Source organism: Clostridium sp. BJN0001 (assembly GCF_022869825.1).
Lineage (GTDB): Bacteria > Bacillota > Clostridia > Clostridiales > Clostridiaceae > Clostridium.
Map to the genome: position 1 here is coordinate 1743517 of NZ_CP094971.1, position 57671 is coordinate 1801187.

Here is a 57671-nt window from a genome sequence, read left to right on the forward strand (position 1 = left end):
TGATTAATTCTTCATCAAGTCCTGCCATCAAATATCCATTTTTTTTCTTTCCATTTTCAATTTCTGATAAAAATTCATCATAATTAATCACTAATTAAAATCCTCTTTTCTGCCTAAAAAATTCTGCCGCCTATCACAATAAGTTTTCTATTTTTCTTAAAATCTATTATATCATAATATGTTGTTTTCTCATCTAAATCTTCCAATTTTAAAAGATATCTTTTTATCTTAGTATCCAAAATATAATTTTTCCCACATTTCTCTAAAGTTAATAATTCACCTGCTTTTACTTTATACGCTTCCCTTATTATATTATCAGAAAGAATAATTTTAGAAATATCTTTTAAGTTTGCATTTCTTTTTTGAGAAATTAAAACTCTTTCAAATTTATATGATATACTTACTATCCCTTTATCATGATACTCTATTACAAAAAAAGGTTTATATAACGATACTACTAAAAAACCTGAATATATTAAAGGCAGATATACAAATTTTTTATATCCTTTCTTTATTAAATATAAAGAAAAACAATATGTAATGTAAAGTGTTGCAAGATTCTGATTGCCATAAATATATGGCAATGAAAAATAAGACACCTTATCTAAAAAATAATCATATATATTAATACAGTGTATAATAAGATACGAAATATAATCAAAAGCATATGGTACAAATATAAAAAATGTTAAAATATTTCCTATAATAAGTATAATATTTATAAAAGGGACAAATATTAAATTCCCTATTAAAAAATTTATAGAAATATTATTAAAAACAATAAATACATATGGTATGACAAAAGCTTGTGCTGACAACGATATACAAATAATTTGACAAAGCTTTTTAGGCAATTTATATAAAAAAATATTCAATTTCTTATTAAATAAAATAATACCTGCTGTAGCTAAAAATGAAAGATGAAACGAAATTTCTGATGCAGATGCTGGATTAATAATAAGTATTATAATTCCAGCAAAAGAAAGCGATGACATGGAATTATTATTCCTTTTTAATATTCCTGAAAAAAATATCGATAAGAGCATTATAAACGATCTTATTGAAGATACACTACATCCTGTAAACATAACATATATAAATGTAATTATAATTGACACTCTAGAAGATAACATCATTTTAAAAATTTCAAATATAAACGCAACATGAAGTCCTGAAACACTTATTGTATGAATTATTCCAAATGACTTTAACTCTTCTTTATCCTGCACATCAAGTTCACTTGAATATCCATATGAAATTGATGCTATTAGTGACGCTTTTCTCTTTCCAATATTTTCTTTAAGTTTTTTATAAACTTTATATTTTATTTTTTGAAGATTAGTATAAAAATCATCTCTATCTTCTTTCATACTAAAAGGAGTGATTTTACCACATATCCCATTTGAAATATCATTTTCTTTGTAAACTTTACCTATAACAGAATACTTTTTTCCTTCATATAAATCATCAACTTTTGAATCTAAAACATACTTCTTACCATCACAAGTACAAACATTTTTTCCATATTTAACAGATTTAATCCTTATATGTGAATTTATATATGAAGGAACTCTATAATACATAGCTGTCTCAAAATAGCCTACTAAGAAGACTAAAATGATAATAATAAAAAACTTATATTCAACTTTTATAAAAATAAATATAAAAAAAAGTCCTGCACTTATTAATGCAAGACTTCTATCATCTAATATCAAACTATAAAATATACAGCCCGATAAAAGCGAAATAAAAAGATATATAATAGGATTATAGTATCTATCCTTATTAGACTTAATAAATAACAAAAATCTCACCTCATTAAGAGTTTTGCCACTTTTTAATTAATATTTCAAAAATAAGTAAAATAAATATAAATCCACATGCCTGACTTATTGCAAAAGTAGACACCATAATAGAATTAAAGTATAAATATATAAAGCAAAATAATCCTATACACACAAGTTCAATCAAAATTACTGATATTTCTTTAGAAAATTTTCCAAATTCATAAAAGCTATTAAATAAAATAAACATAAAAATTCCTAGTGATAAAATAATAGAAGAAATTAAAACCGACTCTCCACTTTCAGTTTTAGAGCATATAGTTAAAATTCCAGAAGAATATATCACTGATCGTATAACCATTTCTGTAAACGAAATTTCCTTTCCTTTATGTTCTATCATAATAATTGATATAGGAATAAGGAATAAAATATTTAAGAAAATTATATTTATAAAATTAAATATATCTTGTTTTCCAATAAAAAAGCCTATAAATAAAGTCAATAACTCTGAAGCAATCATCGTAGCAGATATCATAAATGCTCTTTCAATATTTGATAAAAGAGCCATAGAAAAATTCCTAACTTTAAAAAATGCTGATAAATAGTTATGTCCTTTAATAAAAAAGTCTGAAAATTTTCTAACAGCTTCAGATGAATCTGCTCTTGAAATACCAACAGTAGAAATATTAAGAGATGGTATATCCCCTAGTGTGTCTCCTGTACTTGCTACTTTATACCCATCTTTTATAAATAATGATATTATCTTTGCTTTAACATCAGGTGTAACTTTACAAAATATTCTTACTTTAGATAAAACATCTGTAAGTTCCTTTTTATTCAACGAATCTAATTCTATTCCAGAAATAACCTGAAGAGGATTTTTTATAATATTAGCTCTTTTTCCATTAGTAATAGCACTTAATTTATTCTCCTCTGTAAATAAAATAGGTATTATACCCTTATTTTTAATTGATTCTACTGAATCTTCAAGCGTATCTATAAGTGGATTCTCAAGTGCCATTATTCCAACAAAGACCATATTACTTTCAATATTTTCTGATCTTGAAGGCTTATATTTAAAATTTCTATATGCTATTCCTTGAGTAATAAGACCATCTAAAGAAAATTTCATATCAATATCTTTTATTTTTTTAATTCTTTCATCAGTAAGCTCTCTTTCTACGCCATCTATCATTACATGAGTACATATACTTAAAAGAGAATCGAGATTTCCTCTCGAATTTGCTCTATATCCTTTTCTATTATTTGTAAGCACAGTATAAAATCTTTTGTCCGTATCAATCGGTATCTCAAAAATTCTTGAATTTGAATTGTCTACTGCCGATTTATAAACTTTTTTCATTGCAGCAAATTTTAAATATGCTATTTCAGTTATATTCCCCTTTCCTCCATCATGTTGCTCATCATATGAAGCATTATTACATATAAGAGATATTTCAAGCATTCTATTAAAATTAGTATCACGTACATATGCTGATTTACCATCAAAAACAATCTTATCATTAGTATAAATCTGCTTTACTTCCATTTCGTTTTTACTTACAGAACCTATCTTATCAAGAAACATAATATCAAGATCTTTTACAAAGTCAAAAACAGAAAAATTATTAATTATTATATTATCTTTTTTAAATTTTCTAATTATCATATAATAATTGAGTGCAGAAAATGCTACGATTGGAAAACATCCTATTATAAATAATGAAAATGCTATTATATCAATTGGAATTGATGACCATATTAATAATAATGCAATACACATTACTATTAAAGTAAACATTCCTATGTATTTAAACCATATATTTGATATTTTATTAGCAAAAATATGTTTCTTTTCGTTTGCATATGTAATCATAGTTATTATTTTTCCAAGTTGAGTAAAATTTCCTGTAGAAATAACTATGCCTGTCCCAGTTCCTTGCTTTACTACTGTACCTTTAAATAATATATTTTTCATCTCTTTTATAGAATTAATATATCCAGATACCTTACCTTCAAACTTTTCTTTAAGAAAATGTTCTCCAGTAATACTTCGTTCATCTACTTTTAAATTACTAGCTTTAATTATTCTTATATCAGCAGGAATTAAAGTTCCCTGCTGAAATTTTACTATATCTCCTACAACTAGTTCCTCACTCTTTATAATCTTTACGACTCCATCTCTAAGTACAATTGCTTTTGTAGAATTTATTTTTTTAAGTCCAGATAATTTCATCTGTCTTAAAATATTATGCAGCATCTGTGCAATAATATTTATTACAAATATAACTCCTAAAATTTCTGCATAAAAATAGAATCTGTAAAATAATAAAAATCCAATAATAAGTGCATATACATAATTAAGTTTCTGTTTGAAAATTAATATTATATAGAAAAGTACATTATTTTTGTTAATGATATCAACTTTATTTGATCCATACTTTTCTCTTAAATTATTGCAATCTATTTCATTTAAGCCTTTAGAAGCATCACTTTTTAATATGCTTACTATATCAGGCCAAGAAACAGTACTATATTTTTCCAAGATAACCCCACCATCCAATTTATTATTTTCTATATAATATCATTGTATATTATATTTAACAATTAATAAACAATTTATCACAGCTTTTTGCTAATTTTTAGTTTTAGGATTAAATATTAAAGACATAATATATCCAAAAAATATTGCAGCCGTTATTCCAGCCGCACCTCCTTTTATTCCTCCTGTAAATACTCCTATAAATCCTTCTTTGTCTACTTCTTCAATTACAGCTTTTGCAAGACCATTTCCAAAGCTTGGAAGAGGGACTGTAGCTCCCGCACCTCCAATTTCAATTAATTTATCATATAATCCAAATGAACCAAGAATTGCTCCAAGTACAACAAAACTTACTAATATTCTTCCAGGAGTAAGTTTTGTATAATCAATCAAAAGTTGACCTATTACACAAATAAGACCTCCTACAATAAATGCACTTACATAGCTCATAAACAACCATCCTTTCAAAATCTTTATTAATCATCCATTTCAACAGCAACAGCATGCGCTATTCCTGGAATAGTTTCTCCCTGAAGTGATGAAGTCGTGCTCATAAGAGCTCCTGTTGATACAAGAAGAACTTTTTTTATTTCTTTTCTTAAAAGTCTTTTATATATATATCCAGAAAAAACTACCGCAGAACATCCACATCCGCTTCCTCCTGAATTTGTATTCTGACTTTTACTATCAAAGATTATTTCACCGCAATCTACATGCTCTTTACTTATATCATAACCATATTCTAGCATTAGCTTATCTGCAAGCTTTTTACCAACACTACCTAAATCACCTGTTGCTATTAAATCATAATCTTCAGGTTTTCTTCCTGTATCGTTAAAATGAGCTGCTATTGTTGCAACTGCAGCAGGAGCCATTGCTGCTCCCATATTATTTGCATCTTTTTGTCCAAAATCTTCAACTTTTCCTGTTGTTACATACGTTACCTTAGGGAAATTTCCTGTATGTGCTAAAATCATTGCACCAGAACCTGTTACTGTCCATTGAGCTGTCTGAGCCCTCTGAGTACCATAATCAAGTGGAAATCTAAATTGCCTTTCAGCAGCACTAAAATGAGATGATGTTGCTGCAACTACATAATTTGCAAATCCTCCATCCATAATTATAGAACCTAGAGATAGTGATTCTGCCATTGTAGAGCATGCACCGTAAAGTCCAAAAAATGGTATACTAAATTCTCTTGCTGCAAAACTTGAAGAAATTATCTGATTTAATAAATCCCCAGCGAAAAGATAATCTATATCATTTTCAGTTAATGAAGCTTTTTTCATTGCTTCACTTATTGCTGTAAACATCATATTACTCTCAGCTTTTTCATAACTATCTTTTCCACATGTATCATCGTTTAAAATTTTATCAAAATATGATTTTAAAGGTCCATTACCTTCCTTTGGACCTACAACTGAATATGTAGATATTATTTTAGGTGGATCTTTTAATTTTACAGTCTGTCTACCAATTTTTTTAGAAATATTACTCAAAATACTAGCCTCCTATACTTAAATTAAAAAATCTTAATAAAGTAATGTATTATTCCTATTATTACAGATGTTCCTATTCCATAAACAAGAACAGGTCCTGCTATTGTAAACATCTTTGCAGCTACTCCAAAAATGAATCCTTCCTTTTTAAATTCTATAGCAGGTGAAACAACTGCATTTGAAAATCCTGTAATTGGGACTACAGTACCTGCTCCTCCAAATTCAGCTATCTTACTATATACTCCAAGACCAGTTAAAAAAGCTCCAATAAAAATCATAACAATTGGGACAAAATTTTTTACATGTTCACTATCCATTCCAAAATATAGGGACATATTATTTATAAACTGACCTATACTGCAAATAACTCCTCCAACTAAAAATGCATTTATACAATCCTTTAAAACTTTTGACTTTGGATTTATTTCCTGAGTCATCTTTTGATATTTCGTTTTTACTTCTAATTTATTAATTTTCTTGTCCATATAATCACTCCTGTTTTATTTCAAAAGTCAAATCATCTTTTTTAGTATCTTCATAAAGATTCATTTTTATACAAAATAAAAGAGCTTCCGCTTTTAACAAGAAACTCTTTTATACTTAATTCCAAATTCTATTTCAATAAAATATTTCATATAATATATGTTTTATCATTTAATTCTGATATTAACTCATCCTTTCCCTTATCATTGAAATTACTTTTTTTTCAATTCTTGAAACTTGAACCTGACTTATCCCAAGCATTTTTGCTACTTCAATCTGAGTTTTGTCTCTAAAATACCTAAGTATTATTATTTGTCTAGATTTTGCATCAAGACTCATAATTGCTTCTTTAAGCTCTATTTTTTCAATAAAATTATCATCTATTCCCATATTATTATGAGTAAGTTTATCAATAAGAAGAACTGGCGCCCCATCTTCTTTATGAATAGTTTCATAAATCGAATGGAGAGTGCTCGATGATTCTATTGCAAATATAATTTCTTCTTTATCGACTCCTGAATACTCAGATAATTCCTCAATAGTTGGTGCTCTATTTAATTTTTTTGCAAGTTCTTCTTTAAAAAAATGAATTTTATTTGAAAGGCTTTTTACATTTCTACTTACCTTTATCATACCATCATCTCGAAGAAATCTTTTTATTTCACCAATTATCATAGGAACTGCATATGTTGAAAACTTAACATTGAAATCATTATTAAAATTCTTTATAGCCTTTACAAGTCCAACTGAACCTATCTGATAAATATCATCATATTCGTATCCTCTATTCAAAAATTTTTTAGTAATTGCTGAGACAAGTGGAAGATTAATCTTTATCAATTTATCCATAGCTTCCAAGTCTCCACTTTTAGCTCTAGATAAAAGTTCTATATTCTCATTATAATCATATGTGTTATTTTTAAAATTCTCGCTGCCCACTCAAATCACCTAATTTATAGAAGTAAATTTTTTCTTTATTATAACTTTAGTAAAATTCCCCTCTTCACTTTCAACTTTAACATCATCCATAAATGACTGCATTACAGTAAAACCCATTCCTGATCTTTCAAGATCCGGTCTTGATGTATATAAAGGCTGCATAGCTTTTTTTATGTCCTTTATTCCTTTCCCCTTGTCCAAAACAGAAATCGTTACTATATTATTATATAATTCCGCATCAATTCGTATAATCCCATCTTCTTTTCCTTCATATCCATGAATTATTGAATTGGTTACTGCTTCTGAAACGGCTGTTTTGACATCAGTTATCTCATCAACAAGTGGATCTATCTGGGCTATAAAAGCAGATATTGCAACTCTTGCAAAAGCCTCATTTTCAGATTTGCTAATAAACTCAATGCTTATTTTATTGTCAAACATTAAAACCCCTCCATCTAAATGCTTTTTAGTGCTTCCTCCATAGTATCATATTTTGTCAAAATGTTATATAATCCTCCTACCTTAAACATTTTATCAATGCTACTGTTCATACCCGCTATAACAATATTGCCCTCTCTGCTTTTTATTTTCTTATATCTTCCCATAATAACTCCTATTCCCGAACTATCCATAAAGGACACATTGTTAAAATTTAGGATAACTTTTTTTATCTCATCCCTATCAATTCTGTCATCTATTTTACTTCTGACATCTTCAGCACTATGATGATCAAGTTCGCCAATAAGAGAAATAATAAGTACATCTTTTTTTCTAGTAAAACTTATATCCATATTTCTGTTCTAATAAAATAGAACATTCACCTCCTTGTACTTTATTTACATATATTAACATAATATGTAGCAATAGTCAAATCGTAAACTATATATAATGTAAAAACCAGAACGATACTCGTTTGTATCATTCTGGTTTTAATTTCTATTCTATATTATATTAAAAATTATTCATTCATAAGAGCTTCTCTGTCTTTTGCACCTGTTCTTATCTTTAAAACATGATTTACATCATATACGAATATTTTTCCATCCCCAATTTCTCCAGTTTTTAATACTTTCTGTGCTGTTTCAATTACTTTTTCGACTGGAACTTCGCATACAACAATCTCTACTTTTATCTTAGATAAGAGTTTCATTTCCATTGGGACTCCTCTATAATACTGAATGTCTCCTTTTTGTGTACCACATCCTAAAACTTGAGTTACTGTTATTCCTGTTACTCCTATTTCATTTAAAGCATTTAAAAGTTCCTCAAATTTTGACCTTCTAGTTATTATATCTATCTTACTTATTTTATCAGCCATAAAAAAACCTCCTATTACTTACTTTACTTATTACTTATGCAATTATTAAATATTTATATTTACGCTCTGGAAATCTGCATAGCTGCTTTCAAGTCCATGTTCTTCTAAATCAAGGCCTCTTATTTCTTCTTCTCTTGAAACTCTTAATCCAATTGTTGATTTAATTAATTTGAAAATGCATATAGCTGTAATTACTCCCCATGCACCAACTGCTGCTACACCTACAAGTTGAATTAAGAAGAAATTAATTCCTCCGCCGTAAAATAAACCTTTCATAGGACCATAATATGCAAATAATCCTGTCATAAGTGTTCCCATTACACCGCAAAGTAAATGAACTCCACATGCTCCAACTGGATCGTCTATTTTAAATACTTTATCAATAATTTCAATTCCATAAGTCATACAAACTCCAGCGATTATTCCAATAAATACAGATCCAACTGGAGTAACAACATCGCATCCTGCTGTTATTGCTACAAGTCCTGCAAGTACTGCATTAAGTGTTAAACTTACATCTGGCTTTCCATATTTAAGCCATGTAAAAATCATTACTGTTGTTGCTGCTGCCGCTGCTGCAAGATTAGTTGTTATAAATACTCTTGAAGATAATTCAAGCATACCTTCACCAGTTACGCTTAAACTAGATGCAGGATTGAATCCAAACCATCCCATCCATAAAATAAATACTCCAAGTGCTCCTAATGTTAAACTGTGTCCTAAAATAGGATTAGATTTACCGTCTTTAGTATACTTTCCAATTCTAGGTCCTAATATAATAGCTCCAACTAATGCATACCAACCACCTATTGAGTGAACTGCAGTAGATCCTGCAAAATCATGAAATCCCATTTGTGAAAGCCAACCGCCACCCCATATCCAGTGACCTGCTATTGGATAAATAATTCCACTTATTACTACACTATATATACAATATGAAATAAATTTAGTTCTCTCTGCCATAGCTCCTGATACTATAGTAGCTGCTGTTGCACAGAATACTGTTTGAAAAAATAAAAATACATATTTATCAATTCCATCTGGATATGCAAGCGAAGATCCTTGTGCAAATAATCCTGGAATTCCAATAAATCCAGAAACATCTGTTCCAAACATAATTCCAAATCCAATCACCCAGAAAATTAAAGAACCAAGTGCGAAATCCATTAAATTTTTCATTATTATATTACCTGCATTTTTAGACCTCGTAAAACCAGTCTCAACCATTGCAAAACCAGCCTGCATCCAAAAAACTAAAATTGATCCTACAAGTACCCATACACTATCAATAGCAATATTAATATCCATAATAAATCCCCCTTCGTATTATGCTATTTTGCTAGTTAAATAAAATAAATATTAACTTTACTTTCTTAAATTAATAGTTTCTGCAGAATATTATTTGAAAATAAAAATGGAGTCATGAAAAAAGTATTTCATGACTCCGTTGTCTTCATATTTAATTTATGGCTTTATTATATATATGATTTCAAAAAATGTCAATAGTTTTAGTGAATCTTTTAATAAATTAAATTTTCCTACTTAAATAATATATTATTTAAGTCACTCTTGAATATTTTCTCATAACTTGATACAATTATAAAGATTTATAATATATAATGGGGGCTAAATAATGAATACTATAATCACAAAATTTGGCGGCAGTTCTTTAGCTGATGCTAATCAATTTAAAAAAGTTAAAAATATAATAACTTCAGACAAAAGAAGAAAGTATGTAGTTCCATCAGCTCCAGGCAAAAGGAGCTCTAAAGATTCAAAAATTACTGACCTTTTATATCTTTGTCAAGCACATGTTGATACAGGAATATCTTTTGATGATGTTTTTGATCATATAAAAGAAAGATACATAAACATCGTAAAAGATTTAAATCTTGATTTTAATATAGAAAAACATCTATATAAAGTAAAAAAAGATCTAGAAAATGGTGCTTCAAAAGATTACGCAGCAAGCAGAGGTGAATATTTAAACGGACTTGTGCTTGCAAACTACTTAGGATTTGACTTTGTAGATGCAAAAGATGTGATAATATTTGAAACTGATGGATGTTTAAATAGAGAAAAGACACATATTGCATTAAAAGAGAAATTAAAAGATCATCCTTATGCTGTAATCCCAGGATTCTACGGTGCAGATGAAAATGAAAACATAGTAACATTTTCAAGAGGTGGTTCAGATGTAACTGGTGCACTAGTTGCAGCTGCTGTAAAGGCAGATCTTTATGAAAACTGGACAGATGTATCAGGCTTTTTAATGGCTGATCCAAGAATCGTAGATAATCCAAAGCCAATAGACAGCATTACATATTCAGAACTTAGAGAATTATCATATATGGGAGCGTCTGTTCTTCACGAAGATGCAATTTTTCCTGTAAGAGAAATAGGAATTCCAATTAACATAAAAAATACAAATAAACCAGAAGATAAAGGAACTCTTATAATAAGCGATTCCGAGCTTTGTGAAAAACATGAAACAATAACAGGAATAGCTGGTAAAAAAGACTTTACAGTTATCTCAATTGAAAAAGCAATGATGAATTCAGAGCTTGGATTTTGTAGAAAACTTCTTTCAGTTCTTGAACAGAATAATATTTCATTCGAGAATATGCCATCTGGAATAGATACAGTATGTCTTGTTATTTCAGATTCACAGCTTAAACATAAAGCAGAAGCTGTAATTGATGAAATAAAAAAAGTATGCTCTCCAGATTCAATTCAGGTACATCCTAGTATGGCTATGATAGCAACAGTAGGTAATGGAATGGCTTCTCAAAGAGGTGTTGCAGCAAAGATATTTAAAGCGCTTTCAGAAGCAGATATTAATATAAGAATGATTGATCAAGGTTCAAGTGAAATGAATATCTTAGTTGGTGTTGAAAATGATAAATTTGAAACTGCAATATCAGCAATATATAAAGCCTTTAACTAAAATAAAATTTTAAAATTAAAGTATATAAATGGGATGTAGACATTTTTAAATAAAAATGCCTGCATCCCAAAATTTTACTCATCTTTTAAAAAATCTTTTTTATTTTCCACTATATAAATAAATTCATATATGAATCAAAAAGTGTTTTCCCACAAAAAATAGTTAGAATAGTTCCTGCTGCAATAGATGGTCCAAAAGCAATTCTATACTTTAAATCTTTATGTTTAAAAAATGTTACCATAATTCCTTCAAAAGATCCAATTAAGACTGCTAAAAATAGTGTTAACATAAGACCTCTTATTCCAAGAAAAAGTCCACATATTGATGCGACCTCAATATCGCCCTCACCCATTCCATGAGTAACAATTACTATACTTCCAATTATTAAAAATCCAGCAACTGCTCCTAAAAACAATTCCAAACACTGATCTTTATTTTGAAAGAAAGAAATAGCTAAAAATATGCTTCCAATTGCAAGTGCTAAATAAAAAGTGGAATCATATATATACTTAGTTTTTAAATCTATCATGGCAATAACTATAAGTATAGATACCAAAAACATATACTTAATTGAAATTATGTTAATTCCAAACATATAATAAATCAATACATAAAAAATAGTATTTAATATTTCAATAATAGGATACTCAATTGATATCCTATCTTTACAATATCTACATTTGCCTTTAAGAACGATATAGCTCAAAACAGGTATAACGTCTAAAATTTTAAGTTTGTGGCCACATAATACACAATGTGACTTAGAAAATAAATTAGGCTTCTCTTTTGGTATTCTAAAAATACAAATATTCAAAAAGCTTCCTACAACTAAACCAATTAATACTATTAAAAAACAATTCAAATTTGTCATCACCTTCTAAAATAAAGTTTATCTTAATATAATTTATTGATCTAATTATAAGTGTACTCTTTTCTTTTACCATAATCAATATTAATTTACAATATTTTCTTATTTATTCATTATATTTTTGAATTTCTCTTTAATTTCTGTAAAATTTTGTATCAATGGCATTATCATTCCAGATTTATACATCTTATCATATTCATCTTCTGTAACAAATTTAGCATTCACAACTTCATTTTCTTGAAGAACAATATCATTAATTGAAATATTTTTTAAAAATATCCACGTGTCAACAAATGTATCTTTACATTTATATCTATTTATAAGATATCCATTATCGTTAGATAAATCTATTCCTATTTCTTCTCTAGTTTCCCTAAAAGCACCTTCTAAGCTATCTTCTCCATGCATAACAGCTCCACCTGTACACTCCCAATAGTTTCCCCATGATTTTTTAGGATGTCTTTGAGTTAATAGTATCTTATTTTCAAAATTTATAATCCATATATTAACTACTATATGATACTCACCCTTTTTTAAAGGTATACCCCTCTTTTTAATTCTACCCGTCTTATGCCGATTACTATCATATATATCCCATATTTCTCCCATAAAAATCCTTCCTTCGAAAATTTAAAATGCTTCTTGAATAACTTTTGCAATACCTTCATTTTCATTTGAAAGTGTTATAAAATCAGCATTCTTTTTGACTATATCTTCTGCATTTTCCATTGCTACTCCAAGTCCCGCAAATTTAATCATAGATAGATCATTTTCTGCATCACCACATGCAACAACATTTTTTCTATCAACATTTAAATATTCAGATAAGAATTTAAGTCCGAGACCTTTATTTACGTTTTTGTTTATAAATTCATAGAAAAATGGTGTACTCTTAAATACACTATAATCTTTCTTAAGATCTTCAGGAATTTTTTCAATTGCAGCATCTAGAGTTTCAGGTTCATCTATCATCATAACTTTTATAATATCTTCATCATCATCTATTTCATTAAAATCTACTACATTAATTTTAAGTCCATTTAAATTAGCCTCATGCTCAGTATATTTACTATTTTTAGGAGTAATTAATCCTTGTTTAACTGAGAATGCATGAATATTAACATTGAGCTTTTTACTTACTTCATATATTCTTTTCAAATCAGAACCTTTTAATACTATCTTAGAAAGTATTTCATGTGTCTTTGCATTCTGAACAAGGGCTCCATTATAGCTTAAAACATAATCATCATCTTTTATAAGATTAAGTTCTTCTAAATATTTTCTTAAACCTTCAACTGGTCTTCCAGATGCAAGTACAATTTTTACTCCCTTTTTTTCTAAATTTTTAAGTGCTTTTTTTGTATTTTCTGTAATTATCTTCTTTCCTGTAAGAAGAGTTCCATCCATATCTAATGCTAGTATTTTATACATATAATTCCATCCTCCGTAAATATTAAACTTTCAATTAATTATACATATTTTATATTATGTTATCAACAGTTACATACGAAGTCACTCATTGAAGTATTTTGTCATATTATAATATAAATATAATAGGGGGGCGGGTATATATTATGCTTGAATCCATTTTGCTTGTTCTATCAATTTCAATTGATTCATTTGTTGCAAGCATAGCATATGGAACATCTAAAATAAAAATTCCTGTGCTTTCTGCATTTATTATAAGTATAGTTTCAACAATAACACTTAGCATTTCAATATTTTTAGGTGCCGCCGTAAAAGATTTTATTCCTATATCATATTCACAAATTTTAGGATCTACACTTTTAATTTCACTTGGTATATATAGAATTTTTGAATTTATTTTTAAATCATATATTTCAAAAAAACAAAAAAGTAAAAAGCCGCTAGAATTTAAATTATTTGATTTTAACTTTGTTCTTCAAATTTATGCAGATGAAACGAAGGCAGATTTTGATAAATCTTTTTATTTAAGTCCTAAAGAAGCTTTTTATCTTGCTTTTGCAATGTCACTTGATAGTTTATCTGTTGGCTTTAGTTCAAGTCTTTGCAGTATAAATTATTTTGATGTAATAACATTATCATTGATATTTTGTTTTCTTCTAATCATTGTGGGTTTTAACTTAGGTCTTGCATTTTCAAAAAAAATTCACCTTGAATTGTCATGGCTCTCAGGTATTCTTCTGATAATTCTTGCCCTTATAAGACTATTTTAAGTTTTGAAATATCTTTCACTTATAGTAATATTCTGTTAATATATAATTATAATATTACTATAATTTAGGGGGAGATAATTTTGAGAAAAAAGACAATATTTATAATAGATAATAACAAAGCAAGTATTGAATCAGCTGAGAAAATACTAAAACCCTACTATAATGTATCATCTGTAGATTCTGCTGACAAAGGTATTGCTGCAGTTTCATCTCTCATGCCTGATTTAATTCTTCTTAATATCAGCATGCCAGATAAAGATGGTTTTAAAACATTTAAAATAATAAAATCTAATACAGAATTTAAAAATGTTCCAATAATATTTATTTGTGATAATTGTGATATTAAAAATGAATTATCTGCATTAAATCTTGGAGGAGCAGACATACTTTATAAACCATTTATAGCAGATATCATGCTTATAAGAATAAAAAATCAAATTGAACTTGCCGATCTTAGAAAGAATTTAGAGAAAAAAGTTTCAGAAAAAGCTTCTGAAATAGAAAAATTAAATGATACTTTAATTTTAGGTTTTGCAGAACTTGTAGAATGCAGAGACGGAGAAACTGGAGGACATATTTTAAGAACTGCTAGATATTTAGAATTCTTTGCCAAAGAAATCTACAGAAGAAATCTTTATCCAAATATTTTCACTAAAAAATATTTAAAAGATATGATTCGTTCTGCTCCTATACATGATATAGGAAAAATAGGAATATCAGATAAAGTTCTTCTTAAAACCGGATCTTTTGATGATAGTGAAAGAGAATATATGAAACATCATACAATACTTGGAGGAAATGCACTTTCTAAAATAATTGATAAATCTACCAAAAAAAGCTTTTTATATGTAGCACGTGACATGGCACTATATCATCATGAAAAATGGGATGGGACAGGCTATCCTGATGGTCTAAAAGAAAAAAACATTCCATTATGTGCAAGAATAATGGCTATTTGTGATGTCTATGATGCACTTACTTCTCAAAGGAAATATAAAAAAGCTTTTTCTCATGAGAAAGCATGTGATATTATAATATCAGGTAAAAATACACAATTTGATCCTGAACTTATCGATATATTTTCTTTAGTCAAAGATAATTTTTTTGATATTAAAGAAAGCTTTATATCGTCTACAGTTGATTAATAATTATAAGATATATAAACCTGTCTTTAAAAAGTTTACATTATCACGTTCAAACTATATAATATATATAGACTTTTTTAAGGAGGTATTATCTTATGCATAATAAGTTAACTGAAGAAAATATAAAAAAATTAAGAGAAGAACTAGAATATAGAATGACAGTAAAAAGAGCTGAAATTGCAAAAGAAAAATTAGTAGCAGCAGCTCATGGAGACAGATCAGAGAATGCTGAATATAAAGAAGCTTGCGCAAATTACAGACATAACGATAATAGAATTCAGTATATAATGTCAATGCTATCTACTTCTGAAGTCATAGAAAGTGAAAATGATAAATCTACACTTAGCGTAAATAGCAAAGCTGTAATTAAATTTATCGAAGATGATGAAGATAATGAAATTACACTTGTAACTACAATGGATCTTGATCCAGATAATTTTGATGATATGAAAATTAGTATAGAATCTGATCTTGGTAAAGCACTTATTGGTAAAAAAGTAAATGATGTTGTTGAAGTAAATGCTCCAGGTTCAAAATATACAGTAAAAGTTCTTGAAATACTATAAGAAATGAGAATTATGTAACAAACTTTTATTCTAAAGTTTACTACATAATTCTCATTTTTTATTATATAATCATTATATTATATAAATAGGAGATAAAAACATGATTACAAAAGTACCATATTATTATAAAGATTTTAAATGTATAGCATCAGAATGTACTGACACATGTTGTGCAGGCTGGGAAATAGTCATAGATAGCGATACATATAAAAAATATAAAAACGTAACTTCAGATTTTAAAAAAACATTAGATGAAAATATTACAAAATATGAAGATGGTGAAAAAGGATTTAAATTAATAAATGAGCGCTGTGCCTTTTTAAATGATGATAACTTATGTGAGATTTATAAAAATCTAGGTAAAGACAGCCTCTGCTATACATGTAGAATGTATCCAAGGTTTACAGAAGAATATGGAAACAGACGTGAAATTGGGCTTTCTCTTTCATGTATGGAAGCTGCAAGGCTTATACTAAAAGATGAAAATAAAGTTACATTTGAATCAAATGAAGATGACGAAATGGTAACTGCATATAATGACATCCAATTTGAAGAATATATAGAACTTATGCCATCAAGAAAAGTTGCAATTAAAATTGCTCAAGATCGCAGTTTAAGTATTGATGATAGAATTTTTATACTTTTAAATTTTGCATCACTTATTCAAGAAAAAATAGATGCGCATACACTCTCTGATATAAAAAGTATAAGAAAGAATTTTTCAAATGATGAATATATTAAAAAGCTTTTATCAAAACATAATAATAAAGAAAAAAATATATCAAAATATAATTTATTAAAACTTTATATTAAATATTTTACGAGCTTAGATAATCTTGATTCAAAATGGCCTTATAAATTAAAAGATTCTATAAATAATCTCCATCAAAATTTAACTGAAAGCGAATATAATAAAAAATATTTAGAATTTGATAAATACTACAAAGATAAATCATATGAATTTGAACATCTTCTAGTATATTTTATCTATAGATACTTTTTAAAGTCTCTATTTGACGACATACTTCTTTCTAAAGTTAAATTTATGGCTGTAAGCTACTTAATTATAAAAGAACTTGATATAAACAGATGGCTTAAAAATAACATGGAATTTAGCTTAGATGATCAGATAGAAGTTATGCATAGATATTCTAAAGAAATTGAACATTCTGAAGAAAATATTGATAATTTATATTCTTCTTTTGATGAAAATGAAATATTTAAAAATGAAATTCTTTTTGATTTATTTTAATTAAAAAAAAGCTGCTTAATTTCTAGCAGCTTTTTTATATGTAATTTAAACTCTATTCTAATTTCTCTTATTTATAATTCTATTTATTATAACTCCTATGAAGAATCCAATAACTGCTGGGACAATCCATCCAAATCCATAATTAAAACCTGGGAGATAGTTTTTAGCAAATTCAATCATATTCTTTATAAATGATATGTCTTTAATATTTTCTGGAAGTGCCTTAAAGAAATCAAATATAGCTGCAAAAAACGTAAATATCATTGTTGATTTATATATTATTCCGTTCTTTTTTATTAAAGCATATAAAAGTGAAAGCACTATAAGTGTAATGGCAAGAGGATAAAGGAACATAAGCACAGGAACTGATAAACTTATTATATTATTAAGTCCAAAATTTGCCATTATAAATGAAAATAATACAAACAAAACAGCAAATATTTTGTATGAAATTTTATTATGTGTTATTTCTACGAACATTTCACTACATGCTGTAATAAGTCCAATTGCTGTTTTTAAGCATGCAATTATAACTATTGCTGCAAGAAGCATTTGTCCTGCATATCCAAAATAATGAGAACTAACATATGATAAGATAAGTCCTCCATTATCTGCTCTTTCTACTGCTCCAAGACTTGTTGCACCCATAAATGTTAATGAGCCATATATTACTGTCATACCTACTACACTTACAAGTCCTGATTTAGAAGTTTCTATAGCTATTGATGAAGGATCATTTATTCCAAGATTTCGTATATTAGATATTATAATAATTGCAAATGCTAAAGACGCTAATGCATCCATTGTATTGTATCCATCAAGAAGTCCTGTAAAAAATGCTGAACCTATATAATTTTTCACAGGTGTAAAATCTGCAGCATTTCCCATAGGTTTTATAAATGTCATAAGTAATAATATTGATAGTAAGACTAAAAAAGTCGGTGTTAAAAATTTTCCAATCCAGTCTAGTATTTTTCCAGGCTTAAGTGAATAATAAAGTGTAAGTAAAAAAAATACTACTGAAAAAATAATAAGTAATTTATTCGCATTAAAATCTGATACAAACGGACGAATTCCAACCTCAAAAGCTACTGTAGCTGTACGTGGAATTGCAAAAAGCGGTCCTATCGTAAGATAAAGTATAGCTGTAAATGCAAGTGAATATTTTTTTCCTACAGGTTCTGTCATATTAAGAAGGCTATCACTTCTTGATAATGCAGACGCTATAATACCCACTATTGGAAGACCAACACCAGTAATAATAAACCCAATTCCTGCAACAAATGAATTAGCCCCAGCATCCTGCCCCATTTTTACTGGAAAAATTAGGTTTCCAGCCCCAAAAAATAGTCCAAATAAAAGTGAGCCTATTAAAAGGTTCTGGCTTATTTTCAGTTTTTCTTTCATTAAAATTTCTCCTTAATCTTATAAATTTTATATATAAAAATAAACTGCCAAAATACTAAAATCAGCAGTTTATTTTACTATTCTATAACTTATAAATATCTGAAAGTAATGTTATTTTTCCTCTTTGAGATTTTATAAGGCCTTTTTTTTCAAATTCATTAAGTTTTCTTGTAACAGATTCACGGCTTGAATCTATTTCAAGTGCAAGTTCTCTATGAGTTATATATATTATCTTTGAATTCTTTTTTAGGAAAAATTCTATCAATCTTTTTTCTAAAGATTTATGATTTTTTTCTTCTCTTTTTTTTATTATGAGATCAAGTTTTTTATAGATATCCTGATACATATATTTAAGAAATTCAATATTTTCTAAAAGATATTCTCTAACAAACTCTGTTGAAAGAGTACACATTAAAGAATCACATATAGCACATGCTGATATATTTAATGAATTATAATGTAGAATGCAATTTAAAGCTTCGTGACAAAGACCTCCTGCCTTTATATTATACAGATTTGTCTCTTCACCTTCAATATTAATTTTTTTAATATTGATTTCACCTGTAAGTACAAACGGCATTCTTTCACACATACGTCCATTTGATAACATACACTCATTAGAATACATAATTCTAAATTCACTATTTTTTTCAACAAGTCCATTATTTTTATCATTTATATCTTTTAAAAACGGATATTTTTCAAATAATAAATTAATTTTTTTCTTTTTTTCAGCTATTGAATCCTCTTTATGAATCATTACTTAACTTTCCTTTAAAGAAAATTACTTATTTTTGACATTATTAATTTCTTTGGCATAAACCCAACAAGTTTATCTACTATATTACCGTCTTTAATAATAAGCATTGTTGGAACCGAAAAAATTTGAAATTGTGCTGCCATATCAGGGCTCTTATCTATATCAACTTTGTATATACCTACTTTACCTGCTAAATCTTTATGAACATCTTCTAATACTGGGCCAAGCATCTTACATGGTCCACACCATGTTGCAAAAAAGTCAATCACTACAACCCTATTCTCTTTAATTACTCTATTAAAATCATTACTATTAATTATTTCCATTTAAAACACTCCTTTTCCTTTCTTATTTATATTTATATTATAATAATACACTTATCATACTTCTGTGACTTAATCACAATACAATTAAATATACCATTATTATCTCACAAATACGGAAATAAATACTTCTATAATAATAAGTTCTATACCTTATAAAGATTTTGTAACTATTGACTTTGATATTTAATTATCGTACGTTACAGAATAAATAGAATCTAAAGAAAGATAATGTTTAAAACCATCCTCATTTATAAAAACGAATCTATTATCTGTCATTTCATCTTCACAAACTCTTCCGCTAAAACTTATCTCTGGTTTTAAACTTTCCCATGAATCTATATCATGATAAATATTAATTTTGATTTTATGTGTTAATAAATTATCTGAAAATTTATAAATAACTCCAAAATTATTCTTAGTGCTAAAAATCTGTCTGTACTTTTTTCCATCTATAATGGTGTCTACTGCTATAAGTCCATTATATAGAACTGACACTTCTCCTTCAAGTACTTCAGTTGCTTTATCCTTATACCAGTCACTATAAGTCTGGTAAATAAAAATTTGCATATTGTGCCTCCATTATTCTAATAATTGCTGATATTAAAATTATAATATAATTAATATGATATTTACAGAGTTTTTAATAAAATTATATGCTTAAGCTCAAAAAATGGCTGCTGGAAATTAATCCCGCAGCCATTAAAATCATATATTATTAGATATTAAATAACATATCTTCATATGTTGGCATTGGCCAATATTCTTTAGCAACGATCATTTCAAGTGCATCTGCATCTTTTCTTAAAATCTGCATCTGTTCAAATACATCATATCTGTACATCATTCCAAGATCGTAGATGTCTCCATCAAAGTTTTCAGCCTTTTGAACTTTTTCATCAAGAATATCAATATTCTTCTTAAGTGATGAGCTAAGAGCTGAAACTTTCTTTAATACAGATGCTTGTGCTGCTACACTAGCTTCAACGCCAGTATTTTTAACAGCATTTATTGATTCTGCAAGACTTGTTACATATTTAAGTGAAGCTGGAAGAATCTGACGTTTAGCCATTTCAAGAGTAGTTAATGCTTCTATATTTAAGATGTTATTATAGTTTCCAAGAACAACTCCATAACGTGCTGTTGCTTCTTCCTTTGTAAGAACTTTATGCTTTTCAAACATTTTGATATTCTTTTCTGCGATTAATGCTTTAGATGATTCAACAGTTGATTTTATATTAGGAAGACCTCTTTTTTCTGCCTCTTCAACCCATTCATCTGAATATCCATTTCCATTAAAGATTACTCTCTTGTGATTAGCTACAAGTTCCTTTAATAATGAAGGAAGTGCATCTTTCTTATCATCAGCTTTTTCTAATCTATCTGCAATCTGAGATAAACTATCAGCAACTATTGTGTTAAGAATATAATTACAACATCCAATTGATGCAGATGATGCAACCATTCTAAATTCAAATTTATTTCCTGTAAATGCAAATGGAGATGTTCTGTTTCTATCTGTTGTATCCTTTGGAAGTTGTGGAAGAGTTTTTACTCCAATTTCTAATTCATTTTTAGATAATGCATTAGATAATTTTCCTTCTTCAACAGCTTTAAGCATATTAGTTACTTCATCACCAAGGAAAATAGAAATGATAGCTGGAGGAGCTTCGTTAGCACCTAATCTATGATCATTTCCTGCATTTGCAGCTGAAACTCTTAAAAGATCAGCATTTTCATCAACGGCTTTAATAACAGCGCATAAAAATACTAAGAATATTTCATTTTCTTCTGGAGTTTTTGCAGGTTTTAAAAGCTGAATTCCATCATCAGTTCCAATTGACCAGTTATTATGCTTTCCAGATCCATTAACTCCTGCAAATGGTTTTTCATGAAGAAGGCAATATAATCCGTGTCTTTCTGCTATCTTTTTCATTTTTTCCATTACAAGCTGATTATTATCAGTTGCAATATTAGCTGTTGTATAAACACTTGCAAGTTCATGCTGTGCTGGTGCAACTTCATTATGCTTAGTCTTTGCTGTAATTCCAAGTTTCCATAATTCTTCATCTAAATCTTTCATAAATTCAGAAACTCTAGTTCTTAATGTTCCAAAATAATGATCATCAAGTTCTTGACCTTTTGAAGGTTTAGCACCAAATAATGTTCTTCCTGTTAAAATTAAATCCTTACGTGCATCATACATCTTTTTATCAATTAAGAAATATTCCTGTTCTGGTCCTACATTTTCAATTATCTTTTTAGTTGTAGTATTTCCAAGAAGTCTTAATACTCTTAATCCCTGTTTATTTATAGCTTCCATTGAACGAAGAAGTGGAGTCTTTTTATCAAGTGCCTGTCCGTTATATGAGCAGAATGCAGTTGGTATACATAAAGAACCATCTTTTACAAAGGCTGGAGATGTACAATCCCATGCAGTATATCCTCTTGCTTCAAATGTTGCTCTAAGTCCACCTGAAGGGAATGAAGATGCATCTGGTTCACTTTGAATTAATTCTTTTCCTGAAAATTCTAATAATACTTTTCCGTCTTTTACAGGTGTTATAAATGCATCATGCTTTTCTGCTGTAATACCAGTCATAGGTTGGAACCAATGAGTATAATGTGTAGCTCCTTTTTCTATAGCCCAGTTTTTCATAGCTTCTGCTACAACATCAGCTATATCACTTTTAAGTGGAGTTCCTTCTTCTATTGTCTTTTTTAAAGCTTTGTATGTAGCTTTAGGTAAACTTACTTTCATTACATCATCATTAAACACGTCACAACCGAAAATTTGGTCTATATTTTTCATAACAAATCTCTCCTCCAAATTATATAATTAAAAAAAGAGCCAAAAATACACTATCATGTATATTTTTAGCTCCATTACTAAACACATATTATTAAATTTTAATTTTTATAACTTAATATATTTAATTTTATAAACACATTATACTCTTTAAACTTTAAATATTCAAGTATTTTTTATTATATTTATTTTAGTTTCCAGCACTTTCATATCCTTTAATTCCGTAACTAAAAAATGCATATGCTATAAATGAAAATACTGCTGCAATAATACATTCTATTCCTATTAACATTCCTGAAGCGCTACTTTTTAAGAAATAACTTGCAGGAAGATATGCAACAAAACCAAATGGTATTATCCATGTAATTATAAACTTAACCGGTCTTGAATATATATCTGTTGGATATTTTGCAAAATCTGCAAATTGATATACAAAATATAAAACAGGGCCACTTACCTTTATCCAAAATGCAAATGATGCAAAGAAAAGCTTAATTGCTGTATAAATAAATGCACCTGCTATTATGGATACTATAAATAAAATTATATGCTCTATATCACATATTACAATACCATCTGCTATAGATTTTGAAACTAGTATTCCTCCAACTACAAGTTCTCCCACAGCATCAGGCTGAAGTCTTTCAGCTATAAGCTGGAAAAACACATTCATAGGTCTTAACATATACCTGTCAAAATCTCCATTAACAATTAATCTCCATGCCATAATCCATATATTATCTGTAAAAAGATGGTCTATTCCTCTTGGAATCTGTGCAAATCCATAAATAAAAATAAGCTCATCTAATGTCCACCCATTTAATGATGGTATATTTCCAAATACTAAATAAAGAAAAAGTATTCCAATTATCTGAGTAAAAAAGAATCCAATTATTCCAATAAAGAAATCAACTTTTGACTGGACAATCAATTTCAAAAACTGAGAAATAAATATTGAATAAAGTCTTAAATATCTCTTTAATTTTTTCATCTTTACCCTCCTAACACAACAAGTCTTGTAGTTATCTTCTTCCATATAAATGTTCCAAGCATGTATAAAATTATAATCCATGCTATCTGTCTTAAAAATACAAATAAAAGTTCATTATTTGAATATTTTCCAAGGTATATCATAATAGGTGCATAGTTCATTGACGAAAAAGGTAAAAATTCAAAAATTTTTGAAACCGCTTCCGGAAAAAAGCTTAAAGGAATAAGTTCTCCTGTTAAAAATGTAAGAAGTGCCTCTTTAGCCATTTCCATTCCAAATATATAAGTTGTAAAAAATGCTATCATTGAAAAACAAAAATCAAATAAAACATAAATTAAAAAACTCATAAATGCACTTAATATAAATAAAATTATGTTTCTTATGCTCGTAAAGCCTGTCTTAAGAACAAATGCTTTATAAAGTTCAAGACCAATCCATATAAATATTCCTGGAACTAGCAATTTATAGATTGAATGTCCTAGTGATCTAAATAAAAGACTAATTCTATAATTAATTGGCTTAATTAAATTCATTGCAATTGAGCCCTTTTCAATATCATCACTAATCCAATTTGAAACACCTATTTTAACAATACATCCAGTAACATATGTCATGAAAATATATATTATCATTTGGTCTCTTGTAAATCCTCCAAGTGTATCTGATGGTGAATTGTTATATACTACCATCCACAAATAATACATTATAAAAGAACTAAATAAACTTACAAAAATAAATAAGTAAAACGCTCCTTTATATGCCATCTCTTTTTTTATTTCATTAGATGCAAATGGAATATATGTTTTAAACCATTTTTTCATAATTACTCATCAACTCCTCCCTTGCAATATATCTCTTTTACGATATCTGCGAGTTCTGTTTCATATACATGAACATCCCTAACAGGAATAAGCTGCATAATTTTTGAAATAACCTGTGGAGATTGAAGTTTTTTTACATTAAAATTAATTGTATATATCTTTTCTTCTTCATCTATTTCACTGTAAATATCGCTTTTTGAAAGATTAAATTCATCTTTTAGATCTATATTTTTTGCATTTTCTATATCTTTAATTTCAAAACAAACTCTTTTATTAACTGAATACTTTGTTTTTAAATCCTTTAAAGAACCATCATAAATCTTTTTACCATGATCTATAATTATAATTCTATTACAAAGTTCTTCTATATCTTCTATATCATGAGTAGTAAGAATTATTGTTGTATTATATTTTTTATTTATCTCTTTAATCGCTTTTCTTATATTATCCTTAACTACAAGATCAAGTCCTATTGTAGGCTCGTCTAAATATAAGACTTTTGGATTATGAAGAAGAGATGCTCCAAGGTCTGCTCTCATTCTCTGTCCTAATGATAAATTTCTAACAGGTCTATCAAAAAACTCATTAAGACCTAATACTTTATTAAAAAACTCTAGCTGATTTTTATACTTTTCATCCGAAACATCATATATTTCCTTTAAAATAGTAAAAGACTCACTAAGTGGTAAATCCCACCATAACTGAGTTCTCTGTCCAAATACAACTCCAATATTTTTTGCATTTATTTTTCTCTGTTTATTTGGATTTACTCCATTTACAGTGCAGTCGCCTTTAGTTGGATTTAATATTCCTGTCATCATTTTTATTGTTGTAGACTTTCCTGCACCGTTGCTGCCTATATATCCTACAATTTCACCATCATTTATTTTAAAAGAAATATCATCAACTGCTCTTTTTAAAACTTTTTCTGTTGAAAATACCCCTTTTATCGCCCCTTTAAGTCCAGGATACTTTTTAGGCGATATAAAATCTTTTGTTATATGACTAACTTCAATCATGCCTTATCCTCCCACATTATGTAATTATAACGTTTTCTTTTTTTTAGTGCTCGGTGGTTATTATAACAGTATAAATTTAAAAAATCAAGATTAATTTTTATTTATTGGTAATACATAAAAATCATACACTTTCTAGATTTAATTATAAACTTAATCTAGAAAATGTATGATTTTTATATAAATTCTAATTATCCCATACTTTATCGTAAACTTTAATTACTTTAAGACCTGCACTCTCTGCTGATTTTATAGCATATGGTGCATCCTCATAAACTAAAGTCTCTTCTATTTTATATTTCATTATCTCACATGTTTTAATATAAATATCTTTTGTTCTCTTGCTCATGTTTAAAGAATCGCCTGTTATTATTTTCTTAAAACAATTTCTTAATCCAATTCTTTTCATAGCTTTATCTGCACATTTATAAGAAGATGTAGTAAGAATACACATATGAGTTCCTTTTTTATATTCATTAAGAATAATTTGTTTTATATCTTTTTTTTCCCCTATCTCGTTCTCATATTCATATAAAATAAGATCATATATTTCTTTTATTATTGTATCTATATCTTTTTTTACCCCTAATTTTTCAATAAAATATAATGCCGATTCATTCATTGTCATTTTTTCAATTATCTTATTAAGATTTTGTGGAGGCACAATACCTACCGATTTTAAATAATTTGATCCAAGATTTTCCCAATAATCCATTGAATCTAATATTGTTCCATCCATATCAAATATAATATTTTTCATAATACTTACCTATTTAAATTCTAAAACTAATACTCAAATATTTCTTTTGTCTTCTTAAATAATTTCTTTGTTGCCTCTGTTGGATTTTCTGCTCCAAATATTGCTGAAATAACAGATATTCCATCAACGCCTATACCTTTTAAATAATCGCAGTTGTCATATGTAATTCCTCCAATTGCAACTATTGGAATATTTACATTTCTAGTAATTTCAAGAAGTGTCTCTTTTGACATATCACAGGCATCTTTCTTTGTATTTGTATGAAATATTGCTCCAATTCCTATATAATCTGCACCCTTTTTTTCTGCTATTTTAGCTTCCTCTAAGTTTCCTGCAGATACTCCGATTATTTTATCATTTCCTAATATTTCACGTGCCTTAGTATATTCCATATCGCTTTGTCCAATATGAACTCCATCTGCATCAACTTCTTTTGCTACAGAAATATCATCATTTATAACAAATGGGACATTATATTTATCAGTTAATTTCTTTATTTCTTTTGCTTCAGCTACAAAATCATCATGATTTAATTCTTTTTCTCTTAGCTGAAGAAATGTTGCACCAGATTTTAGTACCTCTTCTACAACATCTTTGAGTTTCATTCCATTAAGCCAGTGTCTGTCTGTTATTGCATAAAGCTGCAATGATTTTTTACAAAACTTCAATTTTAGCACCTTCCTTAAATAATTCATAATTCATCTTTGCCATATAATCTATAAGATGCATTCTTAATGTACTAAAGCTTCCATCTGTTTCAGCCATTTTTTTATAAGCGAGCTCGCCTGCATAACCATAAGCACTTACAGCTGTAACTACAGCTTTATAAATGTTATCTTTATTTGCAGCTATAAATACACCTATCTCACTTGACTGCATGCATCCTGTTCCTGTAATTTTAGACATCATTTTATGTCCATTTCTTATTATACATACATCATCTTTAAATGCAACAACATCAATAGGTCCACTTATTACAATTACAGTGTTCATCTTTTTGCTTAACTCTTTTGCATATTCTGCAATACTTTTAATGTTATCTTCATTTGCTAAATCTAAAATATCTGCATCAACACCTTTAGCACCGCTACTTTGTCCACCTACAAATTTTATTTCAGAAACATTACCTCTTATTACTGAGAAATGAATATTGTTAAGTAAATTTTTTAATACTGCATTTCTTCTTTTAGCTGCACCTGCACCAACTGGATCAAGTAAAAGCGGATGATTTACTTTATTGTTCATCTTTCCTGCCCTTAACATTGTCTCTTCATGGTAGCCTCCTGTATTTCCCATATTAAGTACAAATCCATTACATTCTGCTGTAATTTCTTCAACTTCATCAGGATCATCTGCCATTGTTGGTGAGCCACCACATGCTAATGTCATATTTGCACAGTCATTTGCAGTAACAATATTAGAAATGTTGTGAACTAAAGGTTTAATCTTCTGTATGTTTTCAAAAATCTCTTTTCCATCTTCTATCGTATATTTGCTCATAATCGTATGCTCCTCAAATTTATATTTACTATCTATTCAAACTTATTTTTACTATTTCCATCCATATACTTGTCTGTCTTTTGATTTATTGTAAGTACCCCTCTTGGATCATAATTAATCTTGACATAAGTCATAATAGATGGCGCACCTGCTTCACATGCCACAATCTGGCAATGCTTTACAATCTCCATAAGTTCATCGTAATCTCCCTCTATAGTTGTTTCAAAAGGTGATACAAAAGTTTTAAGACCTTTGCTTTTTATGTACTCAATAACTTTATCAACTATTGGAATTAACTTGTCATCTGGTACTGTTGGTAATATTTGAATTGCTACACTTGCATTCATAAATTTTTTCCTCTCTTCTTACTTTTTATAATTATTTTCTAAAATAAAAAGCAGCAAACTAAGCCATACCCGTGGTGGTATGCCCCGTTTGCTGCTAACAAAATCATTTTTGTTTTAAGTAACAACTAGATAGTATCATAGCTAAATATTATTGTCAATAATTCAAATTTAAACTACGATACTTAGCTTTTCTATTTTATATCAATTAATAATTTTATAAATCCATGAATTTGCTTGATTTTTTCTTCCATAGAAACATCAGTGCATGATAAAACGCCTATTTGACCATACATAATAAAATTAGTAATTATTTCAGCATTTTGAACGTGAATTTCTCCTTTTTCACATGACTTTTCAATCTCTTTAATTAAACTTGGCATTAAATATTTTGCAATCTTTATGCTAAGCTGTTCATGCATTATTTCATTACCAGATTTATGATAAAAATCATGATATTTATTTTTATCATCCTGCGTAAGCATTAATTTAGTCATATCCTCCATGCGTTCTTTAAGTGATTTTTTATCATCACAAATAACTTTTAAAAATTTTTCAGAACATTCTTTAACATAATTATCCATTGCTATTTCAAAAAGTTCTTTTTTAGACTTAAAATATCTATAACATAACCCTGGTACAACATTCATTTCTTTTGCTATATCAGCTATAGAAGTTTCTTCATAACCTTTATTATAAAATAATTTCATTGCTGCACATATTATTTCTTGCTTTCGAACTTCAGGTGCTTTTGAGATTCTTACCATATTTAAAAGCCTCCTTTTATCATTATATAAAGATAATATACCACTTAAATAAATAAGAGTCAATGAACTATGTTCATTGACTCTTATTTTCTAAAACTTTATTATATTGACCAATTCATGCTCTCGGATTGAAGCTTAAACATATGTCTGCATAATCCATCTTTTTTCAATAATTCCTCTGGACTCCCTTGCTCTTTTACATATCCATCAGCAAGTACAACAACTTTATCTGCATTTTCAATAGTTCTCATTCGATGTGCTATTATAATAACAGTTCTATTTTTAATTAATTTAGATAATGCAGTTTGAATTTTTGTTTCATTTTCAACATCTAAAGACGCTGTAGCTTCATCTAATAAAACAATTGGTGAATTTTTCAAAAATGCTCTAGCAATAGAAATCCTTTGACGTTCCCCACCAGATAATGTCGAACCATTTTCACCAATTACAGTCTTATATCCTTTTGGCATATTAGAAACAAAATCATCACACATAGCAAGCTTTGCAGCTTCTAATACCTCTTCATCTGTAGCATTTTTTCTGCCAAGTCTAATATTTTCCATTATTGTATCATTAAATAATACAACATCTTGGAAAACAATTGTATAATTTTTTAAAAGTGACTCTGGTTCTATTTTGGAAATATCTGCTCCACCAATGCTTATATTGCCTTTACTTACGTCCCAAAATCTAGCTGCGAGTTTTGCAGCTGTACTTTTTCCACTTCCAGATGGTCCTATAAGTGCAGTCACTTCATTCTGTTTTGCAATAAATGATACATCTTTTAAAACAGTTTCTTCATTATTATAAGAAAAACCAACATGATTAAATTTAATATTATAACCATTTAATTTATAATCTTTTTTACCTTTTTGTACTGAATAATTTTCAATTTCTTTCATTCTTTTAATTGGTATTTGTGTACTAAATATCTCTGAAATATTAGATAAATTCATAGATAATGGATCATATAATCTTGATGCTGTAACTAAAAATATAATATAAGTTAATATATCAGTTTTTTGATTTATTAAAAGTGTACTTCCAACAAGAATAACAGTAGCTAAACCAAGCCTTAATACTGCTTGTGCACTAGTTACAATTACTCCAACTGTAAGTTCACTTTTTATTTGTGCTTTTTCTGAATTATCAAGTTTCTTATCAAGACCTTTAATATAAGATTTTTCTATATTATAAGCTTTTATGTCCTGCATATTTTCAAGACACTCTTGAATACCTTCTGCACATTCATATTTTGTTTTATAATGTTTTTCTTTTATTTTTTGTTGAATATGCTTGCAAAGAAAAATCATTATAAAAGATACTGGAACAACCCAAAGAACTGCAATTCCCATACGCCAATCAAATACCATAAGTCCAATTACTATGATAGTTGTTGATATAATTGCTCCAAATAATTGAGGTATTGAATGAGAAAATGCGTGCTCTAAGGTCGCACAATCTCCCATTATTACATTTGTTAAATCTGATAAATCTCTTTTAGAAAAAAACGATAAAGGAAGTTCTCTAAGCTTTTCAGCTAAACTAATTCTTCTTGTTGCACTCTCATTATACGTAGATACAAAAACATTTGAATATTGAATAAAATGCAAAATATATATAAAAGTAGCTGCTAATATAATAAGTATTATATACTTTGATATGCTTAAAGAAAGTGAACCTTCTTTAAGAAGAGGTTTTAATAACTCATCTAAAAGCAGAACAAAAAGTCCAACAGGAATCATCATACTCAGATTTACAAGAGCACTATAAATGCTTCCTTTTAAAAGATCTTTTGTTCCTTTCTTACTGAGTGCAAATTTATTTTGAATATAATTAAGCATTTACTTTCTCCTTTCCAACTTTCCATGAAATACTTATAGCCCCCCTAATTAGATTGGACAATATTAATTAAAATAATTAATATATAAATATGATAATTAGGAGGTCTTTTTATATGGAGAAAATTAAATTTAGAAGAACATTTACAGAGGAAGAAAGAGTTAAATTTGTTACTGAAGTTTTAGAGTCTGGAAGCAATATACTTATTGCTAAAAAATATGATATTAATGCTGTACAATTAAGCTATTGGGTAAATAATTACCGTAGATATAGGCAAACACTAGAACCAAAAGAACCAAAAGATACAAAATTGATACCTAATTATAAGCGTGAATACAAAAAAGCTCAGGAAAAAATTGAGGAGCAAAAACTAAAAATAGCTATTCTTGAAGATCTTCTAAAAAAAAACAAATAACACTAGAATATAAAATTTTAAGTGCCCACAAATGGATTAAACTTGGATATAAAGTAACAATAGTACTTAAAATATTACGGATTTCTAGATCCACATATTATTCAAAACAGAAATATATTGTTAAAAGAAGCTACGCTAACGTAGGTAGAAAGGTCCCTGGATACAGTTTAACATTCGATAATATCAAAATATCTGATATAACTATTCAAAAGTATATAACAGAAATTAGAAGTAAGAAAACATCGCGAAAATATGGATATAAAAAAGTTACCGGTGAGTTAAGATTTAGAAAGAAGTACAATTTAAAAATTAATAAGAAGAAAGTTAGAAGACTAATGAAAAATTTAAATTTATTAGGAAACTACTATAAAAGACAGAAAAGAAGAATGTCACGTACCTGCGAAAGCAGAAAAGTTACAGCTTCTAATCAATTATGGCAAATGGATATCAAATATGCATTTATTGCTGGTAATAAGAAAACAGCCTATATAACTTCAATAATCGATGTTTTTGATAGAGAAATAGTGGCATATTCAATTGACTTATCTGCTACAGGTTCTGTTGCTAAAAAAGTTATGTTAGAAGCTCTATATAACAGAGGCTTAAACTATGCTAAAGATAAAACAGTAGTACTTCGTACCGATAACGGTAGTCAATTTATTAGTGGAGTTTTTGAGAAAGGATGCCTTGATGAAGGTGTTCTTCATGAAAGAATTCCAGTACACAGTCCAAATTATAATGCATTCATAGAATCATATCATAGATATCTTCAAGATGAATGCCTTACCGGAATGATATATTGGAATTTAGATCACATAAAAAATGATGTAGGTGATTTTGTTTATAGATATAATCATGAGAGAATACATTCATCTATTGGATATATTCCTCCTCATGATTACTATCTAATGAAATTAGCAGCATAATTACAGAATATTAAGAATTAACGAGTATTAACTTAATATTGTCCATTTAACGGGGAGCCCTCCGAATAGATGTTTGATATTCTTGCCACATTTTTTTATAAACTCCATCTTTTCTTAAAAGATTTTCATGATTTCCACTTTCTACGATTTTTCCATCCTTTATAACAATAATATTATGAGCATCTTTTATAGAAGAAAGCCTATGTGCAATCATTAAAACTGTTTTATTTTTAACTAAATGTTCAAAAGCTTTTTGTATTTGGTACTCATTTTCTGGATCTGCAAATGCTGTAGCTTCATCTAATATAATTATTGGAGCATCTTTTAAAATAGCTCTAGCTAGCGATATTCTTTGTGCTTCTCCACCAGAGAGATAAACCCCTTTTGTTCCTATTACAGTATTAATACCCTGTGGCATTTTCTCAATAATATCATCACATTGTGCTAAATGTAATGCTTCTAATATTTGCTTTTTAGTAGCATTTTTATTAGCTATTTTAATGTTTTCTAATAAACTTGTTTTAAATAATTTACTATTTTGAAATACAAAAGCTATTTTTTTCATTAAATCTTTCTCTGAAAAGTCTTTTACATTAACTCCTCCAATTTCAATTTTTCCACTATCTACATCAAAAAATCTTGCTATAAGACTTGCTAATGTACTCTTTCCACCACCTGAAGGACCTACTAATGCATAAGTCTTTCCTTCTTCAATATTAAGACTTATATTGTCAATTGAAAGCTTATTGCTGTCTGGATAAGAAAATTTAACATTTTTTAATTTTATATCATTTTTAGTTGTATTATAACTTTTCTCTGTTTCACTTAACTGTTTTGCTTCTAATATTTTCTCTATTCTGTTTAAAGCTTCTTTTGCAACCATAGTATTTTCACTTAAAAATATAATTTTGTTCATCATAATTGCACATATTGGTGAAAATAACATGTAAAAAATTAAATCCAATAAAAATCCAGTATAATTTGATGTGTTCAATATAAAAATAATTCCAACCGGCATTAAAATAAGCGATGGAGCATTAATAGTAAGTGTAAAACTAGTCATTGGAACACGACAACTTAAAGCATATTCTGAAGCGAACTTACTATATCCTTTAATTGATTCATGAAAATTTTTAAAAGAATATACTGTTTGTTGAAATACCTTTACTATAGGGATTCCTCTAACAAATTCAACTGCAGATGCATTCATATTTTCTAGTGCATCCATATAATTTTTCATAAATTTTTCACTACTTCTACCCATCATATTCTTTAAGAATAATATGCTAATTAAAATTGATGCTAAACATACAAATCCTAAACGCCAATCAAAAAGAAATAATATAATAATTATTGCTATCGGCATTATACTAACTCCTGCTAAATCAGGAAGCTGATGTGCTAAAAAACCATGTGTTAAACTTGCATTATCATCAATTACTTTTCTAAGTTTTCCACTCATATTCTTTCTAAAAAAACCTAAAGGAAGTTTAACAATTTTGTGCATTGCTTCTTTTCTCATATTTTTTTCAACACGAAAAGCTGCTAAATGTGAACATATTAGACTTGCAAAATAAAGTGCAATACTTAAAACTGAAAATAAAACTGCCATATAGCCATATCTTATACTTTCTGTGGCTTTTGTAAGATCAGTTAAAGATTTAAAAATATCTCTTATAACAAACCATATACAAATAAAAGGAACTAAAGATAAAACTACACTAATACTAGATAATATAATTGAAAATATAATTAAAAATCGATACTTTCCTGCAAATCTCATCAATTTTGAAAGAGTCGATTTTTGTTTACTCTCCATCTTATACCTCACCATCCTAACTTCATTATTTTGACATTTTATAAAATAAGACTTAAACTTATTTTATATTAATGAGTATACATTAAAGCGCTTGAATTGAGAATGCATTTCAATATCATTCGTCTTTTCATGATATATTAAAGTCTAATCGTAATAAAGGAGGCTTAAAATGAATACAAAACAGTTAAATATACATGAATATTTACTTTTAAATAATGGCTTTCATAAATGCAGTACATGTAAAAAATATAATTCTATTGGAACTTGCTATAAGTTAGATTCTTCTCTTGGGTCAGGTTATTATTGGATTTATACTTATAAAAATCTTTTTTCTATTGTAATTCACGATTTCTATTTTTATAATGATTTTTATCTTGAAAGTTTAATTCCTGAGTATTTTAGTATTTCTTATTTTAAATCCGTTTCTTGTGAAGAATTTAATCCTTATTCTAAATTAAATTCAGGATCTTTTAAAATTTATCGTTTCAACGATACAGAGTATAGAATAGCATTTTATATGATGTTAAAAAATTTAAATATCTTCAAAATAAATAAAGAGCAAGCATTATTTGCATGACTAAATTTTAGTCAAAGTATTTAATGCTTGCCTTTTTTAGTATATTATTATTTTATATTATTCTTAGAAAGGAAAAAAGCAGAGCAACACCACCGACCAAAGTTTTGTTGCTCTGCTAACCATAAATTCTATGATAACTAATATTTATGATACAAAAATCATATCTAATTTAGATTCAAAAATCAAGTCATTAACGCAAAAATCCTATGATAAATTTATTAAAGACATAGATTTTCACAAACTTACTTGTTCCTGCGGAAGGTCCGGGCAGCTTGTAAAGCATGGTTATTACAAGAGAACTGTTAAAAACAGTGATGGCAAGATATCTATAACAATTCTTAGAGCAAAGTGTACATGTTGCAATAAAACTCATGCTATATTTCCAGAGTGTATTGTACCTTATTCTCAAATTCTTTTATGTGATCATATTTCAATTATTAATGCTTATAATTCCAAAGCTTCTTTTGAACCCATTATGATAGCTAATGAATTTATCGATGAAAGCAATATTTTTTATATAATAAAACAATATCTAGAGCATTGGAAGGAACGTATTACTTCATTTAAAATTTCATTAGATTTAAGTATTTCAAAGCAATGTTTAAAAAACTTTAAAAGACAATTTATGCAAATTAAATGCATCAATAATATTTTATTTTCGTAAAACCACATAACTTAGTTTTACTGTTAATTTATGTAGATATAAGCTTATATTGTAATAAAACAAAGGAGGCTTTTTCAAAATATGGACGAAAAAACTAGAAAAGAAATACCACTTTTCAGGTACGGAATCTTGGCTCCTCTGATAAGTGGTACTTATGATGAAAATAAAAGTGTTAAACAATTTTTCCGAGATGCCGCAGGCAAAGTATATCAGACTCCAGATGGTGAAGATACTAAGGTAGCTGCTGCTACTCTTGAACGTTGGTATTACAATTACAAGAATAAGGGCTTTGAGGCACTCATACCTGTAAAACGATGCGACACTGGAAGAACACGTAAATTAGATTCTGATATTACAGAACAGATTAAATATTTAAAACAAGAATATCCAAGAATCCCAGCAACACTTATCTATCAAAAGCTTATTAACAATGGAACTATTGTTAAAGGAGATATTTCACTTTCAACAATTAATAGGTATGTTAATGTTCTTAAGCTTGAGAATAAATATTCTAAAAATAAAGATATGAAAAGATATGAGCGTGCTCATATAAATGAAGTATGGTGTGGTGACAGCAGCGTTGGACCTTATTTGAAGGTAGATGGTAAAAAGAAACGCGTTTACATAATAGCACTTATTGATGATGCTTCAAGATACATAACAGGAATAGATGTATTTTTTAATGATAATTTTGTAAATCTTATGTCTGTTTTAAAATCTGCTGTTACACGATTCGGGAAACCTAAAATCTTAAACTTTGATAATGGTGCTTCATATAAGAACAAGCAAATGGAACTTTTAGCAGCTAGAATAGGTACAACTATTAGTTATTGTGCACCCTATACCCCACAATCAAAAGCTAAAATTGAAAGGTGGTTTCGTACATTAAAAGATCAATGGATGTCCCAGCTTAATATGAATGATTTTAATAATTTAGATGAACTTAGGATAAGCCTTATTTCATATGTTAATAGCTATAATCAGCATATACATTCTTCTCTAGATGGACTATCTCCACAGGACAGGTTTTTCAAGGAATCTCACATGATTAAAAGGCTTACAGATGAACAAATTGAAACTTCCTTTTTACTTGAATATGAAAGAAGAGTATCAGCCGATAACGTAGTTATGATAGATGAAACAGAATATGAAGTTGATTATAGATACTCAAAACAAAGAATAACCCTAAGATATTCACCTGATTTAAGCAAAATTTATGTAGTTGATAAAAACACTTCTGAACTTACAGAAATAAAGCTTTTAAATAAGCATGATAATTCTGTTATAAAAAGGGAAAAAATAAAACTTACTGGAGGTCAAGAATAATGGATTATATAAGTAGATATGGAATGGATTTTAATCCGTTTATAAAAAATTCTAAGGAAATAGTAGTAGAAACTTCTGACTATAAAGAAGTTATTTGTAGACTTAATTATTTACTTAATAATAAAGGTTTCGGAATCCTGACCGGAGGTCCAGGGCGAGGTAAAACTACAATAATAAGAAACTGGTCTAATAGCCTTAATTCATCACTTTATAAAGTTATTTATAGTTCCCTTTCTACACTTACTGTTGCAGAATTTTATAAAAATATGGCTGCCCAGCTTGGACTAGAGCCAATGTGCAGAAAAATTGATAATTTCAAAATTATCCAAAATGAAATAACTAGATATTCAGTTGAAAAACGTATAACTCCTGTAATAATTATTGATGAAGCTAATTATGTAAGTAATGGAATACTTAATGATTTAAAAATGCTTTTTAATTTTGACATGGATTCAAGAGATCGTGCAATAGTACTTCTTGTGGGGCTTCCTCAGTTAAATAATACCATGAGGCTAGTTGCTAATGAGCCTTTAAGACAACGTATAACAATGAATTATAATTTAGATAATCTCACAAAATCAGAAACTAAAGACTATATATTAGCAAAGCTTACTGGTGCTAAATGTAATACTGATATTTTTGATGATACCGCTCTTGAAGCAATTGCTAACGCTTCGAACGGAGTTCCTAGAATTGTTAATAAAATCTGTGATTCTAGCCTTATGATAGGCAATACAAAAAATATGAATACAATTGATAGTGACATAATAATGCTTGCTGTTAATGAAACTGAACTTGGATAAAAGTAAAATCTGCAAATATCAATAAGGTATTTGTGGATTTTTTTGTAATATTCAGAATATTTATCATCATAAACCGTAACGAAGTAGCCTCATTTTCATTGAAGATTTTGAAGAATATATTCATTTTTAGCATCAAATAAAGTTATGATATTAGCATCAAATAATTTGACGTTCAATATCTTATTACATCTTGCTTTTTCATATACAAGCCTAAATATAAGCTCTCCTTCCCTTCCTGCATCTGTCGCACAGATTACTTCATCCACCCTTTTATCATTTAAAAGTTTTTTTAATATGTTAAACTGCTCTTTAGTTCCCTGACTTACGATATGATGCCATTTTTCTGGTATGATAGGTAAATCTTCATATTTCCATTTCAAATACTTTTCATCATATTTATCTGCACTTGCAAGTTCTACTAAATGTCCTATACACCATGATATTATATAATTATTTCCTTCAATAAAGCCTTCTTTCCTTGAATAGGCTCCAATTACATCTGCTATCTGCTTTGCCACACTAGGTTTTTCTGCTATTATTAATTTCATTTTCAATTCCTCCTATTTTAATGCAATAGAGTAGAGAAATAATAGTTATATATTATTTCCCTCTCATTGAACCGTACATACGGGTCTCGTATACGGCTCTACAACTTATATTCCAACATTTCTTAGATAGTAGTTTAAAGGATTGAGCAATCCAGCTCTGTCCTTTATTTTTGTTTCCAGTAGCGTTGGGTTTAAAATGAAATTTACTACATTCATACTACATTTCTTGTACCAACCTAGTCTTGAATTTGCAACTTTATATATACTTTCATTGTCAAATCCATTTCTATATTTTCGATTTACATATAATAAATTTCTGAAAATTGTTTTTGGATTTTTCCATTGTTTTATGATAATTACTCTTATTTTATGCCTTAGCCATTGTCCAAACTCGTTCATGAATTGTCTCATCATTCCTATACGGAAATAATTTATCCACCCCATAACTATTTGATTTACTCTTTTAATAGTTACTGCAAGAGGTCTTGCAATTGCCTTGCCTCTTTTGAGATATTCACGTATTTCTTGGTACAATTTTGCTTTCTTCTCTTTTGTAGGCTTTACTTTCCATTGTCCATCATGCTTTAAGAATGTGAACCCTAGATATTTACTTCTCATTGGTCTGACTACTTTTGATTTTGTTGCATTTACTTTTAAGAATAATTTTCTCTCAATCCAACTAGATATAGAATTTATAACTCTATTTGCTGCCATTTCACTTTTAGTAAATATTAAAACATCGTCTGCGTATCTTACAAAACGCAATCCTCGCTCTTCTAATTCCTTATCTAATTTATCAAGATATACATTTGAAAGTATAACCGAAATGGGTCCTCCTTGAGGCACCCCGGTTTTAGTTGCTTTTATAATTCCTTTCTCCATTACCCCTGCTCGTAAATATTTACGTATAAGGTTTAAAGTACTACTGTCATTTACTTGCTCTCTAAGAATTTGAATTAACTTGTCATGATTTACCTTATCAAAGAATTGTTCAATATCAATATCTATTACCCATTCGTATCCACTATTTAAGTATTTTAATGCTTGCATAATTGCATCATGGCAACTTCTATTAGGACGAAAACCATAGCTATATTCACTAAACACTTTTTCATAAATATCTGATATAGGTTGTGCTATTGCTTGTTGAATTGTTCTGTCTAATGCAGTAGGAATTCCTAGTGGTCTCTTTTTACCATTACTTTTAGGTATATAAACTCTTCTTACTGGTTTAGGGAAGTATGTTCTATTTCTAAGTGATTTAATTATTTCTTCTTTATTTTCCCTAATATATTTTCCTAGTTCTTCTACTGTGACTTTATCTATTCCACTTGCACCTTTATTAGCAATTACCTTTTTATAGGCTCGGTTTAGATTTTCTTTTGACAATATCACATCAAATAATTCCATTGTTGTTACTCCTCTTTCTACTATAATATTTATACATATTACCCCTCTCGATATAGATAATATTCCTCGGTTACGTTCCTACTTTTCTTATCCATCTGATTTCTGGCTCATGTACTATTTTATAAATAGCGATTCGTACTATAAATCGCTTCAGTCCTTCAGCTCTTACACCTACTATAACTTCATCTGACTCCCTCCCTAAACCTTTTTCGACCATATCCTTGATATGTGGGTAGGGTCTCCCAGGGTAAGACACTAATCTTTCATTCCACAACCTCTTGATTTACAACTTTGGTTTACGTTTACCTTTTGGGCTTAAGTTTGTTATGCAACCTCACCCACCTAATTGCCTTATCAAGTTTCTGTTCGTAGGCTCAAGAATTTTGCTACACCACTTCCTTCATCCATACCATTACTGATACCAACTTGTGGTTCGCTACGCTTGGCGGTAAATACCCGTGACTGGACTTTCACCAGCTAGATTAGTGCCATGCCTGGCACACATAAAAAAACAACCACAGAAATTTCTATGATTGTTCTTTTATCGGATATTTACTTTATGTTATATTATTTGTTCATTAACATATTTTTTTAACAACCCACCTACACTATTTTGATTACTTCCAAGACATTCGTATGATCCAAATATCCAAAAAGCATCTTTTGCACGAGAAACTGCTACATTCATAAGTTGTGGTGATACATTTATAAAATAGCAACCATCATCTTTTCCATAAACTGTAGATAAAATAATAATTTTTCTTTCAGCACCCTGAAACGTATGAACTGTTCCGACTGAAATATATTTCTCATAATCTGGAATATAATCTTTTAATTTTTTTCTAATTACGGATACTTGTGCTTTGAAAGGCGTAATAATTGCGATAATCTGATCATGCGATAGCATATTATTATTTGCATTATATTTTTCTCTTAAATTAGGATAATGTATAGCAAGCCACTTAGCAATTTCTGTTGCTTCCACCTCATTTATTCTACTACACCCTTTTTTTGAAGATTTATCAACTTCAATATAATAATGTCCCATATGAGGATATTCTTTGATTGGATATTGAGAATCATTTTTCCCATATCCTCTACATGCTTTAAGGTGTCCTTTATAAACTAATTTATTGCAATACTCGATTATTTCATCATAACATCTTCTATGCTCGCTTAAAAATAAGCCTTTTTCAAATTTATCATACACGCAAGAATTTTTAGCAACTTTCATTACACTCGATTCAGAACAATTTAAACCTGTGGTCTTCAATTTTTCAAATTCTTGAATATCCAGTATTGCACCACTTTCTAGTGCAATACTTCTATCTAACGCTCCTCCAATTCCCCAAACAGGCGGAATTTGGTATTCATCTCCCACAACCACTGCTTTTTTTGCAAGTGCAAAAGATGCTGCTGCAACTTCCGGAGACACTTGCCCAGCTTCGTCAACTATCAATAAATCAATAAAATTGTAAAGATAAGTACTAACTTTCTCATTAGTATTATATACAATAAAATTTTGAGGCAACTTATAAAATGTCATTACCATACAAGGGGTCAACATTGCCAACCTAGAATATTCCTGTTCATATATATTAACAATATTACGTTTACGCTGCTCTTCAGTAATTTTATCTTCTCCTAGCAAAAACCTACACTCATAGTAATGTACTGCTAACCAGAATTCCAAATATCTAACATTCACGTCAAAAAAATTATTTATTGAATCTAACTTACAGTGTTCTAATAAATTATCCACCTTAGTTTTATATTTCTCTGAATATCCAATATTAAAACTATAATTTTCTAACTCTTCAAATAATTTTTTAATTTTTCCACGTAGCCTTTGAATAGTATTAATATCTATTATTATCTTCTCATACTCTTTTTCTCTTTCGTTTATCATGACTCTAAGTTCATATGCTTCTTTATTAAAAGACTTTACTATCTCAGAATATCTTACTTGGATTTCATCAATATTCATATTTTCTTTTAAAAAATCTACTTCATATGAGTTTTTATTTATTTCAAATACTGTTAGAATTTTTTTGTTGAATTTTGGAATAACTTTTAATAATCTAATAAACCAGTTTATATTTTGATATATTTGTTTCCATTCATCTGTACGTCTCCTATAACTATCAATCTTTTTTTCTATACAATCTAATTTTTCTGATATTTTTATAATTTCCTCCTTTTTCTCTTTACTATTCTTTTTTAAAATCCCTAAGAATTTTCCTATATCAATATTTCCTGTAATTGTATATATCTCTGACAATCTATGAATTATGTTACAACGTATTTTATCAATACAAGTTAATCTCGTATGTAACATGTCCCTACATTCTTCAATTGACAAACAATTTGACTTGAAAAATTCATTACAATTATCTATCATTTTTATTATTGAATCTTGCATAAACTGTTCCTCATCTATACTCAAAGCATAATTATCCCATTTGTTACTAGTATACTGGTATCCTTTTTCTTTTGCCTCTTTTTCTTTGTTCTTTGAAGGAAAATATAATGCAAAACTAGTCACTTCATTAATCCATCTTTTTTCTAAATTTGCTATTCCTATAGAATCAATTTTGCTAAATGAATCAATAATATTAGTAACTGCTTGATTATTTGTTGACGATGCAACTATAATGGGTGCCTTCTCCCTATTGAGTGCATTTCTAACATATAGATTTGCAACTATAGATTGTAACAAAGTAGTTTTCCCAGTCCCTGGTGGACCACTAATAGCTAATATCCCACCCTCATTAAGTTCATTGAAATGATTAACTGCCTCTCGCTGGGACTCTGCTAACGGATACTCCCCTCCCATTTGTCCACAATGTTCAATCATCTTTTCTATAGAATTATTAGATATCAATGTTTTTGACTTTTCAACATCATTCTTTAAAAACTGCTCATATAGATATTTTCTACACTTATTTTTTTTAATATCTTGATATAATTTTTCTATGTGGAATGAGGCCTGAATAGTATTATCCAAGACAATATACATATTTTTTTGAAAATTAACTTCAAATTTTCCCGGGTTATCTTCCGAAATTTGAATACCTGTTACTTCTTGATATAATTCTGCACAATATTTAATATAGTCATCCCATTTTTTTATTTTCTTATATCTATCAACTGTATTCTCAATAAAATAGTCAACTTTCTTAGTATCTCCAAGAGAAACTAATGGTTCTACCATAGGTTCTAAAACTTCCCTTGGAAACCATGGCAATTTATTATCAACAGGTATTTCCAATCTCCCATCATAAGATAATCTTGCCGGAATATAAAATACACCAAAAAGATCTTCTATATTATTTTCATCACTTTGTCCTTCGGTTATGTGATTTTTTACTGTCCTAGCAATAATAATAATGTCTATAAATTTCAAATCATACTTATTTTTATGAATAACTGATTCAATTAAGAATTTATACACAGCTTCAGGAACTTCTCCCATAAAAATATTTTCTTTAAAAACAATTTCAAATGCATTTTCTTCATTTTTTAAATCAATTATATCTTTATGCTCAGCAACTAGAACATTGCGAAAATACTCCGTAAATTTACTTGTTTGATTCATAAACCCTCCATTTAAGTTAGTTTAATAATTAAAATATTAAATAGTTTAATTAACTTATTCCCTATTTCCCTGTTCATAATTAGAAATCATCAATCTTTTCTATATTCCAAGTATAGCCCAATTAATTATTTTTTTCCATACACTAACTCATAATGCTGGTTCATCTATCACATGTATTTCTCAAATATAATATATATCTTTATTTTTTCTTGTCATTACCTATTTTCTTAATATCACCCACCCCTTCATTATCTTCATTTTCATCTGCCTCATCATTTTCATAAATCCCTTCATCCTCATATTCTTCATCCTCAAAATCATCATAATAATTATCTTTCTTCCTTATTTTTAAGAAGTAATATCCTGTTCCAATTCCTGCAACTATTAAAATTACAATTATTATGGTAATACTGCTACTTTTCTTTTCATTATCTTTTTTACTTTCTTCTTCTGCATTAGAATCAGCATTACCTTTGTCTTTTTCTCCATCTGAAGTTTCTTCTGGTACTGCATACACTGTTCCAGTTGCTGTCTGTGGAAGTGTTGTATTTCCATTGTCATCAACAAAATTTAACAAATCATTTCCACTTACTTCTGTCAAGAGATAAACATTATTATCAGTTTTGCCTTTATCAACTATCATATAAAAGGTTTTATTTCCCTTAGTTGTAATAGTAAAAAATTCTTTACCAGTTGAATTTTGTCCATCTTCTGTTTGTATTTCAGAAGTTGTGCCTCTAGCTCCAGTTGGATCCGTTGCAATCGCTGATAAAGGAAGACTTGAACTTCCGGTTACCGTTGAACTTGTTTTTGATGTGCTTGAAGTACTTCCTCCTGATGATGAAACTGATACATTGTTTTTAGTTTCTTCCTTTGCAGGATCTTGATAATATGGATTTGTCATACTATAAACTAATGACATATTTCCGGCATTATCTAAAGCCTGTATTGATATTTTTTCATACTTAGTATCGTACTGTTGAAGCCTTATATTTAGTGAATTATTAGTAAGTTCAGTAAACTCATATCCATTAACATACACTGCCTTAATTCCTGACTGGGTATCATATGCAATTACTGATAAAAGTCCTGCTGTAAGCGAAGCATTTAATGTAGGCTTTTCTCTATCAAAACAATCTATATACCTACTTTTAGAATAAACTTTTCCATCTGTATCTGTTACCTGAACATATACTGTGCAATTTTCCGAAACTGTTATTTTCATATCATCTGTTATGTCTGAAAACTTAGCATTCTGTGATGTTTTAGCTTCAACTTTATCTATCTTTATATTATCTGATACATCTTCAAGCTTTATCAAAATATCTGTATCACCACTTTTCCATCCTTCCGGTTTTTCAATATCAATTTTTATATTTGATGAACCATCTTCTACTGTATCTGCTAATGCAATCATATTTTTTTCTGGAATAACTACTGCTGCAACTATCAGAAATGATAATATTATTAATTTAAATACCCTGATATTTATTTTTTTCTCTTTCCTCTTTACCATTTAATATTTCCTCACTCTCTTTATTTTCTATTTCCTTAATTGTTATTTTTTGCTTTATAAAATCATCTAGATCTTTTCTTGAAATCTTATTTTTTCTCACTATGCTTATAAGTTCTAAATTTTCTGCTTCAAATTTCTTTTTTTCAAGCTCTTTAAGCCTTTCTTCATAAGAAGCTATCCTTTCCTTTGTTTTTCCTATTTCATTAAGTATTTTTTCTAAATTCAAAGTATCTCCCTCCATTTCAACTTTCAAAAGCTATGAAAATGATTCTACCTTCAAAGTATTTTTATTGATATATAAAAAATATAGGATTCAAATAATTATTATTTTCAAGAATTTCTATATGAATTACTTCTGTTGAAGTTCCTATAATATCTCCCTCCTTCACTTCCTGCCCTTTTGAAACATTAACTGTTTTTAATTTTGCATATTTGCTTGTATATCCATTACTACCTTCAATAACTACATAGTTTCCAAAGTCATTGCTGTTAGATACCTCTATTACTTTTCCTGTATGCATTGACTTAACAGAAGTTCCTTCTGCTGACAAAATATCTATTCCTTTATTAAATTCCTTAATTCCAGATGGATTTTTTCTATATCCATAATAGCTAGATATACTGTTATACCATTTATAGTCTACAGGTGGTGAAAAACTTTGAAGTCCTCCAAAACTCTGCCCATAAACAGCATAAAGAGACACAGTATCCTCATCTGTCATTCTTTCAAGAACTATCTGTTCCAATGGCTTAACAGTTAGTGTTATATTAAAAATCTTATACTCATAAGTTTCTGGAACTTCCCTTGATTCACCTGTAGAAGGATCTACTACTGTTTTAGTTCTTGTCCTCTTTTCTATTGTTTCCTCTGTTTTTAATGTGTACTGTTCATTGAACAAACTTTGTAATTTTTCTAAAATATCCTCATATTTGAATTTTTTATATTTAGCTGACAAGTAATTTATAAGGGTAAATGGATTATGTTTAATTTCTGGAATTGAATATCGATACTCATCATATCCTGGATTATCTTCTTGAATTTCATCTATCCGCTTGCCAATTTCAAATTCCTGCTCATTGTAATAAAGCTCTGCCTTATCTATATCTTCAATTTCTGATTGATAACATGAAACCGATACTGTTTCCATAGTATTAGTAAGCATTATTGAGCATGAAGAAAAAGTAGTCATAACAACTATTAAAATCAATAACACTGCAATAATTACTCCTATTACCTTTGGATTTCTAGCAATAACCTTAGCTGTCGATTTAAGAATATTTTTGCTTGCACCTGCTATTGTTCTAATTCCTTGCTTAGATTTCTTATAGTTTTTTGCATACTGCTTTTTTATTCTTCTTTTCTGCATCATTTTATTTAATGGATTGGAACTTTTATATTCTGGATTTTCCTTTAAGAATTTTTGATACTGAAGCTTAACCTGAGCTCTATCTGTTTTCTTTTGAAGCTTGGAGATTCTTTTATATGGAATATCTCTTAATTTTCCTATTCTTTTTCCTGCAAATCTTAATGCTGACTCACCTAACCTCTCACTTTTATGTGCTGCTTCAACTCCTGAATTTTCTTTTTCTAATTCATTAACCTTACCATGTGTATAAGCAATCGTTTGTCTCTGTATTCTTTTGACACCATTTTTAATTACTCCATCACTTTTTCTTTTTTTGACTTCTTCTTCAAAATAGAGCTTGTGTTTAACCTTTTTATTTTCTTCTTCAAAAATTCTTTTTACTTTTAGCTTTTTCTTTTTAGGAATCTTATCCTTTGCATTTTCTAACTTTTCATTGAGCTTATCTGCCTTTCTTTCATATTTTTCTATTTTTTTATCAAGCCTAGATTTAACCTTCACTTCCTCCTCGTTCAATACTTCACCACCTTATTTTTAGCCAAAATAAAAGAGCCGCTAAATCTGATTAGTTACTCTTACTTTTTATACTATTTTATTTAAACTAACTTTACGCCAAGTTGGCATTAAGTCATTCTATTTCCTTAACCTCATCAGGTTTAGTAGTCATAATTTTATAAAGTATAGTATCTTTAGGAAATTTATCAACAAAAGGAATAATTACATTTCCATAAAATAAAAGGCCTTCTCCTTCATTTGCATGTGTTACATAAGAAAGTTGATGTGGTGAAATATTAAGCTGCTTTGCTAATATCTGTCTATCTCCTGATGCCTGATTAAGCATATAAATGAAATCACTATTTTCAAATATATTCTCTATTTCTCTACTTGACAAAAGATCTTTAACATTCTGAGTTATACCAGTTGGAATTCCACCCCACTTTCTAAATCTTTTCCATATTTCTACTGAGTAAGCTGCCGTCTGCTCTTCCTTAAGTAATAGATGGAATTCATCCATATAATATCTTGTAGATTTCTTTTCTGCCCTGTTTATTGTAACTCTGTTCCATACCTGATCCTGAACAATTAACATCCCCAATTTTTTAAGCTGTTTCCCAAGTTCTTTAATATCAAAACATACAAGCCTATTTTGTATATCAACATTTGTTCTATGGTTAAATACATTTAGCGAACCCTTAACATAAATTTCTATTGATGTAGCAATTCTTAAAGCTTCTGATTCCTTTTGTTCTTTTAAAAGGTTATATAGATCTTCAAGTACAGGCATTTTCTCTGACACAGGATCTTGTAAATATGCCTGATAAACTTTTCTTACACAACGGTCAATAATTGTTTTTTCAATTGGTTCTAATCCGTTCTTACCACCAACTATAAGTTCGCAAAGTGATAAAATAAAGTCACTTTTTAATGATAATGGACTTTCATCTTCTGAATAATTTAAATTAATGTCCATTGGGTTTATATACTGTGTACTTGTAGGCGAAACCTTTATAACTTGTCCCTTTAGCATGTTTACAAGTGGATAATATTCGCCTTCTGGATCACATACAATAATATCATCTGTCGTAATTAAAAATGCATTAGTCATTTCTCGCTTTGCACTAAAGGATTTACCTGCCCCTGGAGTACCTAGTATTAATCCATTTGGATTTTTTAATTTCTTTCTGTCTACCATAATCATATTTGATGATAATGCATTTAATCCATAATAAAGGGCTTCTCCATCCATAAAAAGCTCCTGTGTTGTAAATGGCACAAATATTGCTGTGGAAGATGTAGTTAAGCCTCTTTTAATTTCTATATTATTTAATCCAAGTGGGATTGATGACATAAGTCCTGCTTCCTGCATATAATCAAGACACCTTAAACTACAATTATATTTTTGTGCTATTCCCTGTGCCTGAAATACTATATTCTCAAGCTTCTGTTTTTTATCTGATGTATTCATTATTAAAACTGTTACTAAAAACATTCTCTCATTTCTTGACTGCAATTCCTCTAAGAGATGTTTTGCTTCCACTCCATATGTTGCTAAATCTGATGGAATAATATCCATATCATAACCGCTTCTTACAGCCTTTTTCTGTTCTTCTATTTTCATCTTATCAAGGTCTGTTATTTTTCTCTTTATCTGCTTTATTGCCTCCTTCTGGTCAATTGATCTTATATGAATATTTACTGTAACATCATTATCCATATCAAGAAAATCTGCAAGCATTCTATCTGTAAGCTCTGGTGCAAGTATCTGTAAAAATGATACCTTTCCAACTGTTTTTCCCATTCCAAATGTTCTGCTATCTCTAAAATCAAATGAAGTTGGTGAAATAAAATCTTTAGTTGTAAGCCCTGTTTTAGGTATCATATCATAGCTGAATATGAAAGGTTCCTTTGTATCTGAATTAAAGGTATCATGCATTATTTTTAGTCTTTCTTTTCCATTTAGACCATGAGCTGTTGCCCCTAAAACTTTAAAATTATTTAATATATCTATTTCTATCCTTTCAAGTCTCTGTTTTGCTGTCTTAAAATTATCTGCCTCTATTCCAAAAGTTATATATTTTGTTTTAACTAACCCATTATTACCTTTTGAAAGTTGCCCTTTAAGCATTTTTGCATATTCTGTCCTTATATTATTAAATTCATCTTTCTGCTCTGGTATCTCAATGCTCTTTTCAAATTCATTTATATTTACAGTCTGATTTATAAAAGAAAGCTGTACTGATATTGAGCTGTCAAAGTAATTTAGAAATTCACAGTAATTTTCAAATATTGCTGTTTTATCTTCATTTTGTGCAAGCTGATAATTTATATCATAAAACTGGATTGTCTTTGAATAATAATTTTCTTTAACCCTACATAATCCATCTTTATACATCTGAATATACGGAATACTTTGCTGTACAGATTTAGAAGCCTTCCCTTCCTTTTTTCCCTTTGATTTCACCGCTTCTTTCTTTTTCCTTTGAGATAAACTCTTATCTCTTATTAAATCTGATTTTTTTCTTGGTTTTTCTTTCACCTCTTAAAACCTCCTTATCAATTTTAATTTGATTTTCTATATAGTCATACATATTTTCTGTTTTATAATATCTAATCTTTGGATATATAAATGTCACCTTAATGTAATTCAAGGCTATTTTTTCAAAATGCATTCCATCTTTTTCATACATTGCAAAAAAGAAAAATGGAAGCATTATAAACACCATACATATTGCAGAAATTTCTGTACCTATGTAAGGTTTTGTAAATATATAAAATGGTACTCCAACTGCTGCCGCAGATCCAAAACATATGATCTGTCTTTTAGTTAAATTAAGTGCCACCTTTGTTTTTACCTTAGTTAAATCCTTTGGTACTGGTACATACGCCATATGTCTAAATTCCTCCTATCGATTAATGTGCATTAAATATAGTTTTTGACAATGTTCCTGTTTTAAAAAGACTAAAACATAGGATAACAGTATATGCTGCAATTGAAAACATAGCTGAATGTATATTATCTGATATACTCATTGATTTAACTAACACTACATAAATTGCTACACACACCATCATAAAAAATCCCTGGAAACCTAGAGCAAGAAGTCCTTTCAAATAGTTATTCCCAATAGTTCCCCATTCCCTGTTTGTCATTGTTGCAAAAGGAATTGGTGAAACTGATGTATAAAGATATATTTCTACCATTCTTCCATATAATATGACGGTTATTATTACTGAAAGAATTTTCATACTGACACTAACTAAGGTTGTTTCTACAGATAATAGAGCTAATTCTCCTATTTCCATATCAGACAGTTTGTCAGTCATCCCTTTTATTGTTTCTGAAACATCTATTTTAGCATTTCCAGTAATAAAAGCAGCACTATTATTTACTACATGCTGACCCACATCAAAAACTGCCATAGTTATATCAAAGGTATGGGTGACAAGATATACTGCCACCCACATTTTGAAAAAGTATTTAAAAAACATAAATGTATCAACATCATGCATATTATTTCTTTCCATTATCATTGAAATCAATTCATAACAAAGAACAAAGGTAATAATCATCCCTGCAATCGGGACTATTACATTTTCACTAAGGGATTTTATCATAGTAAATATATCACTATTCCATCCCTGTGGAGTTTGTCCTACTTGATTCGCTATTGTTCCTACCTTGCTATTAACTTCATCAAACATATTAGAAAGTGTACTTTGAATATAACTTATTAAAATTTCCTTAATCGCATCTAATAATTTATTAACTATTATGTCCATTTACTATTAGAATAGCCCTGACAATAATGGTATTAATGTTGTACCTATAAGCACTACGCCGCCGCCTGCCATAAGCTGTTTAATTCCTTGTGATTTTGCTCCTGGATTATCATTACCATAACCCTCTAAAAGATTTATTACTCCCCACACTGAAAGTCCAGCTCCAATCGCTATTACCAATGTCTTTAATACATCTATTGCTGAATTAAAAAATTCCATTTAATTAACCTCTTTCTTTCATTAATTTTAATCAATATTGTATACGTCAACTGTATCATCCTGTCTTACTTTTAAATTTCTACTTAGATATTTTTCAATATTAAAGGCATTTTTCTTATCATAATCTGCTAAGTATTTATACCTTCTATGTTTTGTAATATCAAATTTACTTGAGAAAAATGGTCTCACACCTCTAAGCTGAAGTATGCATTTTCCTCCATCCATTACTGCTATTTCATCTTGGCTCATCAGCTCCTTTCCAAGTTTCTGATAACTCAGTCCATAAGTCTTTTCTCTTCCTCTATTTTCAGAAGTATTATATAAATCTATGGTCTCCTTTCCTAAAATTTCTGATATTTCTTTTAATGTTGTTTTTTCTTTTCCTCCTAAAAATAATGTAGTATCACAGTTTCCTACAATAGTATCTGCATCATCCTTATAAATTGCCTTAAGCTGTGATTGTGACTGCAAAATAATAGAAGCCGATATTTCACGACTTCTTATAGTAGCTATTAACTTTTCAAATTTAGGTATCTTTCCAATGTTTGCGAATTCATCAATAAGACACCTCACATGAACTGGAAGTCTTCCACCATAAACATCATCTGCCTTATCACACAGAAGATTAAACATCTGTGTGTACATCATTGCTACAATAAAATTGAAGGTGTCATCTGTATCTGAAATAATAACAAACATTGCTGTCTTTCTATCTCCTAGCATATCAAGTTCTAGTTCATCATATTCCATTAATTCTCTTAATTCCTTAATATCAAATGGTGCAAGCCTTGCCCCACATGAAATTAAAATGCTTTTGGCAGTTTTTCCTGCTGCAAGCTTGTACTTTTTATACTGCTTTATTGCAAAATGTTCTGGTTCTTTTTCTTCAAGCCTATCGAATAGCATATCTACTGGATTTTTAAAATCTTCATCGTCTTCTCTCGCTTCTGATGCGTTAATAAGTTCTAGAAGCATAATAAAATTTTTTTCTTCCTCAGGTGCTTCATACCATATATAAGCTATAAGTGCTGTATAATACAGTTTTTCTGCCTTTACCCAGAAGTCCTCTGTGCTCTGGTTTCCTTCACCTTTTGTATTTGCAATAATGGTATTTACAAGCTTTAAAATATCTTTTTCACCTCTAATATAGGCGAAAGGATTGTAATGCATAGACTTTTTGAAGTTAATTGTATTTAATACCTTAATTTTATACTTCCCTTTTTGTAATAGTATGCCACATTCAACTAATACTGTTCCCTTTGGATCTGTAACTACATAAGATGAATGCATCTGCATTAAATTAGGCTTTACATAAAATCTAGTTTTACCACTTCCAGAACCTCCAATAACAAGTACATTTTTATTTCTTGCATATTTAGGCAGTGACGGTCTACTATTCATTGTAAGACTTTCTGTTTCTGTAAGTATTACATTATTTTTATAATCTTTATCCATATACGGCTTAATGTCCTCTACAGTTCCCCACCTAGCCGAACCATATTCAACACCCTTCCTAAATTTCTTTGCATTTTTACCCTTAAAATATATAAAAAGCTTAACAATAACAGCTGCGATTATTCCTGCTATTACATCAAAAGTATTTAAGCTTGGCAAAAAGGTCTTAAATGCTCTGCTTAAATTTATAATTGTCCATGATACTTTATCTAATATATTATTTCCAGATGCTCCCCTGTAAAGATAGCTTATTTTGTCACCTAAATAAAATATTAGAACATAGGGAATATTTAAAATTACTAACTTTTTACTATCGTTCTTCACCTTTCAAGCCCCCTGTCCTTCTTTTTGACTTTGTCTTTCATTAAGTTATTTTTTATTATTTCCCTATATTCATTCAGCTGCTTCTTTATTGAAGGCTTTTCTTTTAGTTTCATTTCCTTATGAACATATTCCTTAAAAGCTTGTGTTAATACATCTACATCCCTGCTTTTAAAAAAGATAATATATTTAGGTGGTGTTTCTGTTTTATCCTTTTTGACTGCAAAATCCACACTATATTTTTTAGCAATTTTCTCAAAAGACTTAATGTTACCATCTGTAATCTCAATATTAGAAACTCCAGCATTTTGTCCAACTAAATGCTTAACAGACTGCTTTCCTTTATAATGCTTATTGTCTTTATTTTTCTGTGCCTGCAAAAATTTTTCTAAAGCATTCTTCAAAACTGATGCTGTAAGTTTTGCTGTCTTAACTGTCAAGGCTATTGTCTTTTGGTTTACTTCTTCATGCAATAATATGACCTCCTTTTTTAAAATTAATAATTTTTATGGTGGTATTAACAACCTGTAAGACCATATTTTCATTGTGTCCTCCTATTTTTGTGCAAAATAAAAGAGCAGCTAATGTTAATTAGTTACTCTTAGTGTTTTCTATATGTTAGTAATAGCTTGAAATTTATTATAAATTGATTTTTCTTGATAACTTTTCTTCAATTTCCTCTACATTTTTATCCTCTGCAAATAATATACTCTCTTCCGTAAGAATATCATTAATGGTATGAAATTGTTCTTTTAAATTAAGCATTTTGATTAAATTTACATACATTAGTACTGCAATTGCTTCTGAACTAGAATATGTTTTTTCAAATGGCTTATATGTGAATGGTTTCCACTCATTATTTTTAACCAAATCTGCTTCATTTAAAATTTCTGTTGCTTGCTCTCTCGCTTCAATCAATTTATAAAAAATTATAGCATCCTTGGCACAGTCTTCAAAACTATATCCTGTATAAGCTGTAACAGTAAGACTTTTTAATACAATATCCATAAATGTAAGAAATAATGGTTTCAATTTTGTATCTTGTGATAAATCTGTTAAGTCAGACACTACCTTATGAAATATTTTTCTAAAATTAACACAAGAATAACTATAACTTGGAATAACTCCATCTGAATATTTATTACCTCGCTTACTTACTTCATTATTAAAAGGAACTCTCTGTTTTTTTTCAACATCAACTAACTGTACTGGCTTAACAAGTGCTGCTGTATCTCTATCCGCAAAATAGTTTTTTCCTGGTTTACAATAAGGTTTATCAACGACAGTAATTACTGCCTGATATGCAGTTTCGCATAAAAGTTTATTTAAAATATTATCAACAAATAAATCTTGATATACGCCTTGCATCTTATTCACTATTGCGTTATATAATTCGTCATACATCTCCATACAATATTCAATAACTTCCGATGTAGCTTTAAAGAAATTTTCTACTTGTTCTTTATGTTTATTATTATCTACTTTTAACGTGCCTTTCCATTTTTTTACTTCTGGTAACTGAAAAACCAATTCATTCAACTGATACTTATTATTTTTTTTAATGTTATTCACAATATCATGCAATTCTCTGTCATTATTATTTAGATTATTTAAAATATTTTTTTTGAAATCTTCATCATTTTGAGTAAGATCTTCATCTCTTCTCATAAGTATCATAGGTGTCTTCAAATTTTGTTTCATAATTTCATCTATAATTCTCTTAAATACAATAGGTTGTTGAATAGATGAAATTGAAAAGAAAAGAATAGTATTAACATCATCTGTTAAACTTATATTATCCATACTAAATCCATCTGAATCCCCAATATCACCAAACCCACGACTGTCTCTAACTACTATAGAATCAAATTTACTATCATCAAGTATTATTCCAGACTTACATGGCAATTGTAAAAAAACGTTACTACATTTTTTTGCAAATTCATTATCATTAATTTTCTCAAATACCTTCTTTAATCCATTATGCTCATTGCTTAAATTCTGTAATTCCTCTAAAATTGAGTCATGCTCCTCTCTATTGGCTGCTGTACAATCAATCACCTTTATTTTTTTATATTATTACTAAATTCATAACTTGTTAATAACTTAGTTGTATTTGCTCCACCTAGTGATTTTGCTGCAACAAATTCAAAAATATTAATCTCACTTAAAGCTGAAATAAAAGTTGATTTTCCCGCTCCAGCTGGTCCTAACAAAAGTATTGTAAATTTCTTTTTCATATTATTTCACTCCTCGTATAATGAGTTTATAGTCATACTTTACACACCGTTGTAATATTTTACATATATATACTAAATCGTATCATATCATCCTTTATATAACAACCACATTATACAAATTTATAGTAAATCATGATTAACCTCTGTCTTATAATAATGATTAATAGTTGCTGGAGCATTATAAAGTGCAGTAATCATATAGCTTTTAATATTTCTAACCTTAGTGGTGTTTTTATTAATGCAATTAATAACATACTGAATATGCAAAATATTTAACTTAAGTATTCTGCTTTTTACAATATCAGCCTGCAAATCCTGTCCTGCTATCCTTATATTCTTACTTGTGGAGCATATAATATCCATCATAAGATTTACTATTTCATCTACTTCTTCTTTATCATACTGGCTACATAAGGTGCTGTAGCCTATATTTTCTTTTAGAATCTCTTTATAAATCTCAATGTTGTCTATCTCATCTATCCTATCTTCAATATTTTTTATCTCAAAATTATTATTATCCTGATAGATAGGATTGATATTATCAGTGTCATTTATGTTAGTCTTATTATATTTAGTATAATTACTCTTCGATTTTGAGAAGTCTTGACTTTTGCTTTTTGGAACTCTAAATTTTTCGTTTTCAGAACCCTTGACTTCCGATTTTGAAAAGTCTTGACTTTCCATTTGTGAAAGTCCTATTTTTCTATTTTGAATATTTTTGACTTTCGATTTTTGGAAGTCTAGACTTTCATTGTTTTTTTCTTCAGCATTTTCTTTTATTACAAAGCTTTTAACATATATAATTGTTGGTTTTCCTTGACCTTGTTTTACGCGTTTAATTAATCCAATACCCTTATCTCCATCTAATTCTGCAAGAAGCTTAACTGCTTTTCCTGTACCACAATTCATTAATTCAACAATATCTTCTAAAGTAAAATAAATATAGACTCTATTATTATCATCAAGCCATCCATTTTTTAAAGATAAAGACATTCTATCAAGCATAAGTCCATACAATACCTTTGCTTCACAAGATAATCCTTTAAAATGTATATCTGTGAATAAAACCTTTGGTATTCTATAAAAACTAAATTGTTCTGCTTCCTTTCCATAATAATAATCAAAATCTATATCGTTACTCAATTTTTATTCCTCCTTTCCGCTCCAATCTTCTAATAATTTATAAATAATATCCTCTATCTGCTTTTGTGTATATTCTTTAGGAAAATATCTCCCAAGCTTTTCTCTGGAAATTGTAACTTTATTCACTGCTTTTTCTTCCTCTGTCATTATTATTTCAATAACATTTTTATCAAGCTTTCCTTCTAAACTATATTTCTTTAGCCTTACTGATTGGGATAATGAAGGAATACTATTACTTTTTTTTATAATTTTTAATAAATCTGCTTGTTCTTCTTTATTCAAATATGAAATATCCACAGCTGCATTAAATGACAGCTTTTTATTATCCACATATTCTAATAGTTCCTTAATGAGTTCTGTTAATCTTATAAATCTCTGAACTTGTCTTATACTATCCCCAGCTTCTTCTCCTATTTCCTTAACTCCACCTACTTTATTGCACTCTTTCAAATCACTTCTAAACCCCTGATGTTTTATTGCATCAAGCTTCATTTTATAAGCAAATGCCTTTTCACTATATAATAGATTTTCTCTTTGTATATTAGAATCTACCATTATAATAGTTGCTTCATCATCATTTAAATTTCTCACTATAACTGGCATAGTTTTTAATCCTGCATTTTCACTTGCTCTTTTTCTTCTATGTCCAGATATAAGTTCATAGCCTCCATTTTCTCTTTGCCTTGCAATAGCTGGTACTAACACTCCATATTCTTTTATACTCTTAACTGTTTCCTCCATTTTTTCATCATCTATCACCTTAAATGGATGGTTAGTAAATTCATATAATTCTGAAAGAGAAATTTCCTGTATTCTTTCATTTTTAATATTTTCTTTTTCGTCTACTATGTTAAATATATCATTATAGGAAGTTAGTTTGATTTTCTTTGCATTACTGCTTTTCATTATTTAAAACCTCCTCAGCTAATAATTCATAGGCTTTTGCTACTTTTCCATTAGGATCATGCTTAAAAATACTTGTCCCATATTTGCTTGTTTCTGAAGCTCTTACTGAATAAGGAATATTATTTTCAAATATCTTTAAATTCTCTCCATAAGCTTCCCTAAGTGCTGATATATTTTCCTTTGAATCATTTGTTCTTTCATTGACCATAGTCATTAATATCCCTTCAATATTTATCTTTTGATTAATCTGCTTTCTAACCTTATTAATTGTATGAAGCAAAAGTTCTAAGCCCTTTAATGGAAGATACTGTGCTTGAACAGGAATGAGTATTCTATCAGCTGCTGCAAATACATTTATTGTTATCATTCCAAGGGATGGCATACAGTCAATTATTATATAGTCATAAAATTTCTTCATCATTTCAATATATTCTTTTAATATAAGCTCTCTGCTCATTACATTGACTAATGAAATTTCAATTCCTGATAGTTCAATATTAGCTGGAAGTAAATCAATTTTTTCTTCATGTCTAAGTATCCCATCTTTTTCTAACATTTCTTCATCATTTATTACTTTTCCCATTACAGTAGCTAGGGTTTCTGTCAGTTTATCTGGTTCATCAAACCCTAAGCTTGCAGTTAAACTTCCTTGAGAATCTGCATCTATTAAAAGTACTTTTTTCCCCTTTCTTACAAGTCCAATTCCTAAATTAACTGTTGTTGTAGTTTTGCCTACTCCCCCTTTTTGATTTGCTATTGCTATTACCTTACACATTTTCTTTCCCTCCTTAAAATAGAAAAAGGACACTCCAAAATCACTAATGGAATATCCTTATATTGAAAAAGGGATACAATTAAATTAATCGTATCCCTATAATAATTCATATTTACTTTTGTGTATTAAACATGTTCCCATTGAAAACATCAATTACAACTGAAACTGAAATTCTATCAATTATAGCTTTATTTCTATAATCTTGTTCATCTCTGTTAAATGTCATAATCTTTGTAAAGTGTTTAAATGCTAGGATTTCGACGTACCTTGATATTGTAGTCCCACTACCACTTCCACATGAGGTGTATTTCAAAATTAAATTGCTTTTAAATATAAACAAATATATTTTAAAGTATTTCACGCCTAATTACAGCTTTAATTTTCGAAACAAAACTATAAATAAGTATATCCTAAAATATATTAGATTTTTCTAAAATTCATATGTGGGTGGAAAAAAGGTGGAATTTTTTTATATTTCCACCCA

General features: G+C 28.6%; 56 protein-coding genes and 1 pseudogene (1 of these 57 running past the window's edge). 11 read left to right on the forward strand and 46 right to left on the reverse strand.

Features of this window, described 5'->3' with window-relative positions:
• From holA to MTX53_RS08480, 11 genes are all read right to left on the reverse strand, one after another.
• Nucleotides 1-91: the beginning of a DNA polymerase III subunit delta gene (gene holA / locus MTX53_RS08430; RefSeq protein ID WP_244833299.1), read on the reverse strand. It extends 935 nt beyond the left edge of the window; the window shows 91 of its 1026 coding nt (coding positions 1-91); the start codon lies at nt 89-91; the stop codon falls past the left edge of the window.
• A 22-nt stretch (nt 92-113) separates the two neighbouring features.
• A complete protein-coding gene (locus tag MTX53_RS08435) occupies nt 114-1805 on the reverse strand; it encodes a ComEC/Rec2 family competence protein (protein ID WP_244833300.1) in 1692 nt (563 codons plus the stop codon).
• A gap of 13 nt (nt 1806-1818) precedes the next feature.
• Nucleotides 1819-4329 carry a cation-transporting P-type ATPase gene (locus tag MTX53_RS08440; protein WP_244833301.1) on the reverse strand — a complete coding sequence of 837 codons (2511 nt, stop codon included), beginning with the start codon at nt 4327-4329 and terminating at the stop codon, nt 1819-1821.
• A 90-nt stretch (nt 4330-4419) separates the two neighbouring features.
• Nucleotides 4420-4776, reverse strand: a complete 357-nt coding sequence (gene spoVAE, locus MTX53_RS08445; protein ID WP_244833302.1) for a stage V sporulation protein AE — start codon at nt 4774-4776, stop codon at nt 4420-4422.
• 26 nt (nt 4777-4802) lie between these two features.
• On the reverse strand, nt 4803-5825 hold the full coding sequence (spoVAD, locus tag MTX53_RS08450) for a stage V sporulation protein AD (RefSeq protein WP_244833303.1): 1023 nt from the start codon (nt 5823-5825) through the stop codon (nt 4803-4805).
• A gap of 23 nt (nt 5826-5848) precedes the next feature.
• Nucleotides 5849-6310, reverse strand: coding sequence for a stage V sporulation protein AC (gene spoVAC / locus MTX53_RS08455; protein WP_244833304.1), 462 nt, complete (start codon nt 6308-6310; stop codon nt 5849-5851).
• 181 nt (nt 6311-6491) lie between these two features.
• Nucleotides 6492-7247 (reverse strand): RNA polymerase sporulation sigma factor SigF, encoded by a 756-nt coding sequence (gene sigF / locus MTX53_RS08460; RefSeq protein WP_244833305.1) that lies wholly within the window; start codon nt 7245-7247, stop codon nt 6492-6494.
• A gap of 9 nt (nt 7248-7256) precedes the next feature.
• Entirely contained in the window at nt 7257-7688 is a 432-nt protein-coding gene (gene spoIIAB, locus MTX53_RS08465) for an anti-sigma F factor (protein ID WP_244833306.1), read from the reverse strand.
• Between the two features lie 14 nt (nt 7689-7702).
• Nucleotides 7703-8038: an anti-sigma F factor antagonist gene (gene spoIIAA, locus MTX53_RS08470; RefSeq protein WP_244833307.1), complete on the reverse strand. Its 336-nt coding sequence runs from the start codon at nt 8036-8038 to the stop codon at nt 7703-7705.
• A gap of 167 nt (nt 8039-8205) precedes the next feature.
• A complete protein-coding gene (locus tag MTX53_RS08475) occupies nt 8206-8565 on the reverse strand; it encodes a P-II family nitrogen regulator (protein WP_244833308.1) in 360 nt (119 codons plus the stop codon).
• A 45-nt stretch (nt 8566-8610) separates the two neighbouring features.
• Nucleotides 8611-9873, reverse strand: coding sequence for an ammonium transporter (locus MTX53_RS08480; RefSeq protein WP_244833309.1), 1263 nt, complete (start codon nt 9871-9873; stop codon nt 8611-8613).
• A gap of 325 nt (nt 9874-10198) precedes the next feature.
• On the opposite strand from MTX53_RS08480, the gene MTX53_RS08485 reads away from it, so the two are divergent.
• Nucleotides 10199-11512, forward strand: coding sequence for an aspartate kinase (locus MTX53_RS08485; RefSeq protein ID WP_244833310.1), 1314 nt, complete (start codon nt 10199-10201; stop codon nt 11510-11512).
• A 109-nt stretch (nt 11513-11621) separates the two neighbouring features.
• Here MTX53_RS08485 and MTX53_RS08490 read toward each other — a convergent pair whose 3' ends face one another.
• From MTX53_RS08490 to MTX53_RS08500, 3 genes are all read right to left on the reverse strand, one after another.
• The gene (locus MTX53_RS08490; protein ID WP_244833311.1) at nt 11622-12374 is read right to left on the reverse strand and encodes an A24 family peptidase; all 753 of its coding nucleotides are present in this window, start codon (nt 12372-12374) and stop codon (nt 11622-11624) included.
• 108 nt (nt 12375-12482) lie between these two features.
• On the reverse strand, nt 12483-12989 hold the full coding sequence (locus MTX53_RS08495) for an NUDIX domain-containing protein (protein WP_244833312.1): 507 nt from the start codon (nt 12987-12989) through the stop codon (nt 12483-12485).
• A 21-nt stretch (nt 12990-13010) separates the two neighbouring features.
• Nucleotides 13011-13811, reverse strand: coding sequence for a Cof-type HAD-IIB family hydrolase (locus MTX53_RS08500; protein WP_244833313.1), 801 nt, complete (start codon nt 13809-13811; stop codon nt 13011-13013).
• 143 nt (nt 13812-13954) lie between these two features.
• On the opposite strand from MTX53_RS08500, the gene ytaF reads away from it, so the two are divergent.
• The 4 genes from ytaF (at nt 13955) to fliB (ending at nt 17541) form a co-directional block, all read left to right on the forward strand.
• Nucleotides 13955-14578 (forward strand): sporulation membrane protein YtaF, encoded by a 624-nt coding sequence (ytaF, locus tag MTX53_RS08505; RefSeq protein ID WP_244833314.1) that lies wholly within the window; start codon nt 13955-13957, stop codon nt 14576-14578.
• 80 nt (nt 14579-14658) lie between these two features.
• The gene (locus MTX53_RS08510; protein ID WP_244833315.1) at nt 14659-15723 is read left to right on the forward strand and encodes an HD domain-containing phosphohydrolase; all 1065 of its coding nucleotides are present in this window, start codon (nt 14659-14661) and stop codon (nt 15721-15723) included.
• Nucleotides 15724-15818: 95 nt separating this feature from the next.
• Nucleotides 15819-16289, forward strand: a complete 471-nt coding sequence (locus MTX53_RS08515) for a GreA/GreB family elongation factor (protein ID WP_244833316.1) — start codon at nt 15819-15821, stop codon at nt 16287-16289.
• A 100-nt stretch (nt 16290-16389) separates the two neighbouring features.
• Nucleotides 16390-17541 (forward strand): flagellin lysine-N-methylase, encoded by a 1152-nt coding sequence (gene fliB, locus MTX53_RS08520; RefSeq protein ID WP_244833317.1) that lies wholly within the window; start codon nt 16390-16392, stop codon nt 17539-17541.
• Between the two features lie 57 nt (nt 17542-17598).
• On the opposite strand, the gene brnQ is transcribed toward fliB, so the two are convergent.
• The 14 genes from brnQ to MTX53_RS08590 form a co-directional block, all read right to left on the reverse strand.
• Nucleotides 17599-18948: a branched-chain amino acid transport system II carrier protein gene (brnQ, locus tag MTX53_RS08525; RefSeq protein ID WP_244833318.1), complete on the reverse strand. Its 1350-nt coding sequence runs from the start codon at nt 18946-18948 to the stop codon at nt 17599-17601.
• 82 nt (nt 18949-19030) lie between these two features.
• Nucleotides 19031-19708: a Crp/Fnr family transcriptional regulator gene (locus MTX53_RS08530; protein WP_244833319.1), complete on the reverse strand. Its 678-nt coding sequence runs from the start codon at nt 19706-19708 to the stop codon at nt 19031-19033.
• Nucleotides 19709-19722: 14 nt separating this feature from the next.
• Nucleotides 19723-20034 carry a thioredoxin gene (gene trxA / locus MTX53_RS08535; protein ID WP_244833320.1) on the reverse strand — a complete coding sequence of 104 codons (312 nt, stop codon included), beginning with the start codon at nt 20032-20034 and terminating at the stop codon, nt 19723-19725.
• 183 nt (nt 20035-20217) lie between these two features.
• Complete coding sequence (locus tag MTX53_RS08540; RefSeq protein ID WP_244833321.1) at nt 20218-20601, reverse strand: hypothetical protein; 384 nt, start codon at nt 20599-20601, stop codon at nt 20218-20220.
• 148 nt (nt 20602-20749) lie between these two features.
• Nucleotides 20750-22843, reverse strand: a complete 2094-nt coding sequence (locus MTX53_RS08545; protein ID WP_244833322.1) for a glutamine synthetase III — start codon at nt 22841-22843, stop codon at nt 20750-20752.
• 187 nt (nt 22844-23030) lie between these two features.
• Nucleotides 23031-23831 carry an ABC-2 family transporter protein gene (locus MTX53_RS08550; protein WP_244833323.1) on the reverse strand — a complete coding sequence of 267 codons (801 nt, stop codon included), beginning with the start codon at nt 23829-23831 and terminating at the stop codon, nt 23031-23033.
• Between the two features lie 2 nt (nt 23832-23833).
• Entirely contained in the window at nt 23834-24652 is an 819-nt protein-coding gene (locus MTX53_RS08555) for an ABC-2 family transporter protein (protein WP_244833324.1), read from the reverse strand.
• A gap of 2 nt (nt 24653-24654) precedes the next feature.
• Complete coding sequence (locus tag MTX53_RS08560) at nt 24655-25671, reverse strand: ATP-binding cassette domain-containing protein (protein WP_244833325.1); 1017 nt, start codon at nt 25669-25671, stop codon at nt 24655-24657.
• 184 nt (nt 25672-25855) lie between these two features.
• Complete coding sequence (locus MTX53_RS08565) at nt 25856-26428, reverse strand: HAD family phosphatase (protein ID WP_244833326.1); 573 nt, start codon at nt 26426-26428, stop codon at nt 25856-25858.
• Between the two features lie 26 nt (nt 26429-26454).
• Nucleotides 26455-27105: a thiamine phosphate synthase gene (gene thiE / locus MTX53_RS08570; protein ID WP_348521812.1), complete on the reverse strand. Its 651-nt coding sequence runs from the start codon at nt 27103-27105 to the stop codon at nt 26455-26457.
• Nucleotides 27083-27928: a hydroxyethylthiazole kinase gene (gene thiM, locus MTX53_RS08575; RefSeq protein ID WP_244833328.1), complete on the reverse strand. Its 846-nt coding sequence runs from the start codon at nt 27926-27928 to the stop codon at nt 27083-27085. The genes thiE and thiM overlap by 23 nt, the downstream gene beginning before the upstream one ends.
• 32 nt (nt 27929-27960) lie before the next feature.
• Complete coding sequence (locus tag MTX53_RS08580) at nt 27961-28275, reverse strand: thiamine-binding protein (RefSeq protein WP_244833329.1); 315 nt, start codon at nt 28273-28275, stop codon at nt 27961-27963.
• A 191-nt stretch (nt 28276-28466) separates the two neighbouring features.
• Complete coding sequence (locus tag MTX53_RS08585) at nt 28467-29039, reverse strand: TetR/AcrR family transcriptional regulator (RefSeq protein ID WP_244833330.1); 573 nt, start codon at nt 29037-29039, stop codon at nt 28467-28469.
• 101 nt (nt 29040-29140) lie between these two features.
• Nucleotides 29141-30883 carry an ABC transporter ATP-binding protein gene (locus tag MTX53_RS08590; protein WP_244833331.1) on the reverse strand — a complete coding sequence of 581 codons (1743 nt, stop codon included), beginning with the start codon at nt 30881-30883 and terminating at the stop codon, nt 29141-29143.
• A gap of 113 nt (nt 30884-30996) precedes the next feature.
• Between MTX53_RS08590 and MTX53_RS08595 the strand changes: the two genes are divergently transcribed.
• Nucleotides 30997-31296, forward strand: coding sequence for a transposase (locus MTX53_RS08595; protein ID WP_244833332.1), 300 nt, complete (start codon nt 30997-30999; stop codon nt 31294-31296).
• An 80-nt stretch (nt 31297-31376) separates the two neighbouring features.
• Complete coding sequence (locus tag MTX53_RS08600) at nt 31377-32222, forward strand: IS3 family transposase (RefSeq protein ID WP_244835450.1); 846 nt, start codon at nt 31377-31379, stop codon at nt 32220-32222.
• 46 nt (nt 32223-32268) lie between these two features.
• Here MTX53_RS08600 and MTX53_RS08605 read toward each other — a convergent pair whose 3' ends face one another.
• Entirely contained in the window at nt 32269-34041 is a 1773-nt protein-coding gene (locus tag MTX53_RS08605) for an ABC transporter ATP-binding protein (RefSeq protein WP_244833333.1), read from the reverse strand.
• A 169-nt stretch (nt 34042-34210) separates the two neighbouring features.
• Between MTX53_RS08605 and MTX53_RS08610 the strand changes: the two genes are divergently transcribed.
• The 4 genes from MTX53_RS08610 (at nt 34211) to MTX53_RS08625 (ending at nt 37411) form a co-directional block, all read left to right on the forward strand.
• A complete protein-coding gene (locus tag MTX53_RS08610; protein ID WP_244833334.1) occupies nt 34211-34618 on the forward strand; it encodes a hypothetical protein in 408 nt (135 codons plus the stop codon).
• 130 nt (nt 34619-34748) lie between these two features.
• The gene (locus MTX53_RS08615; RefSeq protein ID WP_244833335.1) at nt 34749-35282 is read left to right on the forward strand and encodes a DUF6431 domain-containing protein; all 534 of its coding nucleotides are present in this window, start codon (nt 34749-34751) and stop codon (nt 35280-35282) included.
• 81 nt (nt 35283-35363) lie between these two features.
• Nucleotides 35364-36608: a DDE-type integrase/transposase/recombinase gene (locus tag MTX53_RS08620; RefSeq protein ID WP_244833336.1), complete on the forward strand. Its 1245-nt coding sequence runs from the start codon at nt 35364-35366 to the stop codon at nt 36606-36608.
• A complete protein-coding gene (locus MTX53_RS08625; protein WP_244833337.1) occupies nt 36608-37411 on the forward strand; it encodes an AAA family ATPase in 804 nt (267 codons plus the stop codon). Before MTX53_RS08620 ends, MTX53_RS08625 begins: the two co-directional genes overlap by 1 nt.
• 179 nt (nt 37412-37590) lie before the next feature.
• Here the strand turns inward: MTX53_RS08625 and MTX53_RS08630 are convergent.
• The 17 genes and pseudogenes from MTX53_RS08630 to MTX53_RS08710 form a co-directional block, all read right to left on the reverse strand.
• A pseudogene (locus MTX53_RS08630) lies at nt 37591-37959 on the reverse strand (toprim domain-containing protein); the annotation flags it as partial.
• Between the two features lie 105 nt (nt 37960-38064).
• Nucleotides 38065-39369, reverse strand: a complete 1305-nt coding sequence (gene ltrA / locus MTX53_RS08635; protein WP_244833338.1) for a group II intron reverse transcriptase/maturase — start codon at nt 39367-39369, stop codon at nt 38065-38067.
• A 562-nt stretch (nt 39370-39931) separates the two neighbouring features.
• A complete protein-coding gene (locus MTX53_RS08640) occupies nt 39932-42967 on the reverse strand; it encodes an AAA domain-containing protein (protein WP_244833339.1) in 3036 nt (1011 codons plus the stop codon).
• Nucleotides 42968-43166: 199 nt separating this feature from the next.
• On the reverse strand, nt 43167-44483 hold the full coding sequence (locus tag MTX53_RS08645; RefSeq protein WP_244833340.1) for a CD1107 family mobile element protein: 1317 nt from the start codon (nt 44481-44483) through the stop codon (nt 43167-43169).
• Nucleotides 44440-44709 carry a DUF4315 family protein gene (locus MTX53_RS08650; protein ID WP_244833341.1) on the reverse strand — a complete coding sequence of 90 codons (270 nt, stop codon included), beginning with the start codon at nt 44707-44709 and terminating at the stop codon, nt 44440-44442. The genes MTX53_RS08645 and MTX53_RS08650 overlap by 44 nt, the downstream gene beginning before the upstream one ends.
• A 61-nt stretch (nt 44710-44770) precedes the next feature.
• The gene (locus MTX53_RS08655; protein WP_244833342.1) at nt 44771-46363 is read right to left on the reverse strand and encodes a M23 family metallopeptidase; all 1593 of its coding nucleotides are present in this window, start codon (nt 46361-46363) and stop codon (nt 44771-44773) included.
• A gap of 112 nt (nt 46364-46475) precedes the next feature.
• Nucleotides 46476-48884, reverse strand: a complete 2409-nt coding sequence (locus MTX53_RS08660) for a VirB4-like conjugal transfer ATPase, CD1110 family (protein WP_244833343.1) — start codon at nt 48882-48884, stop codon at nt 46476-46478.
• A complete protein-coding gene (locus MTX53_RS08665) occupies nt 48841-49236 on the reverse strand; it encodes a PrgI family protein (protein WP_244833344.1) in 396 nt (131 codons plus the stop codon). The genes MTX53_RS08660 and MTX53_RS08665 overlap by 44 nt, the downstream gene beginning before the upstream one ends.
• 22 nt (nt 49237-49258) lie before the next feature.
• Nucleotides 49259-50128: a VirB6/TrbL-like conjugal transfer protein, CD1112 family gene (locus MTX53_RS08670; RefSeq protein ID WP_244833345.1), complete on the reverse strand. Its 870-nt coding sequence runs from the start codon at nt 50126-50128 to the stop codon at nt 49259-49261.
• A gap of 6 nt (nt 50129-50134) precedes the next feature.
• Entirely contained in the window at nt 50135-50347 is a 213-nt protein-coding gene (locus tag MTX53_RS08675) for a Maff2 family protein (RefSeq protein WP_244833346.1), read from the reverse strand.
• Nucleotides 50348-50374: 27 nt separating this feature from the next.
• Nucleotides 50375-52126: a VirD4-like conjugal transfer protein, CD1115 family gene (locus MTX53_RS08680; RefSeq protein WP_244833347.1), complete on the reverse strand. Its 1752-nt coding sequence runs from the start codon at nt 52124-52126 to the stop codon at nt 50375-50377.
• Nucleotides 52123-52596, reverse strand: coding sequence for a PcfB family protein (locus tag MTX53_RS08685; protein WP_244833348.1), 474 nt, complete (start codon nt 52594-52596; stop codon nt 52123-52125). Before MTX53_RS08685 ends, MTX53_RS08680 begins: the two co-directional genes overlap by 4 nt.
• A 166-nt stretch (nt 52597-52762) precedes the next feature.
• Nucleotides 52763-54184 carry a hypothetical protein gene (locus tag MTX53_RS08690; protein WP_244833349.1) on the reverse strand — a complete coding sequence of 474 codons (1422 nt, stop codon included), beginning with the start codon at nt 54182-54184 and terminating at the stop codon, nt 52763-52765.
• A 2-nt stretch (nt 54185-54186) separates the two neighbouring features.
• Nucleotides 54187-54363: a hypothetical protein gene (locus MTX53_RS08695; RefSeq protein WP_244833350.1), complete on the reverse strand. Its 177-nt coding sequence runs from the start codon at nt 54361-54363 to the stop codon at nt 54187-54189.
• Nucleotides 54364-54483: 120 nt separating this feature from the next.
• Complete coding sequence (locus tag MTX53_RS08700; RefSeq protein WP_244833351.1) at nt 54484-55506, reverse strand: DUF6017 domain-containing protein; 1023 nt, start codon at nt 55504-55506, stop codon at nt 54484-54486.
• Nucleotides 55507-55509: 3 nt separating this feature from the next.
• Nucleotides 55510-56412, reverse strand: a complete 903-nt coding sequence (locus tag MTX53_RS08705; RefSeq protein ID WP_244833352.1) for a ParB/RepB/Spo0J family partition protein — start codon at nt 56410-56412, stop codon at nt 55510-55512.
• Nucleotides 56399-57187, reverse strand: coding sequence for an AAA family ATPase (locus MTX53_RS08710; RefSeq protein WP_244833353.1), 789 nt, complete (start codon nt 57185-57187; stop codon nt 56399-56401). Before MTX53_RS08710 ends, MTX53_RS08705 begins: the two co-directional genes overlap by 14 nt.
• Nucleotides 57188-57671: the final 484 nt, after the last annotated feature.

Coding starts and splice junctions, on each gene's coding strand:
- spoVAE (WP_244833302.1), bottom strand. CDS start 4,776: ATGAGCTATGTAAGTGCATTTATTGTAGGAGGTCTTATTTGTGTAATA.
- spoVAC (WP_244833304.1), bottom strand. CDS start 6,310: ATGGACAAGAAAATTAATAAATTAGAAGTAAAAACGAAATATCAAAAG.
- spoIIAB (WP_244833306.1), bottom strand. CDS start 7,688: ATGTTTGACAATAAAATAAGCATTGAGTTTATTAGCAAATCTGAAAAT.
- spoIIAA (WP_244833307.1), bottom strand. CDS start 8,038: ATGGATATAAGTTTTACTAGAAAAAAAGATGTACTTATTATTTCTCTT.
- MTX53_RS08475 (WP_244833308.1), bottom strand. CDS start 8,565: ATGGCTGATAAAATAAGTAAGATAGATATAATAACTAGAAGGTCAAAA.
- MTX53_RS08480 (WP_244833309.1), bottom strand. CDS start 9,873: ATGGATATTAATATTGCTATTGATAGTGTATGGGTACTTGTAGGATCA.
- MTX53_RS08485 (WP_244833310.1), top strand. CDS start 10,199: ATGAATACTATAATCACAAAATTTGGCGGCAGTTCTTTAGCTGATGCT.
- MTX53_RS08495 (WP_244833312.1), bottom strand. CDS start 12,989: ATGGGAGAAATATGGGATATATATGATAGTAATCGGCATAAGACGGGT.
- MTX53_RS08500 (WP_244833313.1), bottom strand. CDS start 13,811: ATGTATAAAATACTAGCATTAGATATGGATGGAACTCTTCTTACAGGA.
- ytaF (WP_244833314.1), top strand. CDS start 13,955: ATGCTTGAATCCATTTTGCTTGTTCTATCAATTTCAATTGATTCATTT.
- MTX53_RS08515 (WP_244833316.1), top strand. CDS start 15,819: ATGCATAATAAGTTAACTGAAGAAAATATAAAAAAATTAAGAGAAGAA.
- fliB (WP_244833317.1), top strand. CDS start 16,390: ATGATTACAAAAGTACCATATTATTATAAAGATTTTAAATGTATAGCA.
- brnQ (WP_244833318.1), bottom strand. CDS start 18,948: ATGAAAGAAAAACTGAAAATAAGCCAGAACCTTTTAATAGGCTCACTT.
- MTX53_RS08530 (WP_244833319.1), bottom strand. CDS start 19,708: ATGATTCATAAAGAGGATTCAATAGCTGAAAAAAAGAAAAAAATTAAT.
- trxA (WP_244833320.1), bottom strand. CDS start 20,034: ATGGAAATAATTAATAGTAATGATTTTAATAGAGTAATTAAAGAGAAT.
- MTX53_RS08540 (WP_244833321.1), bottom strand. CDS start 20,601: ATGCAAATTTTTATTTACCAGACTTATAGTGACTGGTATAAGGATAAA.
- MTX53_RS08545 (WP_244833322.1), bottom strand. CDS start 22,843: ATGAAAAATATAGACCAAATTTTCGGTTGTGACGTGTTTAATGATGAT.
- MTX53_RS08550 (WP_244833323.1), bottom strand. CDS start 23,831: ATGAAAAAATTAAAGAGATATTTAAGACTTTATTCAATATTTATTTCT.
- MTX53_RS08555 (WP_244833324.1), bottom strand. CDS start 24,652: ATGAAAAAATGGTTTAAAACATATATTCCATTTGCATCTAATGAAATA.
- MTX53_RS08560 (WP_244833325.1), bottom strand. CDS start 25,671: ATGATTGAAGTTAGTCATATAACAAAAGATTTTATATCGCCTAAAAAG.
- MTX53_RS08565 (WP_244833326.1), bottom strand. CDS start 26,428: ATGAAAAATATTATATTTGATATGGATGGAACAATATTAGATTCAATG.
- thiM (WP_244833328.1), bottom strand. CDS start 27,928: ATGAGCAAATATACGATAGAAGATGGAAAAGAGATTTTTGAAAACATA.
- MTX53_RS08580 (WP_244833329.1), bottom strand. CDS start 28,275: ATGAATGCAAGTGTAGCAATTCAAATATTACCAACAGTACCAGATGAC.
- MTX53_RS08585 (WP_244833330.1), bottom strand. CDS start 29,039: ATGGTAAGAATCTCAAAAGCACCTGAAGTTCGAAAGCAAGAAATAATA.
- MTX53_RS08590 (WP_244833331.1), bottom strand. CDS start 30,883: ATGCTTAATTATATTCAAAATAAATTTGCACTCAGTAAGAAAGGAACA.
- MTX53_RS08595 (WP_244833332.1), top strand. CDS start 30,997: ATGGAGAAAATTAAATTTAGAAGAACATTTACAGAGGAAGAAAGAGTT.
- MTX53_RS08605 (WP_244833333.1), bottom strand. CDS start 34,041: ATGGAGAGTAAACAAAAATCGACTCTTTCAAAATTGATGAGATTTGCA.
- MTX53_RS08610 (WP_244833334.1), top strand. CDS start 34,211: ATGAATACAAAACAGTTAAATATACATGAATATTTACTTTTAAATAAT.
- MTX53_RS08615 (WP_244833335.1), top strand. CDS start 34,749: ATGATAACTAATATTTATGATACAAAAATCATATCTAATTTAGATTCA.
- MTX53_RS08620 (WP_244833336.1), top strand. CDS start 35,364: ATGGACGAAAAAACTAGAAAAGAAATACCACTTTTCAGGTACGGAATC.
- MTX53_RS08625 (WP_244833337.1), top strand. CDS start 36,608: ATGGATTATATAAGTAGATATGGAATGGATTTTAATCCGTTTATAAAA.
- ltrA (WP_244833338.1), bottom strand. CDS start 39,369: ATGGAATTATTTGATGTGATATTGTCAAAAGAAAATCTAAACCGAGCC.
- MTX53_RS08640 (WP_244833339.1), bottom strand. CDS start 42,967: ATGAATCAAACAAGTAAATTTACGGAGTATTTTCGCAATGTTCTAGTT.
- MTX53_RS08645 (WP_244833340.1), bottom strand. CDS start 44,483: ATGGTAAAGAGGAAAGAGAAAAAAATAAATATCAGGGTATTTAAATTA.
- MTX53_RS08665 (WP_244833344.1), bottom strand. CDS start 49,236: ATGGCGTATGTACCAGTACCAAAGGATTTAACTAAGGTAAAAACAAAG.
- MTX53_RS08670 (WP_244833345.1), bottom strand. CDS start 50,128: ATGGACATAATAGTTAATAAATTATTAGATGCGATTAAGGAAATTTTA.
- MTX53_RS08675 (WP_244833346.1), bottom strand. CDS start 50,347: ATGGAATTTTTTAATTCAGCAATAGATGTATTAAAGACATTGGTAATA.
- MTX53_RS08695 (WP_244833350.1), bottom strand. CDS start 54,363: ATGAAAAAGAAATTTACAATACTTTTGTTAGGACCAGCTGGAGCGGGA.
- MTX53_RS08705 (WP_244833352.1), bottom strand. CDS start 56,412: ATGAAAAGCAGTAATGCAAAGAAAATCAAACTAACTTCCTATAATGAT.
- MTX53_RS08710 (WP_244833353.1), bottom strand. CDS start 57,187: ATGTGTAAGGTAATAGCAATAGCAAATCAAAAAGGGGGAGTAGGCAAA.